Origin of the sequence: Listeria cossartiae subsp. cayugensis (assembly GCF_014229095.1) — a bacterium.
GTDB lineage: Bacteria > Bacillota > Bacilli > Lactobacillales > Listeriaceae > Listeria > Listeria cayugensis.
The window spans coordinates 1-57671 of record NZ_JAARZC010000007.1; the positions used below are offsets into that span (position 1 = coordinate 1).

The 57671-nt window shown below is 34.7% G+C and carries 57 protein-coding genes and 1 pseudogene (1 of these 58 running past the window's edge); 9 read left to right on the forward strand and 49 right to left on the reverse strand.

Annotated features, from left to right (window positions below; all coding sequences use genetic code 11):
- The first annotated feature begins 15 nt into the window (after positions 1-15).
- Positions 16-102: a putative holin-like toxin gene (locus HCB49_RS14475; RefSeq protein WP_220089436.1), complete on the forward strand. Its 87-nt coding sequence runs from the start codon at positions 16-18 to the stop codon at positions 100-102.
- Between the two features lie 157 nt (positions 103-259).
- Here the strand turns inward: HCB49_RS14475 and HCB49_RS13960 are convergent, their stop codons facing one another.
- Positions 260-1384 carry an AbiH family protein gene (locus HCB49_RS13960; protein WP_185605293.1) on the reverse strand — a complete coding sequence of 375 codons (1125 nt, stop codon included), beginning with the start codon at positions 1382-1384 and terminating at the stop codon, positions 260-262.
- Between the two features lie 242 nt (positions 1385-1626).
- On the opposite strand from HCB49_RS13960, the gene HCB49_RS14410 reads away from it, so the two are divergent.
- A complete protein-coding gene (locus HCB49_RS14410; protein ID WP_230912289.1) occupies positions 1627-2079 on the forward strand; it encodes a hypothetical protein in 453 nt (150 codons plus the stop codon).
- A 36-nt stretch (positions 2080-2115) separates the two neighbouring features.
- Positions 2116-2376 (forward strand): AcrIIA4 family anti-CRISPR protein, encoded by a 261-nt coding sequence (locus HCB49_RS13970; RefSeq protein ID WP_185605294.1) that lies wholly within the window; start codon positions 2116-2118, stop codon positions 2374-2376.
- 65 nt (positions 2377-2441) lie between these two features.
- Here HCB49_RS13970 and HCB49_RS13975 read toward each other — a convergent pair whose 3' ends face one another.
- From HCB49_RS13975 to HCB49_RS13995, 5 genes are all read right to left on the reverse strand, one after another.
- On the reverse strand, positions 2442-3809 hold the full coding sequence (locus HCB49_RS13975) for a hypothetical protein (protein WP_185605295.1): 1368 nt from the start codon (positions 3807-3809) through the stop codon (positions 2442-2444).
- Between the two features lie 133 nt (positions 3810-3942).
- Positions 3943-4485 carry a hypothetical protein gene (locus tag HCB49_RS13980; RefSeq protein WP_185605296.1) on the reverse strand — a complete coding sequence of 181 codons (543 nt, stop codon included), beginning with the start codon at positions 4483-4485 and terminating at the stop codon, positions 3943-3945.
- A 20-nt stretch (positions 4486-4505) separates the two neighbouring features.
- The gene (locus HCB49_RS13985) at positions 4506-5189 is read right to left on the reverse strand and encodes a hypothetical protein (protein ID WP_185605297.1); all 684 of its coding nucleotides are present in this window, start codon (positions 5187-5189) and stop codon (positions 4506-4508) included.
- A gap of 12 nt (positions 5190-5201) precedes the next feature.
- The gene (locus HCB49_RS13990) at positions 5202-5909 is read right to left on the reverse strand and encodes a DNA/RNA non-specific endonuclease (RefSeq protein WP_185605298.1); all 708 of its coding nucleotides are present in this window, start codon (positions 5907-5909) and stop codon (positions 5202-5204) included.
- 3 nt (positions 5910-5912) lie between these two features.
- Positions 5913-6149, reverse strand: a complete 237-nt coding sequence (locus tag HCB49_RS13995) for a hypothetical protein (RefSeq protein ID WP_185605299.1) — start codon at positions 6147-6149, stop codon at positions 5913-5915.
- A gap of 339 nt (positions 6150-6488) precedes the next feature.
- Here HCB49_RS13995 and HCB49_RS14000 point away from each other — a divergent pair, with 339 nt between their 5' ends.
- The gene (locus HCB49_RS14000) at positions 6489-6728 is read left to right on the forward strand and encodes a hypothetical protein (RefSeq protein ID WP_149056080.1); all 240 of its coding nucleotides are present in this window, start codon (positions 6489-6491) and stop codon (positions 6726-6728) included.
- Between the two features lie 56 nt (positions 6729-6784).
- Here the strand turns inward: HCB49_RS14000 and ssb are convergent, their stop codons facing one another.
- Positions 6785-7246 carry a single-stranded DNA-binding protein gene (ssb, locus tag HCB49_RS14005; RefSeq protein WP_185605300.1) on the reverse strand — a complete coding sequence of 154 codons (462 nt, stop codon included), beginning with the start codon at positions 7244-7246 and terminating at the stop codon, positions 6785-6787.
- A gap of 92 nt (positions 7247-7338) precedes the next feature.
- Here ssb and HCB49_RS14010 point away from each other — a divergent pair, with 92 nt between their 5' ends.
- On the forward strand, positions 7339-7623 hold the full coding sequence (locus tag HCB49_RS14010; RefSeq protein WP_185605301.1) for a MerR family transcriptional regulator: 285 nt from the start codon (positions 7339-7341) through the stop codon (positions 7621-7623).
- A gap of 349 nt (positions 7624-7972) precedes the next feature.
- Here HCB49_RS14010 and HCB49_RS14015 read toward each other — a convergent pair whose 3' ends face one another.
- From HCB49_RS14015 to HCB49_RS14165, 30 genes are all read right to left on the reverse strand, one after another.
- Positions 7973-14104, reverse strand: coding sequence for a helicase-like domain-containing protein (locus HCB49_RS14015; RefSeq protein WP_260479533.1), 6132 nt, complete (start codon positions 14102-14104; stop codon positions 7973-7975).
- A gap of 47 nt (positions 14105-14151) precedes the next feature.
- A complete protein-coding gene (locus HCB49_RS14025; RefSeq protein ID WP_185605304.1) occupies positions 14152-15051 on the reverse strand; it encodes a hypothetical protein in 900 nt (299 codons plus the stop codon).
- A gap of 110 nt (positions 15052-15161) precedes the next feature.
- Entirely contained in the window at positions 15162-16031 is an 870-nt protein-coding gene (locus HCB49_RS14030) for a hypothetical protein (protein WP_185605305.1), read from the reverse strand.
- On the reverse strand, positions 16031-16231 hold the full coding sequence (locus HCB49_RS14035) for a hypothetical protein (RefSeq protein WP_185605306.1): 201 nt from the start codon (positions 16229-16231) through the stop codon (positions 16031-16033). The genes HCB49_RS14030 and HCB49_RS14035 overlap by 1 nt, the downstream gene beginning before the upstream one ends.
- A gap of 12 nt (positions 16232-16243) precedes the next feature.
- Positions 16244-18103 carry a MobP2 family relaxase gene (gene mobP2, locus HCB49_RS14040; protein WP_312026203.1) on the reverse strand — a complete coding sequence of 620 codons (1860 nt, stop codon included), beginning with the start codon at positions 18101-18103 and terminating at the stop codon, positions 16244-16246.
- Between the two features lie 46 nt (positions 18104-18149).
- Positions 18150-18497, reverse strand: a complete 348-nt coding sequence (locus HCB49_RS14045) for a hypothetical protein (protein ID WP_185605308.1) — start codon at positions 18495-18497, stop codon at positions 18150-18152.
- The gene (locus tag HCB49_RS14050; RefSeq protein WP_185605309.1) at positions 18494-18811 is read right to left on the reverse strand and encodes a hypothetical protein; all 318 of its coding nucleotides are present in this window, start codon (positions 18809-18811) and stop codon (positions 18494-18496) included. The genes HCB49_RS14045 and HCB49_RS14050 overlap by 4 nt, the downstream gene beginning before the upstream one ends.
- Positions 18801-19094, reverse strand: a complete 294-nt coding sequence (locus HCB49_RS14055; protein WP_185605310.1) for a hypothetical protein — start codon at positions 19092-19094, stop codon at positions 18801-18803. Before HCB49_RS14055 ends, HCB49_RS14050 begins: the two co-directional genes overlap by 11 nt.
- 424 nt (positions 19095-19518) lie before the next feature.
- Complete coding sequence (locus HCB49_RS14060) at positions 19519-20484, reverse strand: coiled-coil domain-containing protein (RefSeq protein ID WP_185580077.1); 966 nt, start codon at positions 20482-20484, stop codon at positions 19519-19521.
- Between the two features lie 5 nt (positions 20485-20489).
- Positions 20490-21617 carry a DUF3991 domain-containing protein gene (locus tag HCB49_RS14065; protein ID WP_185605311.1) on the reverse strand — a complete coding sequence of 376 codons (1128 nt, stop codon included), beginning with the start codon at positions 21615-21617 and terminating at the stop codon, positions 20490-20492.
- Between the two features lie 5 nt (positions 21618-21622).
- Positions 21623-22195, reverse strand: a complete 573-nt coding sequence (locus HCB49_RS14070; RefSeq protein ID WP_185605312.1) for a G protein-coupled receptor family protein — start codon at positions 22193-22195, stop codon at positions 21623-21625.
- A 22-nt stretch (positions 22196-22217) separates the two neighbouring features.
- Entirely contained in the window at positions 22218-23240 is a 1023-nt protein-coding gene (locus HCB49_RS14075) for a peptidoglycan DD-metalloendopeptidase family protein (protein ID WP_260479534.1), read from the reverse strand.
- Positions 23240-25792, reverse strand: coding sequence for a TraC-like domain-containing protein (locus HCB49_RS14080; protein WP_185605313.1), 2553 nt, complete (start codon positions 25790-25792; stop codon positions 23240-23242). The genes HCB49_RS14075 and HCB49_RS14080 overlap by 1 nt, the downstream gene beginning before the upstream one ends.
- Positions 25789-26112, reverse strand: coding sequence for a DUF5592 family protein (locus HCB49_RS14085; protein WP_185580065.1), 324 nt, complete (start codon positions 26110-26112; stop codon positions 25789-25791). The genes HCB49_RS14080 and HCB49_RS14085 overlap by 4 nt, the downstream gene beginning before the upstream one ends.
- 14 nt (positions 26113-26126) lie before the next feature.
- Entirely contained in the window at positions 26127-28043 is a 1917-nt protein-coding gene (locus HCB49_RS14090; RefSeq protein ID WP_185605314.1) for a pLS20_p028 family conjugation system transmembrane protein, read from the reverse strand.
- On the reverse strand, positions 28024-30609 hold the full coding sequence (locus HCB49_RS14095; protein ID WP_185605315.1) for a type IV secretory system conjugative DNA transfer family protein: 2586 nt from the start codon (positions 30607-30609) through the stop codon (positions 28024-28026). The genes HCB49_RS14090 and HCB49_RS14095 overlap by 20 nt, the downstream gene beginning before the upstream one ends.
- The gene (locus HCB49_RS14100; protein WP_185605316.1) at positions 30609-32867 is read right to left on the reverse strand and encodes a hypothetical protein; all 2259 of its coding nucleotides are present in this window, start codon (positions 32865-32867) and stop codon (positions 30609-30611) included. The genes HCB49_RS14095 and HCB49_RS14100 overlap by 1 nt, the downstream gene beginning before the upstream one ends.
- Before the next feature lie 164 nt (positions 32868-33031).
- Complete coding sequence (locus HCB49_RS14105) at positions 33032-33250, reverse strand: immunoglobulin-like domain-containing protein (RefSeq protein ID WP_185605317.1); 219 nt, start codon at positions 33248-33250, stop codon at positions 33032-33034.
- A 2-nt stretch (positions 33251-33252) separates the two neighbouring features.
- Positions 33253-34491, reverse strand: a complete 1239-nt coding sequence (locus HCB49_RS14110; RefSeq protein ID WP_185605318.1) for an immunoglobulin-like domain-containing protein — start codon at positions 34489-34491, stop codon at positions 33253-33255.
- 4 nt (positions 34492-34495) lie between these two features.
- Positions 34496-35800 carry a hypothetical protein gene (locus HCB49_RS14115; protein ID WP_185605319.1) on the reverse strand — a complete coding sequence of 435 codons (1305 nt, stop codon included), beginning with the start codon at positions 35798-35800 and terminating at the stop codon, positions 34496-34498.
- A complete protein-coding gene (locus tag HCB49_RS14120; protein ID WP_185605320.1) occupies positions 35801-36202 on the reverse strand; it encodes a TrbC/VirB2 family protein in 402 nt (133 codons plus the stop codon).
- Positions 36203-36529: a hypothetical protein gene (locus HCB49_RS14125; RefSeq protein ID WP_185605321.1), complete on the reverse strand. Its 327-nt coding sequence runs from the start codon at positions 36527-36529 to the stop codon at positions 36203-36205.
- 114 nt (positions 36530-36643) lie between these two features.
- On the reverse strand, positions 36644-37327 hold the full coding sequence (locus tag HCB49_RS14130) for a hypothetical protein (RefSeq protein WP_185605322.1): 684 nt from the start codon (positions 37325-37327) through the stop codon (positions 36644-36646).
- Between the two features lie 24 nt (positions 37328-37351).
- Positions 37352-38128 carry a hypothetical protein gene (locus HCB49_RS14135; RefSeq protein WP_185605323.1) on the reverse strand — a complete coding sequence of 259 codons (777 nt, stop codon included), beginning with the start codon at positions 38126-38128 and terminating at the stop codon, positions 37352-37354.
- Entirely contained in the window at positions 38125-38577 is a 453-nt protein-coding gene (locus HCB49_RS14140; RefSeq protein ID WP_185605324.1) for a hypothetical protein, read from the reverse strand. The genes HCB49_RS14135 and HCB49_RS14140 overlap by 4 nt, the downstream gene beginning before the upstream one ends.
- A 33-nt stretch (positions 38578-38610) precedes the next feature.
- Positions 38611-39402: a hypothetical protein gene (locus HCB49_RS14145; RefSeq protein ID WP_185605325.1), complete on the reverse strand. Its 792-nt coding sequence runs from the start codon at positions 39400-39402 to the stop codon at positions 38611-38613.
- A 43-nt stretch (positions 39403-39445) separates the two neighbouring features.
- On the reverse strand, positions 39446-39805 hold the full coding sequence (locus tag HCB49_RS14150) for a hypothetical protein (RefSeq protein ID WP_185555036.1): 360 nt from the start codon (positions 39803-39805) through the stop codon (positions 39446-39448).
- An 80-nt stretch (positions 39806-39885) separates the two neighbouring features.
- Entirely contained in the window at positions 39886-42780 is a 2895-nt protein-coding gene (locus tag HCB49_RS14155; RefSeq protein ID WP_185605326.1) for a SpaA isopeptide-forming pilin-related protein, read from the reverse strand.
- 128 nt (positions 42781-42908) lie between these two features.
- Positions 42909-43955, reverse strand: a complete 1047-nt coding sequence (locus tag HCB49_RS14160; protein ID WP_185605327.1) for a toxin Cry1Ac domain D-VI-related protein — start codon at positions 43953-43955, stop codon at positions 42909-42911.
- Between the two features lie 433 nt (positions 43956-44388).
- Positions 44389-44964, reverse strand: coding sequence for a hypothetical protein (locus HCB49_RS14165; protein WP_185605328.1), 576 nt, complete (start codon positions 44962-44964; stop codon positions 44389-44391).
- Positions 44965-45701: 737 nt separating this feature from the next.
- On the opposite strand from HCB49_RS14165, the gene HCB49_RS14170 reads away from it, so the two are divergent.
- The gene (locus HCB49_RS14170) at positions 45702-46601 is read left to right on the forward strand and encodes a helix-turn-helix domain-containing protein (RefSeq protein WP_185605329.1); all 900 of its coding nucleotides are present in this window, start codon (positions 45702-45704) and stop codon (positions 46599-46601) included.
- Between the two features lie 34 nt (positions 46602-46635).
- Here the strand turns inward: HCB49_RS14170 and HCB49_RS14175 are convergent, their stop codons facing one another.
- Complete coding sequence (locus tag HCB49_RS14175; protein ID WP_185605330.1) at positions 46636-46821, reverse strand: hypothetical protein; 186 nt, start codon at positions 46819-46821, stop codon at positions 46636-46638.
- Positions 46822-47207: 386 nt separating this feature from the next.
- Here HCB49_RS14175 and HCB49_RS14180 point away from each other — a divergent pair, with 386 nt between their 5' ends.
- Entirely contained in the window at positions 47208-48086 is an 879-nt protein-coding gene (locus tag HCB49_RS14180; protein WP_185605331.1) for a helix-turn-helix domain-containing protein, read from the forward strand.
- Between the two features lie 117 nt (positions 48087-48203).
- On the opposite strand, the gene HCB49_RS14185 is transcribed toward HCB49_RS14180, so the two are convergent.
- On the reverse strand, positions 48204-49853 hold the full coding sequence (locus tag HCB49_RS14185; RefSeq protein ID WP_185605332.1) for a primase C-terminal domain-containing protein: 1650 nt from the start codon (positions 49851-49853) through the stop codon (positions 48204-48206).
- A 709-nt stretch (positions 49854-50562) separates the two neighbouring features.
- On the opposite strand from HCB49_RS14185, the gene HCB49_RS14190 reads away from it, so the two are divergent.
- Both HCB49_RS14190 and HCB49_RS14195 read left to right on the forward strand, forming a co-directional pair.
- Positions 50563-51399: a ParA family protein gene (locus tag HCB49_RS14190; RefSeq protein WP_149059786.1), complete on the forward strand. Its 837-nt coding sequence runs from the start codon at positions 50563-50565 to the stop codon at positions 51397-51399.
- Positions 51392-51733, forward strand: a complete 342-nt coding sequence (locus HCB49_RS14195) for a DUF5388 domain-containing protein (RefSeq protein WP_061399353.1) — start codon at positions 51392-51394, stop codon at positions 51731-51733. Before HCB49_RS14190 ends, HCB49_RS14195 begins: the two co-directional genes overlap by 8 nt.
- Before the next feature lie 140 nt (positions 51734-51873).
- On the opposite strand, the pseudogene HCB49_RS14200 reads toward HCB49_RS14195, so the two are convergent.
- The 10 genes and pseudogenes from HCB49_RS14200 to HCB49_RS14245 form a co-directional block, all read right to left on the reverse strand.
- Positions 51874-53129 (reverse strand): annotated as a pseudogene (locus HCB49_RS14200) (Y-family DNA polymerase).
- A gap of 12 nt (positions 53130-53141) precedes the next feature.
- Positions 53142-53489: a hypothetical protein gene (locus HCB49_RS14415; protein ID WP_260479535.1), complete on the reverse strand. Its 348-nt coding sequence runs from the start codon at positions 53487-53489 to the stop codon at positions 53142-53144.
- Between the two features lie 5 nt (positions 53490-53494).
- Positions 53495-53755, reverse strand: a complete 261-nt coding sequence (locus HCB49_RS14210; protein WP_260479536.1) for a YolD-like family protein — start codon at positions 53753-53755, stop codon at positions 53495-53497.
- A 231-nt stretch (positions 53756-53986) separates the two neighbouring features.
- Entirely contained in the window at positions 53987-54388 is a 402-nt protein-coding gene (locus tag HCB49_RS14215) for a hypothetical protein (protein ID WP_185605335.1), read from the reverse strand.
- Between the two features lie 18 nt (positions 54389-54406).
- Entirely contained in the window at positions 54407-55960 is a 1554-nt protein-coding gene (locus HCB49_RS14220) for an LXG domain-containing protein (protein WP_185605336.1), read from the reverse strand.
- A complete protein-coding gene (locus HCB49_RS14225; RefSeq protein WP_185605337.1) occupies positions 55957-56325 on the reverse strand; it encodes a ribonuclease P in 369 nt (122 codons plus the stop codon). Before HCB49_RS14225 ends, HCB49_RS14220 begins: the two co-directional genes overlap by 4 nt.
- The gene (locus HCB49_RS14230; protein ID WP_185605338.1) at positions 56326-56610 is read right to left on the reverse strand and encodes a DUF3130 domain-containing protein; all 285 of its coding nucleotides are present in this window, start codon (positions 56608-56610) and stop codon (positions 56326-56328) included. It abuts the gene before it with no gap.
- 163 nt (positions 56611-56773) lie between these two features.
- Entirely contained in the window at positions 56774-57208 is a 435-nt protein-coding gene (locus HCB49_RS14235; RefSeq protein WP_185605339.1) for a hypothetical protein, read from the reverse strand.
- A gap of 16 nt (positions 57209-57224) precedes the next feature.
- The gene (locus HCB49_RS14240; protein WP_185605340.1) at positions 57225-57545 is read right to left on the reverse strand and encodes a hypothetical protein; all 321 of its coding nucleotides are present in this window, start codon (positions 57543-57545) and stop codon (positions 57225-57227) included.
- 102 nt (positions 57546-57647) lie between these two features.
- Positions 57648-57671: the 3' end of a tyrosine-type recombinase/integrase gene (locus HCB49_RS14245; RefSeq protein WP_185605341.1), read on the reverse strand. The gene runs 582 nt beyond the window's last position; the window shows 24 of its 606 coding nt (coding positions 583-606); its start codon lies off the right edge, out of view; it ends in the stop codon at positions 57648-57650.

Below are 57671 nucleotides of genomic sequence, written 5' to 3' on the forward strand. Positions count from 1 at the left end.
AGAAAGGAATAAAGCATGTCTGTATTTGAAGCAATGACTTTAATGTTGGCTTTTGCCACATTGGTTGTGCTGATACTAGACTTTAATAAACCAAAAAAATAATCGTCTTTACACTTTGACAGGTGCGAAAAGACGATTATCAATCAATTTTTAAACCTTGTCCACCGTCTTTTTAACGGTGCTGCTGTTGGAGAGTCATGTTCAAGCATGGCTCTCTTTTCATTTACATAATACCACATTTATAGTTAAGGAAACAACCTTAATGATTAAGCATGTATTCATTTTTAGATTTTAAATTTTTAGATTTTAAATTTAAACTTCTAATATAATTTTGATCAACAAATAAATTTTCACTATTTACAAGAGGTATAACTTTCCTTTCAACCGCTATAGATATAGCACTAGTTTTGTATCTAAACAATAACCTCCTGGTAGAATAAGCAATCTCCAAATATTTTCTAGAGTTAGATTTATTAAAGGTCAATTTCTTATCAAATCTATGTAAGACAATAAGCACATTTTCATTTATTACTTTTTTTATAAGTTCCTGCCACCACAACAAATCTGTCGCTCCTAGGGACATGCCAAATATTACAAATAAACCAGTTCTATTTATAATACTATACAATTGTCCTAACTTTAAATAATCATATTCATCAATTGTTTCTGGTTTAATTAAATAATTTAGCTCTGCTGTTGAGAATAGACTCCTATTTAATTGCGATCTATCATTCACTCCTAAGAAAGAACCTTTTCCTAAGCTTTCATGAACATGAATATTTTCCCCAAGTGCGACTGTAACTTTATAAGTTTCATCTATTTTTAGTAATTCATACAATGATTTTTCAACGACTTCCCAATCAATTTTTAGAATTGCTCTATCTAAAATGTTTGTATAATTAAATTGCAGAAAATTAATTTTGATTTCACATGGTGACATTTTCGGATGAAGTACTTCTGCAATTTGTGTGAAGAAAACATCATCCAATTCTTTTAAAAATGAAATTAAAGCATCTTCTAGATTTGGAATATAAGCATTTTCCTCTTCCATTTTAAGATAATTTTCAAAATCCTCATGAAATTCCTCTAAAGAATCTAAAAAATGTTTCTTATCAAAAAGTTCCTTTCCTAAATCTGTTTCTGTAAACTGTTCATTTTTAGCTAAAAAGTCATTAACTTCTCGTTCTGACTTAGTTGACAAACCTATCATCCACTCAAAATCAGACCATTTTACAACATCTTCTTTTATTTGGTTGTAAAAAAAATTATTCTTTATTTTGTTTTTTGAAAACTCTCTCAACATATACTCATAAAATTGATTGTAAGAAGTTTTAAGACCATACATCATATCAAACCCATTACCTACCAAATATGTTATCTCCATTAATCCTATCTTCCCTTCAGCTCTGTGTAGTTTTTATACTTACTTTTTTCATTCACTCAAAATTTATCCGTTCTCTATCTAACCCTCTAAATCATTGTAACTACATTACACCTCATTATACTTTATTTTTAGATCACATTTCTATACTTTCTTCTTACTTTTTACTTGACTACCCCAATATATTGGGGTATACTATATATATAGTAAAGAAACACAAATCTAACATAAAGGATGGATGAGAGATGAAAGGGTTTTTAAAAAGATACGCACAAGAAAAAAAAGGATGGTCACTCTACAAACTAGCAAAAGAATCGGGTATTAAAGAAACCACGCTCAGTTTTGCTAATTCTAAATCAGTACATAATTTATCTGCTTTAAATATTAAATTGATTAGTGAAGCAGTTGGTGAAACACCTGGTACAGTACTTGATGAATTAACGGAATTAGAAAAAGAAATGGAAATGGAAACTACGTACTGGTATAACGAAGGAACCGACTCCTTGCTAACTTGGAAAGAATATAAAGCATTAATAGAGCGCGAAGCAAAAGAATGGTATGAAGACTTACAAGAAGAGGAAGAAGAACTTGATGATAGTGATAAAACTAGCCTTGAAACACTTGTACAGTTATCATTTGAAAACGAAAGCGATTTTGTTCTTTCTGATAGTGAAGGCAATCCAATAAAAGAATGGTAAACATAAAATAAATATAAAAAAAGGATGGTAAAAAAGATGAATTTAAAAGAGCTAGTTAGAGAAATCAAAAACAAAGATTACACAGCGAAATTGAGTGGAACGGATAGCAATAGTATCACACAACTAATTATTCACGTTAATAATGATGGCAACGAGTACGTGATTAGCGAAAGCAACTTCGAGTCAATTGTTGAAAAATTCGTTTCTACATTCGAAAATGGCTGGGATGGTGCCTATGAGGATGAAGAAGAATTTTACAACGATATGCAAGATATTGTAAAAACACATTTTAAATAATAACGACAACAAAGACCTCCAAGTTTTTAGCTTGGGGGTCTTTATTATCACTTGCTACAGCTATCTTAACTGTTTTTAGCTTGAACAAGCATTTTAATTTCATTTACCAACCTTGCAGCTGTCATGTTGGCCAAGTAAAGATAATCAACTTTCAAGCTATCTAACTTCATTTTCATAGCATGACTCGCATAAGAAGTTAACAGAAATACAAAATCGAATTGTTGAAGGGATTTATTTAATCGATCAACCGTAGAAAAGATAGAAAGATCAGGTATTTCATTTTTTAGATCAGTGTTAAGTTTAGGGTACCCACCCACAACAGCTATTTTCAAGCCTTCCAAGCTTATTTCTGCTGCATCCGTTTCTTTAACAGCATCGACTTTGGTTGCTGCTTCCAACTCGTTCACTTTTCTATCTAGTAATTGTTCCAGGATAGAAATGGTTTCTTCTCTTGCTTTAAGTTCTTCTTTATTCCAGGTGTGCTGCTCCCCCTCTAAAAACTTTATGCGATCCTGAAGATTTTTGTTTTCTTGCTGCAGTAACTGATTTTCTCTTTTCATTTTCTGCTCATTACTTATTTGTACCTGGTGTTTTACCTCGACTAATTCTAAATCACTTTTCAATAAACCCTTCCTTAGTTTATTATATGATTTTGCGACAATCAGGCTTTCTATACCGGTTAAAACAAAGTAAGGGAGCATTCTATTAGACAGTTTGTTGCGTACAGCTATCGCAAATAACCTTCTTAGATCATCCTTCTTGATCTCAACTTGCTCCCCATATTCTTCTGTAGAAATTTGTTCCGATAGAAAGATATATTGAAAAGCACTTATATCTTCTTTACTTAATCCCTTGTGTTTATATAAAACCTTTATTAAGTTCGTATAGTTTGTATATTTTCGCTCAGGAAAATACTCTTTCACTAAGTTAATGGCCACTAGTTTATCTTTTTCTGATAAACTCGAAAACACATCACCTTCCGAATCCCAGTGCTGCAAAAGTTCATAAACATAGCCAAGGGTATCATCTCTATCTATTCCATTATTTCCTAATAAAATAAGAACATAGTCCACAACTCGTTGTGGTAAAGCATTAACTTGTTGTCGCATTTCATCTAAATGTAACTCATAATATTCTGGTGAATCTTCTTTAATTATGTATCTTTTTAACAAAAGTCCAATTTTCGAGAAAAAAATTGTCGTTAACTCATCTTGAATTGTATTATTTTCCATACTCAAGCATACTAATCCAAGAATTTTTCTTGCTCGTATTTCATCATCAGGTGGTAATTCTCGGATTCCTGAAGAATTCCAAAATGGGCTTTTTTGTGCCGCTTGATAAGCTTCTAGTGCATGATTATCAAAAAGAACCGTAATATCCTTTTCATAAATTTTGGTAGATAATGCTCTTACTAAAAAAAGTGTTACATCCATCAGAATGCACCTCCCGTTGCTAACCTTATTTTACCATTTTGTACCGTAAAATGATAACCTCTACATAATAAAAAGGCATCATCGCTACTGTTCTGATACCTTAATACTTCTTATTGCTTACTAAATACTTTAGCTATTTTTTATTCTTCTCTCTCTTAGCAAGTTCTTCAAAAATAAGCTCCTTAGATTTCTCAAAGGTCATATGAACTAACTCTAAACATTCATTTATTTCTGCTGTTGACAGTTCTGCTAAAGCTTCTTTTGTTTCTTGTATTTCCGCTTCCCAAGCTTTTCTTTTCCTCTCACTTTCCATATATTGTCTAATTTGTTCAGCTTGTAAATTATATGAATCACTATATTTATCATCAAAATCAAAATTAAGAACTTCAGCAATTTCATCTTCTGTTAGATGATATTTCTCTAAAACTGCTTTTAATTCATCCTCTCCATCCACGCGCTCTAACAATTGCTCATCAAAGATATAACTCCAATCGCCTGTGTCCTTTTCCAAGTCCTCTATGCTATAGCTGTGTAATGATGAACTAGAAAAATTTGTGATATTCACGCATATTCCTTGAAACGCTTTAATTGCAACCACATAGCCATCACGATAATTTTCAAATCGGGTCCAACCATTTTGAACAGTTTTTATTTCATATTTTTTCATGTCTTCCAAAGTTATCAGCTCCTATTTTTTTATCTAGTAAATCCTTTACTTTTAGCATTTCTTTCATCTAGTAGTTCTTGTACTCTATCCTCATCAGCCATAGCCATGGCTTCAAAGAAAATCTTACTTATTTCTGATAGCAATGCTTCTTCTGTTTCTCCTTGAAATAAAGTCAAAATTATACTCTCATCATCTAAATTATCATCAAAAGGAGTTATTTCTTGAAAGATGGATTTATTTTTAATATCAATAAACGCGTCCAGATGACAATAAGGTTCATCTACATACCCCGTTGCAATAGGAATGTTTTCCCCTTTCTTAACATAATCTTTTGTGAGCTCCACCATACTAATCCTGTACTCCTCTAAATCATCGTCTTCTTCGCTAAATTCTCTTGTCATGTAGTCCGCAGCTGCTAAAATCACTTTATCTTCAAATTTTAAATCTTCTTTTTCATTTATCGCATTGGGTTCTTCTTCTGTTCTCCACAAATACTTGCCATCACAGTTTAAGTTGTAGAGTACTTCTTCCAGGAGCTCTTTAGTACCTTCTAAAAATAATCCAGCCTCTTTTTTGGAATACGTATAACCAACTACTTCAATCCCTTTTCCTAAGCCAAGTCGCTTATAATTTTTCATGTAAAGTTTATTTCCAGATTGGTCCAACTTGAATATCACTTCACCAGATAAGCCTTCACTATATAATTCACGCATTATTACCCACCTCTACTGTTTTTTTGAAGTTCCATCTTTGTAATCTAGTACCATTCCCAACTCTACATTAAATACATATACATTAAATTTTATGCTTGTATCTTCAATAGATTGAGCTTCCATTTGAACACCACGAGAAAGTAACTCTCCTTCTCTAAAAACAGGAGTAATCCTATAGCGCACGTGATTATTCGTTTTTCTTAAGTAACTAGCGACTTCATTTTCATACTCTAGCATTCCAGGAGCGTTCAATGATCGAGTTCCTGTCATTAAATTTTTCGGATTATTATTCTCACCTGTAAGTTGATACCCAATCAAGTGACAGCGATTATATAGCCACCCAGAAGAAGTTTTTTTATTTTTCCAAGCTGTAGGATTGATATATAGTGCTTCTCGTTCTTGAGTTGGCATCAAGCTTTTATGGAGCATTGCATTCGCTTCACCGACTCGGTTTAATTTATCTAAGTCGGTAAAGCTTTGCCACGTCCCTTTCGATATTGCCAAATCTTCTTTATCAAAAGTAGGAACATTACTATTTACTTGTATCACTTGATTTGTACCATCAAAGGTTAAATTTGCTAGGGTACTATTACTTTTTGCATCTATAGTACCTTTAGCAGTAGTTTCTGTGTTTGGGTTTAATTTTTGCCATACTCCTGTTTCATAAACCCCTGCACCTATCAAAAGAAATGCGATAAATGATAAGATTATTTTTTTCATAAGTCACCTCCGTTTTGTTGTATTTTCGAGATAAATCAGGTAATCATTTAAGGCATCTTTTGCGAATTCTAAACCCGCTATTGCATCCTCCACTTCCATATATTCACCTGTGTTTACTTTGCTTTTTGGAAAACCATCCATATATTTTCGTTCTTCATCAATCATTGTATCGATAATTTTTTGTTGAATTTGTAAAATACCTAAAGTTTCTCTAATAGGTTTTCTTTGACTGATTGTCATATTCTTCTACCTCTCTGCTTCGATTTTTTAGATTGGGATTGTTACATATCACATTACTTTTGTGATATAATTTCTATATTGTTTTTTTACTAAGAGTACCTTTGTGAAGTTGCCGCTTCTCAGGTACTCTTTTTTTGGCATCGATCCATACAATCGTTCCAACAAAACACAATATTATGAACATAAAAATTGCTACCAACATGTCTAAACCATACATATGACCACCTCATTTCTTATATATTCATTTTACCATATTTATATTAACATGTCTATATTAATATGTTATTTTTATAGACATGTTTTTATTAACATGTTATTATGATTATGAGGTGAACTTTAATGGACTTTCCTATACAAAACTTAGAAGAGTTAAAGACTTATTTAGCTAGCAATTTACTAACTAAAACAGAAGCTAGAGCAATTACAAAACAATCTCAAGCCGCATTTAATCAAAGTATACAGACAGGAACATTAAACTCGTTTTATGAAAAAGGGGAACATCAATCGAAAGTCCGCCTTTTTCTTAAAGAAGAGTGTGAAGAATATGCACGAAACAAAAAAAATGCTCCAAAAAATTAGTAATTTAAAAGACCCTCCGATAAATGCGAGGGTCTTTTTGAAGTATTCATTTATTGTTAGAACGGTAAATCGTCATCCGATATATCAATTGGTTTTGTTTCACGTGCAAAAGGATCACTTGGTTGATTTGCTGGCTTTTGATCATTAGACTTTACTGGTGGAGCATCATTTTCTTCAGGCATTGCATTCCTTGCATCTTTACGTGGCTCCAGGAACTCTACACTCTCCACAAGCACTTCTGTGACGTAAACACGCTTTCCATCTTTTCCTTCATAATTACGCGTAGTAATCTGTCCATCTAACCCCATTTGATGACCTTTTTTCACGTAATTAGCTATATTCTCCGCAGTTTTTCTCCAAGCAATACAGTTAATATAGTCCGCTGCACGATTCCCATCTTTATCTGTACGCGCGCGATTAACAGCTAATGTAAATGTTACTACAGCTATTCCGTTTGGCGTATATCTCAATTCTGGCTCTCTGGTTAATCTACCTACTAATACAACACGATTTATCATATAATTTCCTCCTAAAAATGTAATTTGTATATTTTACATAATAATAATTTAATGATATAGTACAATTAATAACCCACAAAAGAGGTGTCTTTATGAAAGAAATCATTGATACTCTATCAAATACTGCTTTAAATGATGCTGAGAAACAAAAATGGTTGAATTCTTATTTAGCCGAAAATTTGTTAAACACTTCTGAAGCTGCTGATTTAATTAATGTTAATCGCATTACTATTGATAATTACGTTAAAAGAAATCTATTAACGCCAATAATCAATCGACCTCATAATAAAGTGTTTTGGAAATCAGACTTACTAGAACTAAAACAAATAGTTGCCGAAAATAAGAAAGATCCGCGTGGCTGGCATAAACAAAAGTAACAGTAGTTGCTTTTGTTTTTTTAATTGAGAAACCAAAACAGAAATATAATAAGCGATAATCCCAGAAGGAATAGCCATGTTTTTTTGATTAATTCAATAATCAAAAGTATAGTTCCACCCAAGGCAAAAAGATTAATGAACGATCCACCAGCAAAAAACAACAAAGTCTTCAATAACAATAATGCTCCTAACAAACTAAACACCAACGTGCAATATGGACTATGTGCAAATTTTTGAAACAAAAGTATACTTTTTTCACGAATAGTCATTCTATCTCATCCCTTCTGATTTATCTTAGCTTAATTATAACATATATTTTATATTATGTATAATATAAAATATATGTTTTTTATTTAATTTTTTCAACCTGTTCCTTTTCCACTTGCTTCTCTTGTGTGGCTGATCCTTGCAACTCTAATTGAAAGTTAAGCTTGTTTTGCTTTTCTAAACTGTCTTCCAATTCATTTTCATGAATGAAAGGTTTGGTTACTTCCACCTTAGTGTCCTCCCAATCTTTTAGATACATCTGCAAGTCAATTTTAGTTTTATCTAACTCTCCTGGGATACCATAGTATACGTTCTCTAATTTGATGATATTTCCTATCCCCTTTTCAATTTGATAAGGGGTATCATATTCCTTTTCTCCTACTAAAAGTAAGTTCTTTTGAAAGTTACTTTTTGCCAGGTAAATATCAAAGTCATGAAAAGAACCAATTTTTTGTTTTTCTCCTGTTTCTAATTTCAATAACATAGAAATGTTTTCTAGCGCTAAACTCGCTTCTTTCCGGCTATCAAAGCACTTATCACCTAATTGAATAGCAAACGGAAGTTTAGCCCCGTCACTGTCCTTATTAGGGACTTTAATAGCATCCAGTTCTAAGCTCTCTACATCTTTCTGCAATTTTTTCACGTTTACCGGAAACTTCTCTTCCAGATCACTTTGCATTGTAAGTTTTGCATTTTGCCATTCTCCTTTCAAAATTTTCAACCGCATAACTTCATTATCCAAAGTCATTTTCTCTGCTAAAAGTGGATTACTTGTAGCAATTGCTTTTACTTCAGCTGCTGATAAAACAGTTTCATCTATATCCGAGCAATCACGTGAAATGCTTTTGCCCGTCATAACTTGTGAGATAAAACTAAGCTTTTGCTCTTGAATCTGCCAGAGATAGGCATCAAAAGTAGATTTAGTTACATAGCGATACATATAGACAGACTCATTAGTATTTCCTTGTCTAACAACACGTCCATCACGTTGGATAATATCAGAAGGGCGCCAAGGACAATCTAGGTGATGCCCAGCAACCAATTTATCTTGTACATTCGTACCAGTTCCGACTTTAGAGGTACTACCTAGAAGCACCCTTACTCGCCCATCTCGAACCTTTTGAAAGAGCTTTTCTCTTTGCACGTCCGATTTCGCATCATGAATAAATGCTACTTGATCTTCCGGAATTCCTTTTTCAATTAAAATTCGTTTTACTTCATCGTACACATTAAATTTATCTTTTTTAGGTGTTCCAGAGTCACAAAATATCATTTGTGTCGATTTCAACTCTGTATGCTTTTCCCAAATTTGATAAACATTTTCCGCACAGGTGTTTAACTTGCTTCCCTGATCATTTGGTGCCAATGGATTAAGCAGCCGAGGATCAATTGCTAACAATTTTGCTTCGTGTGTGAGCTTCAGCATATTATCAGTCGAAGAATCTACTGCTCCTAGCCTTATTTTTTCTGCACGATCCACAAAACTTTCCATAACTTCTAGTTGATATGGAGTAGCCTCTGTTGCTACAATTTCAGCTTGTCCTCCATTAATAATTGGCACAGGCAAATTTAACATATCACTTGTTTGAATATCCGCTACTTCTGAAAATAAATTCATTAGCTCCGGTAAATTATGGAACTTAGCAAACCTTGCTTTCATTTTATAACCACCTCCTTCCGGTGTGGCTTCCAGACTAGAAACTACTTCTCCAAAGGTTGAAGCCCATTCATCAAAAGAACTTATAGACATTTGATCCAAAGCATCTGGTTGTAAATAACGCTGCATTACGTACATTTCAGACATAGAATTAGAAATGGGAGTCCCAGTTGCAAACACCACACCTGCACCGTCTTGTATTTCTTGCATATACTGGCACTTCATTAACATATCCGTTGCCCTCTGACTATTTGACTGACTAATACCAGCAACCCCCTGCATTTTAGAATATACAAAACAATTCTTGTAATTATGTGCTTCATCAACAAACAAAAAGTCTACGCCTAATTTTTCGAAGTCAATCACATTATCTTTCTTTGATGTATTATTTAACTTGTCTAAAGAAGTAGTTAATTTCTTCTTCATGCCTTCCATTTGTTTAATTGTCCACTTTTGCCCACTTGTTGCTTTTTGTTGATAAATTTCATTTTCTATCTCAGTAATTTGACTATTGATATAGTTGCTCTGCCTTTCTACACTCAGCGGCATTCTCTCAAACTGACTATGTCCAATCACAATTGCATCATAATTTCCAGTCGCGATTTTGGAAGTGAACGTCTTTCTATTCTCTTTTTGGAAATCCTTTTTACTAGAAATTAGTATGTTGGCTCCAGGGAAAAAGCGTAAAAACTCCATCCCCCATTGATCCATCAAATGATTAGGTACAACAAACATCGGTTTTTTTACTGTTCCAATTCTTTTTAAATACATGCCAGCTGCTATCATAGCTGCTGTCTTTCCGGCTCCAACTTCATGCGCCATAAGAGCAGTTTTTTTCTGTACAATTCTGGCAATAACATTTTGTTGATGGGGACGAAGAGTCAATTCTTTACTCATGTTAGGAAAGCTCAAATAAGAACCATTAAAATTTTGTGGTACAATTCGATTAAAACGATCATTGTAAAGTCTTCCTAATTTAACGGAACGATTTCGTTCTGCAAATAACCATGAGGCAAATTTTTCCTGTAACTGTTGTTGCTTCCCACGAACAACCATTGTTTCTTTCGCATTCACAACGCGTTTTTCAATTAAATTACCATTCTCATCTAACTCTCTCACTGTGTTATAAATTGTTGAAGACTGTAGATTTAAACAATCCTCCATAATTTCATATCCATTTAAGTGATCAGATCCAAAAGTTTTATTTGCACGAATGGATCGAGGTTCTCTAAATTTCCCTTGTATACTCCACTTAGAAGTAATGTTGCAATAGTCAATTCCTATGAAGTACTTATTTGTTTCTGAACGCCTATTGCCATAACTTGTTTCAAAACAGTCGTACATGAATTCTTCATATATTTCCTTTGGAATCCAAGTCGAACCAATACTGTATTTAATTTCGGATGGTTTTAAATCAACTGGCTGTACACTTTCCAAAGCATCCACATTTCTTCCATATATTTCCGGATGGATACTAGCAATTTTCCGTGCTTGTGCAAGCTTTGTTTTTACATCTCCCGAAAGATATGCCTCTTTGGTTACCCATTCACCTGCAATAGTTTCCGTCGGTTCTGGCTCAAAAAGCACATTGGTGTATGGCTCAAAATAAATACTAGTGTCCAACTCTTCAATGAGTTTTTCTTGAGAAACTTGATAGACACCTTTCATCAATCCTAAGTCTACATAACCCACTTTATTTAGCGAATAAATTAGCGCTTCTTCAGCAGTCGTTATATTTACGGTTTCAAGCGCTGGTCTGATAGTCGCTTCTGAGAAAATCATCGCTTTATGGAATTGCTTGTTTTCATTATCCGGAACTTCAATGGAGCGCAGTAATGGCAATTGATCATCTGCTTGAAAAGCTAGTTGGTTTGCTCTATCATTAATGAATCCATTTTTACGAACGAATTCATCGTATACTTCGTTTAAAATTAATTGCGCATTTTCTAGTTCTTGCTGTTCATAGGAGCTCTCCTGAATATTAATAACATCTAATAAAGCATCCTTTATTTTGAGCATACCTTTGATTCTTTCTGCTGCTTTCCCGGTGATATCTTTCCTTTCTAAGACATCTTTTTCCACATAGTAAATAGAATCGTTCATTATCTTGTAGGTGAAACATCTTTCATCCGTCCTAGGAATAAACGATTCCCCTTTTACCTTTTTCGTTTCATTAGGGATGGTTTTTTCATTAACTGTATCCATTTCAGCATTCCAACTAAAAGAAGACTCTGATAGCTTTGAGCGCAGTCTTTCTTGAAACGCAACTTTATCATAATCTGGAATAAATACTTCTTCCGTCTGTCCGTGGAAGTTTTTTACTCGTATATCCCCTAAAATGTTAGTTGGATTATCTATGAAATATTCATTCCTCCATAGTTTTTCATTTCCTAACTGTTTGGAATCCAGCCAGGTTGCCGAAGGGTCATTTTTCACCTCATCCTTAGAAGTATCTAATGTAGCTTGTACCTCGGATTTTTTCTGGAAAAATATTAAATCAGAAGTAACATTTGTTCCTCCAACCTGTTTAAACACATTGGAGGGCAATCTGACACCAGCAACTAAGTCAAGTTTCTCAGCTAATTCCATTCTAGCTTTGCTATCCTTTTTATCCATTGTTCCTGTGGAAGTGATAAAAGCCATTACTCCACCTGGTTTAAGAAGTTTCGCCGACTTTTGCATAAAATAGTCATGAATTTTGTAGTTTTTCTTCATGTCTTTATCACTTATTTCAAAATCTCCAAATGGGATATTACTAATAATCAAATCGAAACTTTCTTCTCTAAAATGACTTTTTTCAAAACCTTTTATCTGAATATCAGCATCAGGATACAAATACTTGGCGATTTTTCCAGTGAGTGGATCCAACTCCACACCATGCAACTTAGAACTTCTTAATTTTTCCGGTAACTTGGAAAAAAAGTTCCCCGTTCCCATCGATGGATCTAAAATGTTACCGCCAGTAAAACCTTTACTTACAAGCATTTTGTATACTTCTTCTACAATAAATGGCTCTGTATAATAAGCTGTTAAAACACTACTTCTGGCTTTTACATACATATCTTCCGGTAATAACTTTTTTAACTGCTTATATTCTTTTTCCCATGTTGCATTAGATGGATCAAAAACTTCTTGTAGTCCACCCCAGCCAGTAAAGCGTGCTAAAACCTGTTGTTCTTCTAAGCTAGGTTCACGGTTAGCAGCTTCTAATACCTGGATCAATTGAATAGCTTCCATATTCGCCTTAAATTTAGCTTTCGCCCCTTTTGGATAAGGATTATTTTCATCTCTATAGTAGTTACTTCCTTTTTTAGAAGGTGGGTTTTGAATTTTCACTACCCCCGAATTCTCACTAATTTCCATGCTTGGCGTATTATCATCCATTGATTGCGAAAACAAATCAAATTCTTCCGCAAAAAAAGAAGCTTCTGTAAGTACAGAAACTTCCTTTTCATTATGATTATTGTCAGTTATCGTGGTTGAAGAATGAAGTCTTTCATCACTGTTTCTTTCGCCATCATTCTTATCCAATTCAGGTGCTTCGTCACGACTAACGGATTGTGGCTCTCTGGTCTGGGGTAATTTTTCTCCAGTATTGCTTCCAGGCTCATTTGTTTTCGTGTCGCTTCTAGTTCTATCTCCTGTAAAAATGGTAGGAGCTTTTTGTACATCATCAAATACTGATATCTCTCCGGCTTGTTCTCCTCCAGGTAGTCCAGTACCGCTTTCCCGTATTCCCCTACCTGCTTTCTCACGTTCTGATTCGTTATTTTGATCTTGGGATAACTCTTTCCGTCCGGCATTTGTTCGTACATTATTTTTTCCCTGATTTTTTCGATGGTCATTATCTATCATCCTCTCTTTGTCATACTCTTTCTTCCAGCTTTCAATTTCCGTTAATATTTGCCTTGCATTATTAAAAATAGTATTACCGATGTTTGCAAGTTGTTCTAGTGTTTGCAACTGTTCTAATGCTGAGAAGGCTATTTGGTAACGCTGACCTTCCACTTCATTCTCATTCAAAGGCTTTTCTGGAATACCTAATCTATGCTGCATTAAATAATAGACACTATTTCTTACCAATTCATTATTTGGTACATCTTGAATAATTCGTTTCATCATTCCAGCCCTTAATTGTTCAAAATAATCATCAGAGGGCTTTAAATTCCAAGAAGATACGAGTGCTTTATAAGAAGTTTCATCAAACTTCCACTGATCTAGCATAATAGGCTTACCATTTGTTTGATCTACATCAAAAAGAGCATGTGTTTCAAAGGCTTTTTCCCCTTGAAAGTTCGTTACAACTATCGCTTTTGCGTGTTCATTCACTTGTCTTCCTAATTTTTGCCACACTGCTTCACTCGCTAATGCAGTCACATAAGGCACTTGCGCATACGTAAGTAGCACATTATCAAAGCTATATTTATAAATATTGGTAGAAAATGCTAAAAATCGTTGCCATTCTCTCGGATTTTTTTTAAATAAAGAAGCCATCTCACCAAATAAATCTAATAAATTGGTTTGATTAGCATCTAGTACAAATTTTTCTTTCATCATAACACCCATTTTTATATTATGCAAATTATAAAAGTTATACCAAGGTATTAATGATTAATTCCTTGGTTATGTCCTTTATCTTTTAAATCTTCTACTTGTTTTTGATCTAAATCTAATTTTTCTAGCGCATCATTTTGAGATACACCATTTGAGAAGTAAGCTAGGCTATATGATGAATTTTCCAAAACAGCTTCCTGTTCGCTAGTCATTGTTTGGTTTTTCGCGATTAAAGCAGTTTGCGTTTCAGGTGTCATGATGATTGTACCACTTGTTGCCGCAGCTACTTCAAATAGTTCGTTTCCTTTCAAATCCAAAACTTCATCATTATCTAAGTACTCAAAATAACTGCTTAATACATTGTGAGAATCTCCCCTAACGCCTGCTTCATTGGAAGATGTCATTTCGCCATTAGGCCATAAGAACATCGCTTCATCGGCATCTTTTGTAAAATGATGTCCATTATCATAAACAAATTGATTTAATTCTTCTTCATCAAACAGAATATAATTAGTACTATTCATAGTTAATTCATCCAGATCTAGTTTTTTCAATCCTTGATTTTGAGAAATGCCTTCCGTAAAATATTCAATCTGGTAACTTGAATTTCCGAGAATTTCTTGTTGTTCTTTAGTCATGGTTTGGTTTTCTGCAATTGAGGCTGTTTGAGATTCAGGTGATAATAAAACAGTCCCTACAGTGGAAGCTGCCACTTCAAGCATTTCATGTCGTGACATCTCAAAGATTTCATTCTTATCCAGGTATTCAAAATAACTACCTAAAACATTATGATCGTCACCTCTGATACCATACTCATTAGAAGATGTCATATCTCCATTGGGCCATAAAAACATAGCCTCCTGAATATCCTCTGTAAAGTGATGCCCTGCTGCCTCCACAAATTGGTGTAATCGATCTTCTTCAAACAACATAAAATTAGTACTGTTCATTCTTTTTCCTCTTTTCTTTTAATTTATTTACATAAAAAAGAAACCTCAAAGAATTGCAGAGGCTTCTTTTTATTGCCTAATTTAATTGACTTACCTATATCCAGCATGTTTTACTTTGTTGATCCGCTTGATGGTAATTCTTTCATTACTTTCAATGAAACACCCATCAACCCTTCTACTTTTGCTCTCTCTTCATTCAAATCTTTTGCATCAATTTTCTTGACCCAATTTCGTTTTCCAACGTTATATGCGCCATATTTATAGCCCAATTTCCGCAGCGTTAGCCGATGGTCATAGGCGTTACGAATAACGAGATAATAAACAAAAGAGGTTTGAAAGTCCACTGCATGATGTACACAAATTGATTTATCTTCTATACCTAGTTCATTCAGTTCACTTTTTTCTTCCCACACAGTATCCCGATTAAATTCTCCTCTCCAAACCTCTTCAAAACTGAGATATTTATATCCCCAATCTTTTAATACATCTCGGAATTCGTAACCGTTTTTCACATCTAAATAGAAAATGTTGTCTTTGTAGGAAATTTCTGGGATTTTCCAATAAACAACTGGTCCATGAAATTTTTCTAGCTTTTCCAATTCTTTTACACTGATCAAATTTAAGTCCATCTTTGCTAACAATTTCATTCCGACTGCAGTCACCAATACATTATGATAATACGTGTAAAATCTTTCTCTATGTGCTGACTCCCCATAAAACGTATATTCAATATGATGTGATAAGTCATGCAATGCTGTAAGAAGTATTTCTTTTGAGTCCCTGGACAAATTAAAGATACGAATTCGATGAAGATCAGCATTATAATCACCATCTTTTTTTGCTTCTTTACGCTGACATTCCACCGAAAACCGTTGTAATTTTTCTAACGGATGCGTGTTGCTAGGGAATGCATACTCCAGAACATCATTTAACAAAGTCTTAATCTCCATGTTCGTATTGTTGCCATTTAGCTCTGCCATCAAATTTTCTCCTCTCTGCCTTTAGGACTATAAACAGGTCGATAAATGTTAGCTTGTTCACCTACCGTGGTGACAAATCCAACTAGTTTAACGTCACTTAGGCTAACGAATAAGTCTTCCTTAAAAAATTGAGTGTCTTCTTTTTTGTTTAAAATCGGTAGTTTACTATCTAATACATATTGTAGTGTCACACTATACAAATGAATGCCCTCCTAATAAGAAAATGAATGTTTTCCTTCTTGTAAAATTTGTTGTTCCAAATACTCGTAATCCATCTGATCACGCCATTTATTTGTTGCTTTTTTCATATTCCGATCTATTCCTCGAATAGTTCTATGAATCTTTGCCGCATTTTGTCTTTCTTCAATAAATTTACGACGATCCCACTCTACTTCTCTTTTTCCTGTTGTAGAATAAGTGGTATTTTTATCTTCGTATTTTTTATGTGATTTTTCTCTTTCTTCATACAATGTTTGCACATCTTTACGCTCTACTTCACTATTCGTAAGCACTCTAATTTTTTCATCATCCAAGTAAACATTGACGACGTGCCATGGACTAGAACTTTGTCCTTTTTGAGAAGGTAGATTTTCAAAATTAGCGCTTTGTTTAGTTTCTCCCTCTTTGTAAAGAAGAGACGATAATGCCGAATCAATGGTTTCTTGTGTATAAGGAGCGTGATTTGTTGTTCCTTTTTGAGAAGGTGGATTTTTCAAAGCAAAATCATCCTCTATTTCCAAAGGTTTAAATATCAGATTAGATAAAGCGGTATCTACTTCTTCTTGTGAATATGGTTTTAAAACATCCTTTTTATTAGAAGGACTATATTTTGTTAGTGGTTGCAATTCTGAATGAATTCCTTTTTTAGAAGGTGGGTTTTGGATTTTCCCTAGACTAAATTCCTTCACTTCTACTAACAGTTCACGCTCTAATGGTATATGCATGGAACCTATGAACTGTTTTCTGTTCATACCGCTTGCTTGTCTTTCTTTGTCTAAGTTTCGTAATTGTGCTAATACGGCATTCCCTGCATCGTAATAAAGCTTGTCTAATTTATCCTGATAGTATTTCTTTATTTCAGGATCATTAATTGGAGCATCCTTTATCTCCACATTTTTATACGCTTTTTCATACGCTTCACTTTGTGCTACTGACTTCTTTTGCCAATCATTGTAAGGTTCCTTTAGTAGCCCCTTGAATTTCGACTCAATCAGCAGTGTTACTTCTTTACCAAAGAAATTTTTCTTCGCATTTTTCATATTCCAAAGTCGTTTATCCTTCGGTAGCTTGAGATACAAATTCGCTAACATTTCTTTCTCTTGCTGACTTTCTACTTGAAAAGCTTTCGCTGCTTTGATAGAACCGACAATCTCTTGGCGAGCCACGTGATCTATAGCTTTTAGTGCTTCTGCTGATTGAATAAGCTGGTTTACAAAGACACTTTTAATTTTCTTCAAGGTCTCTTTTTTTCGTACACCTGTAGGTTGAAAAACTTTATTCCCGGTCGGTATTTTCTTCCCAACATCATCGAGAACATAACGACCTCGATAATCTTTTTTGTAAACATTGTGCCATTTCCAAAGCCTACTTGGATTTAGCTCAACACCTGCAACATGAAAATGTCTATGTTCTGTGTTATGGTGCATCGAAGCTACCCATTTATAATCTTGTAATCCTTCCATTTTAACTAGCGTGTCCATCGCTGTTTTGACTGCATTCATTAAGCGAATATCATCTACTTCATTCGTTTTAGTATTCATCAGACCATATTCTTCCAACCATTCATTGTTGAAAGAGAATAAGTCTTGCCATAAAATCGTATCCCTTTCTTGTGCTAGTTTGAAGTACTGCACATAGTCTTTTCGTCTTTCTTTCGAAACATACTCACCTGTACTATCGAAAAGTCCTGTTGACTTATTCGGATTATCCATATAACCCAAAAAAGTTCCGAAATTCAGATCTGCAACTTCTTGATTCGTTTTAGTTTCGTCATCCATGTATTTAATGAACCCAGCTATGTCTGTGCCATACGTAAATTTAGCATCATGAAGAACACCTAAATTGCTTGCCAATTATCATCACTTCCTTTTTTAGAAGGTAGGTTTTTGGGGAATTTCATTAATAGTTGCGCATAGCATTCACCCTTCCTTCTTGTTTTAAGTGCGCCGCTTGGACAACTTCCGTCGCATCCACATCGTGTGCGATAAATTCAGTAACATTCATGTTAGATACCATCGTGTTTAATATATCCAACGTCATATTCATTTTGTTTGTTACTTCGAACAACAGTTGCTTTTCTTTTTGTAAAGCCACCACTTGTTCGTTTAGTTTTTCGATCTCTTTTGTTTTTTTGTCATTTGACCGAAACATACGTTCAATCTCTTCCCCATCGCTTAACCGAGATTCTTTTAAACGTTCGTACGTAGACTGATGTACACGAATGGTCATCTTCTTTAATGGTGTCATACTCCCCCTCCTTCCTCGCTACTATTAGTTATTGTTTCTTTCCAGTTATCGTCCACAATAGCCAACAGCTGTAACCACTCCAAACTGTTGCATTCGAGAAAGTAGAGTAACCGAATAATCAGGTTTTCGTATTCTAACTCTTTTCGGTGTACTTCTGGGGCAATTGCTTCTTGTTCGAGATAATCTCGAAGGAACGCTTCCCGGGTTAACTTCGATAATTTGGTTAATTCTCCATCCTTTAAACGTTCTGCTTCGACTTGTAAATCAATAGCGTTTACTACTTGCTTGGAAATACCAGTTACTTTAACTTCCATTCTCCGCCACCTCTATTTTCTGCACAGCAAGTAATTCCGGAAAGTAGTCATGGAGCAATGACCTGAAATGGGAATTGATACGAATCGTTTCCAGGGATTTTTTTACTAGCTCGCCTTCGATATCCCTTCTTGCTGTCCCTGCACCAAAAGCCATGACTTCTAATTTTTTTTGCAAATATTTGTTGATACTCATGTTTGATTGCTTGGCTTGCTGCTCTATGTGCTGATAGGCTGTTTTACTCAAGCCGCGAATGTTAATGCTCTGTGTTTCTGTAGTAGACATGTTGCTAACCTCCTGTACTGAATTTGTTTTGGCAAAAGCGAACATCACCGCCAAGTGCCTCTGTCTGTTGTCGGCATTGAGCCGACAACAGACAGCTTCTAATCGAAAATGTGAAACATTTCCTCTTAGAAGCAGGTTAAGGGGATTTGGGGTCAAAACCATTGAGAAGCTAGGCAGTGCCTAGCTTCGTGGTGGGGTCAAAATTTACGCATTTGCCATATATTTGCCATACCATTTACTAGTAAAATCGATTATTCTTCACAAAGTTACTACTAATAATCACTTACGCCATCCATTTGCCATACGTCATTATCCTTTTTAGAAGCAAATGCCATCGGTTTGCCATACCTTTTGTATTTATGCCACCCTTTTGCCATATCTCTGCCAGTTTTTTGCCATACAAAAATGATGAAAAAAATGGAAACTAGGCAGGATGATCACTAAGCCATTCCTCTAGTTTCCCTTTACGATCATTTAATTGTTTAATGCCTAACTTCGTTTCTTGTACTTTCGAACGAATTTTATCTTGTTCACTTTGGATAGATTTAATACTTTGATCTGTTTCTAGTTGAGTCGTTTCTGTCTGATATTTTTTATCGTCTTTTAATTGCTCAATTTGCTTATTCATGTGTTCCACGTCTTTATCCAAAGTCTGAATAGCTTTTGCATACTTAGTCATTAATTCATCTGCTGCATCAATTTGTTTGTCCGCATAATAACGTAAGTAATCATCATCCGACATATTAGCATAACCTTTTACCTTAGGGGTTTTATACTCGGAGAAGAAGAAAGAACATTGCTTCATTTCCCCTTCTTTAATAATTTCTTCATCGCTTTTTGTTAACAAATGACTTGTTTTAACTTCCGTATTTGTGTCCACTAGAAGTTCATTTTCTCCAAAGTCAAATACAATTTCTTTCCAGTTTTCTGGGACGTCATTGACGATAACTAGCATGTATTCTTCGTTTAACTCCAAGAGCCTACTCTTTAGCTCTTTTTTTGTTTTCCGTTCAGCTACAATCATTTGAATAGGTTGTTTCTGATAGATAGGTTCACGACTTACTTGAAACAAAAATTCAGCTTGATTCGTATTTGGATGGTAGGTTCTATCTGCTAAAAACAAGGTAGTACCTGCTAGCTTTTCTTCAGTATCTTCACCACTACCACTATCAACTACGTCATAGTGACTGGCATTTGTAATTGCAATTGTAAAGGTCGTTAATACAATTAAAACAGAAATACTAAAAGCGATATAATAAAATCGAACTACTTTTGCAGCTAAGTATTTATATCGCCTTTCACCGTCCCTAGTGTACTTTTTTCGTTCACTCTTCTCTTTCTCATCTATATAGGTATTTTCTGTTTGTCGCCAAAATAATAGCTTGTTCACGCTATTTAACGCCCCCCTGTTTGTTGATGAGGTTGTTGTTGATTTACATTTACGTCTCGAACTATTTCTTTGTTCTGTCTTAATGTATATAACAGCAAATCATTTTGATCTTTCATTAACTCACCGTTTTCCATTTCAATACTAGGTACCATTTCATAAGTGAAATAATCTCCTAGTTTCTTATCTCCAAAATTAAAATTCTCTCCCATTTCTTCCATTTTAAAAATAAAATCTTGAGCTGGCTGATCATTATCTACAACAAATAAAGCGGATGGCGTTTTATTTCTGCCCACTTTATCCTGGATATGATTTACTGCAGCAAATTGTTTTAAAAATGTCACATCCTTTAGTCCTTCCATACTGGCGAATCGTGTATTTTTTAATTCCTCTGTTTCCCCACTATTCATTTTCCTAGATACGTAACTAAGGACATCTATAGGAGCTTCGCCAATGACTAGTTTTTCTGGAATACCCAAATCAAAATAAAATCCACCATCATTCTTACTTCCTTCTAGAATCTTTCGAAAGTATTTATTTTTTGGTTTTAATCGTTTTTCTAAAGGGATAATTCGAGTACCTCTTAAAGAAGCCCCTACCAATTTATTACTCTTGTATTCATTCATATTCATCCATTTAAAAACAACATTTCCACGCTTATCTCCAGCAATTACTCCTTCCTTTATGCAATAATTTACCAAATTTTTATTTAATCCTCGTTCTTCTGTTAAATAGCGAAATGCTCTTTGTGGATGTTCAACTTCTTGTACATCTCTGTTGTAATCAAAAACTTTTGGTTTCGAGCTTAAAGTTAATTGAATACCTTCTTCTGGGATGTGCTTTGCCTTTTGAAGGATATCATGAACAGCTTCGGAAAAACTATAATTATACATATACATAGCTACATCAATGCAACTAGTCATTGCCTTTGTATTACTATCGCTAAATCGTTTGAAAAGATTCTTCTTTAAGCTATACATGATGCTGTCATGCTCTGTGTGTTGATACATACCCACTGATATCTCTTCAAACGGTTCCCCACATGCTTGTAAATAGGAAAGTATGTTTACTGATCTTGCAAATTCTTTATCTTTTTGATTAAAAAAACGGCTTCTTTTTTTCTCTGTTTCCGCCAATTCAATCACGCTCCTCTCTGACTTAATGAACTTTTATCTTCTATGCGACTTACTCGCCATGTATCGCTGTACACCATTGTGATTTCCACTAAAATGGAACGTTCTACTTCCGGAGCGCCACTACTTCTGATGGAAGTATCGAAAGAAGTCAGCACCTTCACACTCGTTTCACTTTCTATCTGTGTTTTAATTGGAATATAAAAAGATAATCCAGAAATACGGATAGCATAGTCTTTATCCTCGTATTCCACATGATTATCTTCGTTTTGTTTCATTTCATTTAAAAAGTCCACTGTGACATAATCTTCTATTTTATCCTTACTCGTTTTTGCATAATTAGCATTATAAAATAAAGGGATAAAGCTAGTTAATTGTTTGTCTAGCATCGTAGCGTTCTGATTGTCATTCGTACTATTTTGTGGAGCGTTATTTTCTTCAACACTCTTAGTTTCTCTCTCAACTGGTCGCTTTTCTGTCATTACTTCTTCGGTAGGCTGTAGCAAAACACGAATACCAAAAACCACAATAGACAAAGCGATTAATATGCCTAAAATTATTACCACTTTCTTATTTTTCATTGTTGACCTCCTTGGCAAACTGTTATTTACCTTTCACTCCAAGTACAGGAGCCGGATCAATCTGTTTACCCATCTTCTCTTGTCTTATTTCAAAGTGAAGGTGTGGCCCCGTAGATTGACCAGTACTTCCAACTAACCCAATTACTTCCCCTTTCTTAACATTTTGTTCTGGTTTAACCAAAATTTTCGATTGATGGCCGTAGAGAGTCCACTCTTTATTTTTAGTATGTTCAATAAGGACTACGTTCCCATATCCACCAAATCCAGAACCAGAAACGCCCATTTGAGCTACTAAAACTACACCGTCATCTGCTGCTTTAATGTTTGAGCCAGTTGGTTGGGCAAAATCAAGTCCTTTATGATGTTCAGCAACACCAGTTACTGGATTTACCCGATCTACAAAACCACTAGAAACAATCGGATTGTCCACTGGAATAATATATTTCCCAGTCCCTTCGCTACTGGTTGCACATGTGCTAAGTCCTCCTAACTGTTTAAGAAATCCGTTAACACCAGTAATCCATTCTTTGTTCAATCCTAGACCGTCATTAGCAGCGCCTACAGGAGCATATTTAGGCTGTATTTTTTCAGGTGTATTAAGCCCTTGCGTTATATAATTTTTAGCTAAATTTTTGATCATAGCTTCAATTCCTTTGTCTAAAGTAGAAAATTGAAACCCTGACCCATCCCCCATAAGACCACCAGGGTTATTTAGCTTTCTTACCATTCTGGACTTACCATTACCTGTTTCATGCATGGCAATGGCCACCACCAAAGCTGGGTCTACATTGTATTCTTCACCATACTTGATAAATGTTTTTGCCGTTCCTTTAAAAACACCTCTCGTTTCCAAGAATTTACTTAAAGTGGCTTCATCTAACTTCCCCGATGCGACAACAGAGCATCTTTCAGAGCTTCCATCACTTTGTTTTGAACTTGCACCTCCAGAGGTAACAATTGCACTTATCATGACAAGTAGCAAAAACATGAGAAGGAAAAATCCTAAGTTAGAAATGACAATTCCTATTACCCATTTCTTTACCATTAACGACCACCACTAAAGATACGTTCTTCTCTCTTAGATAAATCAAATTTCAAATGAATATTTTGCTTACCTGAAATGTTCATAATTGCGTAACCTTTAGTTAAATTGGGTATTTGGATTAATTCACTTTTACTAAACTCTGAACCATACCACTTTTCAATTGCAGCTACGGATGTTGGACTTTGTTTCATAAATAATTTATAGGTAGTAGACTCAAATATATTATTCATTGCTGCATCGACAGCTTTCTGATTTTCTTCACCATTCGCTTTAGGTAAAATATCATGAAAATGTTGAGAAGCAATAATAAGTGAAGCAAAATACTTCCTTGCTTCACGACTTAATCTATCTAATAATTGAAGCTGCTCGGGAAACGCAGAACGAATCCAGTTATGAAACTCATCTAAAATCAATGTTCTAAAAATATACTCCTTACCCGAAACTTCTCCTCTATCATGCTTTCCCTTTTCTTGTTGACCTTTACGTATGATGATGTCCCAAAATAAATTCAAACAATTAAACAATTGTGCATTCAATTGTCCTGGACTACTCTTTAACATCGTTTCAATGTTATACACTACAATTGGTGCATCCTCAATACTTTCTGTTTGTGTATGACGATTAAATAGTGGATCATTTATGATAATGGAATTTATATTACTAACAATCTGTTCCAAGATTTCGATTTCACTTTTTTTCCATTTAGCTTGATACTTGCGCTTATTCAAATCCTCGTATAATTCTTTATGGAGAAATGCTAAAAAATCCTCCATCAATGGATACTCAGTCGCTGGCAATGATGTAATCTCTTTCATCGTAATACCTTTCAAAGAACACCAATATGCATAGAATTTGCGAAGTTGAGCTTTCAACTCTCGTTCAACAGCAGGCACTGTTTCATCCATAAGGAACCGATAAATCAACGTCACTTTAGCTAGATGAGAGTCAAACGATGCCTCTGTTTGTACTTCCAAGGTGTTCTCATCTACACAAGTAGCAAACACTTGTAAAAGATTTGTCGCACACTCAGCAATGTTTTCAGCCACGCCTCCCAGCGTTCGACTTAATAAATTAAATTCATTGGATACGGCGAATATGAATACTTGCTCTCCAATGATAACCCTTGCTATAGCTATTTTCTTTAGTGTGGTTGATTTCCCTGAACCTGGAACACCGCACAATAACATGTTATAAGATAACCTCGTGTGATCCATATGTGTATGATTAAATATGACAGCACCACCTGTTGTTGTATTGCCATAATACATACCTTCTGGATCAATCAAAAAAGAGAAATCAAATGCATAACTTCCAGCATAACTTTTACTCTTAATTTCTTGGCCATGTCTTGGAATTTTATTGTACTGTGTCAAATAATCAGTAAACATGGCTTTATAATCTTCTTCCATTTCGCTTAACTGAATCATTCCCCTAAATCCTTGAATCGTAAGTTCGCCAATGATATTAGCCACTTCTTCTTCTAATTCAGATTTTGTAGAGGCATAAACAAAGAGCCGCGTATGCAGCTCCTTCACTGTTTCTTGTGTGTCTACTACCTCATCTGCTAACTTGTCTAAAGATTTATATTCCTTAGCTGCCATTTTCTCATCTGTTTTATTCCTGGCATTGTCATATCGATTTTCTTGTTCGGCCGAACTATCATTAATAGCCACTATTACCTTGTCGCGTGGAATAGTCATTGTATCTTGGATAGTGACAATGTTTTTCTTGTTGAACAATCCTTTTCCCCAAAAAGGACGGGCATCACGCTTATACTCAATAATATGAATACACGTTTCAAAACCATCACCTTTTTCGATAAACCTACGATCTGGTGTAAATCCGCCTCTTGGTTGTATATAATGTAAAAAACGTGGATCAAAACCATCTTTTGGTGGTTCCCCTGGGAAAAACTCAATTTCAGGTACATCTGTCAAAACTTCCGTGTTCAAATTGTTTAATTTAAATAGAATTTTCATCTTCTTTTTAAACGAAATAGCTTCAATTTTAAAGTATGAATATTTTATTTTTAGAAGCCTGTTACGAAGAATAGTAAGTTCCTCTTCATCTTTTGCGAAAATTTGAAAATAAAATTCTTGATGCAAGATAGATCGAGCAGCTTCTTCTAACTCCCAACGTCGATCTTCTAAGAATGGCTGAAAATCCGGATTACTATTTTTTCTAATTCGCTGGTTTAAAAACATTTGTGGTTCAATAGTATCTGCTGGAAACGTTTGATAAATCAATTTGAAAGGTTCATCATACTGTTTTAGAAAATCATGAAATTGATTAATAGCTATCTGTTTATCTACAGGTGTTAAGTCATCTACCCGTATCCCAGATATTTGTACATAATCTGTTACACCAGTATTTAACGCAAAACATGACTCACTTTTCGCGTAACGAATAGGAATTAAGTCAATCGTTGTTTTAGGTAGTTTTCTCTTCCTTTTTCTTTCGGCCTTTAATTGCTTTTTAGTCAATTTTAGTTTTTTCTCTAAATCAGCCTCTTGAGCTTGTAGCTTTTTATCATCAAATAATAAATTGGTCATGCTTTTCTCCTTCCTCCATATGAGTTGCCTTCTGAATCTATGGCATGATACGTTCTACTTCGTTTAAAAAGCACTCTGAAAAGTGTCTGGCCATGTTTCATTTTGTAATTTGCTTTCGATCGCCAAGTCCAAAAAACCATTACCCCCACGTTAAGTACAATAATGTACATTGCAAATTGTGGAGGAAATACGGATTTTATTTTAGAAAGAAGCATGAAATACAGAAACACGAGCAATACATCTTGAAAATCTACTAACCCTTTTACTTTTGTTTTTGTTTGAATGGATTTTTGAATATCATAGGATTGTTCTATTTTCATCGCTCATCCTCCTTCTACTTTGATTTTTTTGTTAGGTTATAACCAGATTTTGCTGCTTTTCCTACTTTTGTATTTGCTACTCTATTTTTCACTTGATTACTTAACGTAGGTTTTTCTGGGCTATCAGATGGCTCATCAGATGCTTCTGTGTTCTTACCATCATTTTGTTGTGCGTTGTCGTTCAGTGTGCCATTATCATCGTTACGATTAGATGACGCACTTTCATCAGGTTTATTACCCTCTTTACCTTTATCAGACAGCGTTTCTGCATCTTCACTGTTTGGCGACTTAGTGTCATCAGACTTTTCATTTAAGCCTTTTGTTTTTGCGTTATTTTCATCTTCGGATGTATTTGACCGTTCAGCTTGATCTTCTGATTTATCACCTGGAGTCTCGTTCTCTTCTGACCCATTTGATTCGGATGATTCTTGTCCCTTATTCTCATTCAATCCTTCTGACTCATCACCATCCTCTTTAGACTCATTTAAGCCTTTTGCTCCGTCATCTTTGTCATCGCCTTTTTCAGATTTCTCGCTATCTTTCTTCTTGTTTAAGCCATCTGCTAAACCATCCGCTATATTTCCAATAGCTCCGGCCGTAGCGCCACCAACAAATGCGGCTCCTTGTGAAGCTAAAGAAGCTGCAGCACCAGCTACACCTACACCAGCCTTACCAAGACCTGCTGCTGCTTTCACACCCATAGCACCGCCTAGTAAGCCCCAAGCAGAAGAAATACCCGCATCAATACCTAACACTTTTTGTACGATTGTTGGTCCATCAATAACAAACCAGATAGCGCCTACCATCGCAAAAACATAAGGTACTCCGGTTAATCCTGAAATTGTAATATATGTCGCAAACGCAGAGAAAACAGAATACGTAGAAAAGATTGCTACTATCACGCATAGTATTCCAACGATATTAAAAAGAACCTGCTTTAATCTAGTCATCGTTCGAAAATCAGCGAATGCCAATATCGTCGCGAACCCTTGATTAAAAGCAAGTTCTATCATCATTCTTCCCATCCGAATACCGGACAAAATATAAGCTACATTTAATGCAGCTAAAATGACTATCGTGGTAATAAAATTAACATGCCATCGGTAATATCCTTCCCCGATTAAATCTTGCGCCCACCTTTTACCGAAACCAACATCCGCATCAAAGGAAGCAGCAACTTCTTTTCCATCTGCAAAGTCTAAGTTATATCCAAGAACACCATTACCACCAAATTCTTCCGGCTTAGTAATTTGCTGTGTTATCCTTACATATTTGATATTTGTAAGCTCATTTTTCTCTTTTATTTTGTCTGGATCGATCCAATTATTCTTTGCAAATACAGTCAGATCTGCTGTGTTATCCATTACAGTTTTCTGGCCGATGTTAACATCATCATTACCTCTGCTTAGATCGGTTCCAATATCAGTTGCTAGCCCTAACATTGTAGTTACAAAAAATGGCAAAGCCATCACAATAACCATCGCACTCATTAGATTACTCATAGCTTGCGAGAATTCCACTTTTTTCCCCATCATCATCATGAAAAACAACAGCAATATGGCTAATAGAAGAAAAAAGGCTTCTAAACCATCTAATTTTTTCATAATATCAGAGAAACCACTTGCCTCAGCAAAATTTCCTAGTTCCAAAACATCTAAGTTAGCCTGACTAAATATGGTTACACCTCTTTCAAGGATAATGATGAGTGACCATGCTAGCCATCTAAGCATGAAATAAAATACGTTTCCCTGAACCAAATAGCCTTCGTATAAAATGAGTATAGATTTTGCTTCATCATTCGTTTTTTCAAATAAGCCCCAGAATCCTGCATCGGCGACCAATTGATAATTCACTAACAGTAACCAGATTGCGATACTTAGTGTCAATGTGACAAGAATCTTTGTTTTCCATTTACGCACTTTTAATTTCATTTGAATCCTCCTTCCAGTTTTCTAGCTCCAATGTGCGCCCAACAAATTCAACAGAATGAACGTTGTCTTCCATTTCCAACCACTGTGTAAATTCAGCAACTGTCCCACTCATTAGACGTTTCAAACCATCGTTTAAATTTTCTTTATCCAGCTTCAACTTTTCTTCTAAAAACAGCTCTTGTCGTATTGTCTTAATAATTACTTCATTCCATACTTCGCGACAATTGCGATAATAATTACCATCTTTCTTGTAAGCTTTTTGCACTGCTGACTTAAAGGTTTGTTTTACTTCGTCACTTTTTTTCGCAATTGATGTTTGATGTTCATTATTTACAATAGATGGAATTAAAAGTTCCAAAGTAAAATCTGCCAAAGAAATATCTACATGCGTATTGTTGATTGGAAGGTCTTCCCATGCTACTTTTTTATGTTTTAAATACCAAAAACTAGGTATCATACGCTCCGAACCCCTATTTAGAATAGGGTGTTGCGTAATTGCTTCGTTATTTAAATCTGTAGTTTTTGAAACTCTCAAAATAACATTTTCGCCAAATTGAAGCTGCTCTAAATCTGATCGTGACATTAAATCAACATCTTTTACTGACTCCGTTTCTGTTTTCTTTAAACTGAATCGTGCGCCCTGTCGCGTAAAACTAGATACAGAACGCTTCCATAATCGATTAGATATTTCATTATTGGTATCTTTATCATTACTCTTAATGTAATTCGTTATCCCAGTATTGGAATAGATTGTTTCACGTTCTGCTTCTGTATAAATCTTCAATTGTCCCAAATTTTGTAAAACAATGTGGAACCGAATATTTCGTGAAAGGGCCGCACTTAGCTTCTTACCAATGGATGGTATTTTCATTAAATTACCAAACTCATCAAACAAGTAAATCACTGTACGCGGACATTCTCCATCCTCTGTTGCATCAGCTTCTCGACATAGTTCACGAAAAGATGTTTCAATAAATAAAGTAGCTAGTTCTTCATTACTTGAATCCGAGTCCGGAAATACTAGGAAGATTGCTTGCGGTTTATCTCCAAAACCTAATTTCCGGAAATCAAAAGCGTTATCTGCTGTTAATCTTGCATTACCACTACGTACATAAGGATCTAAAGCTACAATTAATTCACTTGCAATACCTGATATTGTTTGCTCGGCTCCTCCGGCCAAACGGATGGAACCATATGCATCAGAAGCTGGATGGTCATTGTCTAATTCTCCAAAAAAGACATCCAGCGCTGATTTCCCTTTGTAATCAGCGTATAAATCATCAATTGGGCGTTCGCTTGTGACATACTTTTGGAGATAAGGGTGATTTTTCCGGTTCATTTTTTTACCCATCATATCTGAGATGGTTTTTGATACGGTATATAAACAGATTTTATGTTTTTGATCTGTCCTCAAACAGTAATCAATAATTGCTATACAACTAGCTCTAAATAAGGCTCTCGCATTATCTACAAAGAACTTATCCCCTGAATTTGGTCGAATATATAAAATACTTGCCAGGGAAGCAATATCCTGTACCGCAAAATCCAACCTTTTAAAGCGTTGAATGCGAGTAAGCGAATCTTCCTTAAATAAATAATCCTCATAATTGTGAGTAGCCGTAAATAATGGACTAAACGGATTGGAAAAGAAAGGATCAGCTGTATTAAAAACTAAAACATCGTACCCACGTGATACAAGCATTTTATAATTTTCACGTAACGCAATCCCTTTAGTATCAGCTATGAAGAAACTTGCTCTGTCTTCTATCCGCTTAGAACGACTAAAGGCATCAATATCTGGATTAACAAAGAAAACCCCTTTGCCGGCCCGTGTGATACCCAACGCGATAACATTTGTATTTTCATCTGCAATTAAGATTCCATACTCTCTCACTGTTTCAGGCAATTCTTTTTTTAGAATTTCGGCATTTTTTATAATGCTTTTCAAATCGTCCCCTTGCGCAATAATCGCTGCTTTGACGTCAGGTATATCTTCTTTTTCTATAAATTGGTCATCAAAGAAGGTCAAACGTTCCATACCAAACTCTTTCAAAACAGAAGGTCGGACGTGCGCAACAGGAACACCACCGACTCCATCAATCTTAGCTTCCTCGTCTGCCCAAATAATACGGTACTGCTTTAATAAGTTCTCCGTTGATTCCCACCTATTGGTACTTGTATTTTGTATATCCTCTAAAGCTCTAAAAGAGTGAAATACTTGAAAGCAGAAATATATACTGGTTATCGCGAAAACAACCATTAAAAAAAGTAACCATGCTGGAAACTCAAATAAAGCAGGATAAATGAAGGCTTTAACCATATGTGAATTGTCATTCTGTTCCCCATGAAAAAATGCTTGTGCGTTTTTTCCTAAAGCACGCGTTATACCAATAATGATATTCACTAAATACAGTTGGGCAACCCAACTGAAAATAAAGAAGATAGCCAAACCTTTTGGTTTGGCTAACAAAGTTAGTTTATTTCGATATGCTGCACGTCTGGTATCGCGCCATTCTTCTGACGTATGTTTCCTAGGATCCTTGAACGGCTTTTTTAGAGAAAACATTATCTAATACCTTTAGCTAAAGGTGATTGTTCCTCGCTACGATGCATATTTTTCTCTACATTTCCTTCTTGCTCGTTTTCTTTGAATTTTTGCATGGCTTCCGGTCCACGATTTAAACATTCCTTCAAATTACTTTTGACATCTTCCATATACTCAGCTTCAGTAAAATTAATTTCTTTGCTTTCCAAAAGATTTTCAACAGCATCTAAACGTAATTGCATACTCGCTTCAAGACCATGTTCTTGTTCATATTGTGTTAAGAGGTCGCTTACTTGTCCATTTTCCCCAGCATAACTAGCTTTCATAAATGATTGATACTCTGGAATGATATCTTCTTTCTGTGGTCCACTATTTGGAACAGATTGAAGTAATGAATCCATGCTCTTATCCTGACTTATTTCCACTGCTTGTTTTGATGGTTGTGTTCTATATTCTTCTCTAATTAGAGCAGTCTGCTTTTCTACCGATCTTTCCCGAAACACAGATTGCAATTCATTGATTTTGTTTTCAATCATTGGATTACTTCGATCTAATTTATGGCCAAACATTACTTCTTCATCAATGGCTTCCATACGAATATTAAATGCTTCTTCTAAGCCATACTTTTTATCAAAACTCTTCAGCGTATCCGCTATCACACTTCCAGCCAAATAATTGATGTAGGCTTCTTTAGCTTGCTTATTTTCTACTTCTTTTGGATCTAAATTACTATCTTTTTCTGTTTGCGGTATTTCTTTAATTGGATCTTCTTGTTTTTCGTCCCCCACCTGCAGCTCTCCTTTTTGAATATTTTTAAGAATATCTTCTATTACTTCGGCCTCTTTATAGCCATAGACCATTTGACCAGCTTCAATCGCATTCCTAGCAACTTTTTCTTCTCCGTCAACCGAATAAGTTAGTTCTCTCGAAGTAGGGCTGTACACCAAGTTAGGTAGCTCTACATGCTGATATTTACCAACCGTATTCTTATTAAATTTTTCTCCGCGTGCATTCAAATATTCTAAGATATTGGCTTCTTTCGCAATTTCACTTTGTTTCTGGCTTATCAGTGATTCCCTTAAAACCTCTTTATTAGGCGCACTTATCTTCATTGTGTCTGCTCTTTCAATATTTTTTGTCGCCTCACCAGAAATAATTTTTTCTATTTCTTCAGCTGACTGTTTACTTAGATTCGTTAACCATGCTGTATGGCTAGTTATTCTTTTGTCATTGGCGTAATTTTTACTTGATTGATGCTCTAGCCAGTCATTCATTACTTCAATACGCGCACCCACCGCTTCAGCTGGAGTGTGTAATTTATCAAATTGAGAAATTTCTTCCGGAAGACCAGGTAAATTGCCTAATATAAAATCTGGATATTTACCCATTATTTCTTTGGATGACTTCTCTTCTTTATTTTCTTGCTTGTTTTCTTGGTTAACTTTAGGTGCAATATCCAATCCAACCACTCTTAACTTGTCACCTAGTGCAATCATTTTGTCAGAGGTTACTTGTTGCACCTTATCTTGGACTTCTTTCATCTTATTCTGAACGGGAAGAATGGTAGATTGAATTGCTTGACTGGTTCTGTCTTTTAATTGATTAGTAGAGTCCGACATTCTTTCTCGAAAACTCTTTCTCTGCACATCTACTTGTTGTTGAGAAGGCAATTCATTTGTTTGAGATAGGGCTTCTACTTTATCAAGGTGGCTTAAAACCATCTTCTCTGTTTTCTGGAAGTGTTCTTCTAATATTTTTTCTAGTTTCTTTTCATCTAAAGTCCCTTTTTCCATCGACTTTTGGACAACTTCTCTAACATCCTGGTTTTGCTTCTCCACTTCTTTTTTAGCAAAAGGTGTTTCTAATTCAGTTGGAACTCGGTCGATTTTACCAACTGGATCTTCCATGTAATTTTTTAATGCTATTTCTGTCCCTTGCTTGGCTGTTACAGGCTCTTTAAATGCTAATTTTTCATCCATTCGATGAAGAAATTGAGTCACCTTTGTTTTAAAATTTGAAAAGGACTCCTTTAATCTTTCCGAAAAAGTCTGCATCCGTTCTACTTGTTCTTCCTCAGTAGATTGGCCATAACCTGCCGCAAAATCGGTTAACGCATCTTTGATTGCTGTCAATTCACCATATATCAGTTGCAATAAATCTTCTTTCTCGACCAGTCGTTCTCCAGCTTGCTCCTCTACTTCTTCTTGCATTTTTCGTTGGTGTTCTTCTATTTGACTCTTTGCATAATAAATAGGATATTCTACATTTTGGTTGGTCATAGTTATCTTTCCTTTCTATTTGGTATTAATCCTCTAACTAATAAGCAAACACTCTCTTAACAATGGCTGATAGTTCAACATCTGGCTTTTTACTTGCATGTGTTTTCCCACTCCTTCCATTCAATATTAAAAAGAAGGAGCTACAATAAGCCCCCCCTTTTTCGTTATTCGACAGTCACAGAAACTTCTTTGGTCGTTGTTAAACCACCTGAATCTGTTACTTGGTAAATAACTATATAATTTCCTGGTACTTCCAAGTTTACATCTATTGCATTGACCGTAATGGCGTTCGTAATGTCCCCATCTTCTTCATCACTTGCTGTAACCCCCACTTTCCAGTCTGGGTTAGCTCCTACATTTAAATTAATCGTTTCAGTATTCATTTTTATCTCCGGTGCAGAATTTTTTCTTTGACTGTAATAGTCACTGTCTTTTCGCTAACTTCTCCTGCACTATCTTCAACAACATAAGTCACATGATAAACACCTGCTTTTGTCGAATCAACATCATTTGCTTGGATACGAATAATATTCGTCAAATCACCATCTTGTTTATCATTGGCTCTGACACCTTCTAATGGATCAAATGTATCTCCCACAACTAGCTCTTTATTAACTGCGCTTATAATTGGTTTGTCATTGAAAACTCTCACTTGGATTGTTTTCGTAGTTGTTGTCCCATAAGAATCGGTTACTTGATAAGTAACCGAATAAGTACCAGGCACTTGACTATTAACATCATTTTCAGTTACTTCTATACGACTAGTCACATCACCGTCTTCTGTGTCAAAGGCTGTTACATTTTCTAAAGGATTAAACGTATCACCTACAGATAATTCTCTGTTTACAACATGTAAGACTGGCGCATCATTAATAACTTCAATCGTAATCGTTTTTTCTACATGTTTTCCAGCGCTATCCGTTACTTTGTATGTGACACTGTAACTACCAACTCTATCAGAATTCACATTGTTACTAACTACTTGCACTGACGAAGTCAAATCACCATCCTCTTCATCTGATGCTGTCACATATCTATACGGATTGAAATTAGCTCCAACATGGATAGATTGATTTTCAGCATAAATAGATGGCGCATGATTGATTTTTTCAGGCGGTACAACTACATCATCATTTCCATCGTTTATTGGTGGTAAAACGATGTCTGTACCCCCACTACCGCCTCCATCATCAATTGGTTTAATAATTGGTTCTTTAGTTGGTAAATTGATTGCTGGTGATGGAATCGCACTAACTAATTGTTGATTAGTTTGTTTATCGGCCGGAAGTGTACTAATTACACTCAAAGCAACTTCCCCTGCGCTTAACTTCTTAGTATCAGCTGTAGCATCAATAATAGAAGCAAACTGATCGCTCTTCTTCTTCTCTTTACTCAAAATCCCCTGCAAAATATCTTTTTTTGCATCCGTCTTTTTAGTATCTTCCTCTTCTAAAATACGATCTAATTTTGATTTTGATACTTGTTTAACTTTTTCTTCTGCTTGATGGCCAACGTTCTCACTCGCATTATCGTTATATGCGAAAAAAACGCCTGTTCCGATACTGCCTACTAAGCCAACGGAAGCAAGGGCGATAACCACTTTTTTATTCCATTTTGGTGCCATTCAATTATTCATCCTTTCCATCTTTAATTTTCTTTAATTCGTTCTCTAACACTTGTTTATTTTCTTGCAACTTATCTTTGATTTCTTTACTCAAGTTAGTGTTTCCAAGTTGTTTATTAACTTCGTCCAGCGTTGTTTTCACTAGTTGATAATCTTTGATTTTTACGTTAATATCATCATCTTTGGATATCTTATTACATTCCTCCGCCTTTTTAACGTCACCTTTACGTAAATAAGCTAATGCCAATTGGCCATAAAGCGCCTGACTTTCACTCTTACCAGTCATCTCCTCCGCCTTAGCTAAGTTATTCTCTTTCAAATAAGAGAAACCTAAAAATGCATATCGCGTATTGTTCATACGCAGCTTTTCTGGCGTCTTTTCATACATCTGAGTTACTTTGGTGTAGGCTTTGCCTAGAAAGGCTATATCGAACGCTATGGCTTCATCAGGGTATGCTTCATAAGCTTCCATTAATATATCTGTATCCATTGCCTCGACTTTCGCTTCTTCCCATTTCCAAAATTCATCCGGATATTCACTCGCCATTGATTTATAGTCTTTTTCCGACTTTAAAACGCTAAAAGAATCATTGGAATTATTCGCTTTATTCGAAGAAAAAAAAGTCACACTGACAAAAATAATAGAACAAATAAGAAGCAGAGAAATTACACTAGCAGCTATCCACTTCCATTTATCTTTAAAAAGGGCTATTGTTTGGCTTATTGGTATTTGTTTTAAAAGCAAGGAGATTTTGCTAGGGCCAGTTTTTTTCGGTTTTACTTGCTTAATTATTGGCTGTTTAACAGATTCTTTTTCCGTTTCCTTTTCAGTTGGTGTAAGAGGTTCTTTATTTGATACATTTATTTCATGCTTGTTTTCTAATTCGTTATCCTTCGATTGAACCTCATTTGATTTTATTGGAGGATACGAATTAGAAATGGGTTTCTCTTTTAGACCGGAGGGGTTCTGCTGATTCTTATAAACATCCGTAGTTAAATATTTCATAATTTCTTTCTTACGTTTCTTATCTAGCATGTTATTCTTAACACCCAATTCTAACTTTGCTTCAATAGAATTAAGGATATTAAGTTGATCATCAGACTCCCATGTAAATAGGCCTACCGTTTGAGATTGTTGATTTTTTGTTTGATTAAGTTCAAATCGAATTTTCGTAAACCCGTTTGATCCATTTAAAAGATCATTGATAGCATTATGAAACTGACTAAAAAGCATCTCTTGCCCAACAAAAAAAGGTATTTCCTTTTCCACATTTTTTACCACACTAATTCGTATCCACCAAATCAACATTTATTTCACCAGATCAATAACAAATTGAACAATTTGTGGAGCTGCAAAAACGCCACCAATACCAAATAATGTGTTCATAACGATTTTACCAGCAGTTCCACTTCTATCTATCCATTTGAATTTCATAATTAAGAAACCAATGGAAACCATCGCTACACCTAGCCATAATGTAATTCCTGTGACGAAATCATAGACACCTTCTCCAGCTGCATTTACAGAGGATTGAATGTCGCCTGATGTTTTAGCTGCAAAAGCTTGTGTTGGTGCCAGTAAAAATAAGCAGATACTAAAAAAAGCCCCCATCATTTTCATAATGGTTGGCTTTTGTAAAATTCGATCCTTCATTGATTTTTTTGCAGTAGATGAACTTGTTCTCTCCATGAATTTTTCTTGTTCTTCCATTTATTCATCTTCCTTTCTTTTGTTACTATTTTCATCAGTAGGTTTTAACTGTTCTTCTTGCTTCGAATGAGTGACTTTATTGGTCATTAAATCTACTCCATTCTCTTTCGGACTTTCCCCTTGCTTTTTACGCAGTTGGGAATTTTCTACTTGTAGCTTCGCCATCTGTTGTAGCAACATTCTGGAGCCTTCATCAATATTATTTTTTTCTAACTCTTTTACTTTTAATTGATGTAATAAATCATTGGGATCTTCTCCATTTGCTTCTGCTAACAAGTTGAAAAGACTAGTAACTTTCGTCTTTTCTGCTTTGGTAATCATTTGCATTTGCATCCTCCTATCCTTGTTTTTTCACAAAATAAAAAACCATCTATTTTATAGATCGTTTCATCTTGTCACTATAGTTGCTGCATCACCACCTTTACTTTCATATAAGAATAATTAAGCAAATCTCTCCTTTAGTTTATTTATATATATTACTTTTCCCTTCTTTAGTTCAACCTCGTACCTTGATAAGTTGGCATAAACTAAATATTGATTACCACTCACGTTTCTAATATCGTCCACAATGAATCCATCATTTTTAAAAAAAGTTGTTATGACTTTTCCATCTTCCAGTAACCTATATTCTTCTATTTTCTGATTAAATCTCTCAGTTTCTAAATTTTCTTTTTCTCTGGCCTCCTTCCGTTCATTTTCTTCTTTCATTGTTTGTTGTTGTTTTTCAAATCTTCCTAATAAGAGATCGTATGCACTTTGTGCCTTTTCCGTAAAGGACACCGATCTCCAGATACTTTTCTCGTAGTCCTTCAAAGCTTCTTTGAAAATTATTACATCTACTTCTGGTATTTCTGATAGTGGGGATATAGCTCTTCCTACTAAAATACCCGGAAATTTATTGGATGTTCGATCGCATTTTATTCGTACACGTTTATTTAATTGATATTTATCTATGAACAGATTAAGTCTTATTTTACTTAGTAATTTCCCGTAAATAATAATTATCACTATAAAAAAAGTCGATATTCCCATTAAAAATGAATGCATGGGTAAAATGAAAAATCCAATAATCGAACATATACATAATATATTGAGAAAAATTCGTACTTTATCATGCTTTTTCATAACTTAAAATACAACCTCCTTTAATTAATCTCCCTCGATAAGTATAGGAGAAGACAGCATTTCATTTTCATGTGAATGCCAGTTATAGACATCTATTACCTTGTCTCCTACTACTCTAATAATATATTGATCAGAATTAATATATACTAGAGAATAACCCATCGAAATTTCTTGGATTTTAGTTACTATCAAATTTTTCTTTTGAAAGTAATGCTTTATCTCACTTTCTTGCCTTCTACGTAAAGCTAACTTCCATTCTCGATCAAATAACCTGCTTTCATCGTGAAGATTTTTTTCCCAGTCTGCGTTTCGTTTGTCTAAATTCTCTAACATCCTTTGCTGAAAAGCTGAAACGGCTAGTCGTTGTTCATCAATTTGTTGAATCAAGTCATCGAAAGCTTTTTGAGCTTTTCTTGTAAAGTTAACTGTCCTCCAAGAACTGTTCATATACTTTTCTAATGCTTCTTCAAAGATCTCCACATTAACCCTTGCTACACGGATTAATGGAGGCTGAATGAATGAACCTATAGTACTCACTTCATTAGTTTGACCAGAATTAAATTCTTTTGACGTCAACGACTCTTTTCTAAGATTCCTACATCGTTTCATGATGAGTTTTAATTCCGTTTTTACCATAGATCTCGCTAATGTCACGACTAAGATTAAAGCACCAGCTAACACTTTTGTCAAAAGTTGAAAATCGTCCTTATCTTCCATTGGGATTAGTATCACTAGTATCGCTAAAACAATTATTACGTTTAAGGATATTCTTTCATATCCTAACCATTTATCTTTTTTCATGTAATATCACTATCACTAGAAAATCCCTCTAGTTCCAGCAAAAGCATTTCTACTTCGTTCATAAGCGATGCTTTTTCTATCCGTAATTCCTCCAGCGCATGCTCTAAAGATTGATTTTCATTTAGAAGAAAACTTATTGTTGACTCGAGCAGGTAGCCATTTTTTACTGGCTTAAACAAATCTTCTTTCGGTGATATCTTAAAAGAGGCACATTCTAACTTTCTCTCCTGCAACATTTTTTTGTTTTCCTCACTTAATCTTTGTATTTCCATTTCCAACCAACCGACTCTATTTAGAAATTTTTCTATAGTATCCTTACTATTTTCTGATGAAACCCGTTCTTGTCTACTAGCAATTACCATTATTAAAGCTATTACAAATAACGCGGTTAACAAAATAACCACCACTCCATCCACAAATTCCACCTTTAATTGATTGATGCTGTTCAATATTTATTCCTCCTCTATTTGTGTTTGACTCACTTATTTTCCGTCTTCGTAGGTATCTAGTTTAGATCCAGAATAAACATCGCTCATCGTGTCTTCAGTAGCTTGATAGTTACCTTTATTATCTTTTTCTAAATACATCGTGAACGTATGACTATTCTTTAGCATAGGTGCTTTATTTCCTTGTTGAAATAGCTCGCCTATCGCCCAAAATTGTAGTACAGCATTTGCTTTTTGTGTTAAATCTGATGGATATTTACTCAATGCTAAGTTTTGATCAAATCCAATTAAACTGTCCATATATGAGTTAGCTTGATTAGCAAGAGCATTCATCGCTAGTCCTTTCACTTCCACCGTAACTTCTGCTCCGTTATCACTTTCTTTGCTGTCAATAACCTTGTAGTCATTCACTTGTTCAAAGTATTTAACCATTGCTGTTGCATACTCGCTCTTGATTTTCTCAGGAGTATATAATTCAGAAAATCCTTGATATTCAATTACTAACGGATACTCGATTGGCGTTACTGCACCAACTCTGTCGTAAAAGAATTTCTTTTGCTCTTCTTTAAAACTAGAAGTGCTTTCGCCCGTTACATCCTTAATTTCAGCTGTTTTCGCATCGTAAATGTAACTCAGATATCTTTCAGCTACGTATTTTGAATCTTGCAAGCTGCTTTTTTGTTCTACTTTTTCAGTTGTTTCCGTTTGGGTTTGAGTTTGAGGTTGCGAAGCTGGAGCATTTGCGGCACTTTGGCCACAACCGGATAGGGGTAGGATAAGCATTGCTGCTACCAGGGAAGTTGTAATTAATTTTGTTTGTTTTTTCATTGTAATTCCTCCAAATAGTTATTATGTTTTTATTTATTTGACACTATAATGCGCCCAAGATTTTGATGTTTTGCATCATTGCATAAATAATCGTTGCAAAGTCTGTTTCATCAAAAATAAGTTCAAATTCATTTTCGTACCCTTTATATTTTCCGAAGTTTAGGAACTCGACTTTCTTTAGTTCCATTTCTAATGTTTTTTTCGTTTGTTTGGCTTTTAATTTAATTAGATTATTAGGTACTGTCTTTTGTAGCTCGTAAAAAGCTTTAATGAAATCAGCTTCGTTAAATTGTTGTGGAATGCACACAGTCGCTCTATGATTGACTAGTTTAGTATTATTTAAATGTTTCCGATTTTTTGGCATGTAAAGTGTCACTTGAATTTTTTTCATTCTTTTTGTCATGTCACAGCTCCTTTCTGCATTTAATTAACGATTCAATAAAAAAGAGAGCAACTTTCGCTACTCTCCTTTTATAGTTGCTATTAATTTTGGTTCAAACGTTTTCTTCTAAGTTGTACTAGTAAATAGATTCCTACAGCAGTCAAAATAGTTCCTAGGCTATAAAGCATCAAATCTAGGGAGCTATCGCCCGTGCTAGGTAGGAAGCCTTTTTGGACAGGTAATTTTTCATTATGCATGATAGTTTTTGTTACTTTACCATCCTTGACCGTAAATTTCACAGTTGAGGTATTTAATTTGTAACCATCGTTAGGAATTTTTTCAGTAAGTTCATATTCACCTTCCGGAAGATTAAACTTCTTAGCTGTGTTTGTAGAAACCCACGTTAAATCAACATCTTTTCCTTCGATATGCAGAGTCGCCCCTGGCAATTCCTTATCTCCAGTGATATCTGTTTTACTAACTTCTACATCCCCTTTTTTAAGGATGTTTGTAACATTTACATTTGCCCAGACAATTTTTGTTTGATCATCTTTATATTTTAGCGTAAATGAAACTGGTTTTAATTCTTTGTACTCAGCTGGCAAGTTGGTTTCAACCAAATTATATTTTCCTAAATATAATTCTTTAGTTGATTCAAATTTACCTTCTTTATTAGTTTTCAAGTGATCAACTACTTCACCTTTTTTAGCACGAACTGTACCATCTGGTGTAACAATATTTTCTTTTGCAACGACATCAAACTCAATGTTCGCAGCCGGAACTTGCTTGTAAACTACTTTTTCTGAAGTAGATTTTTCAGTGTCAATAATTTCCTTAGTTTTAATACCTCGTACTTTACCTTTTGCCGGAGCATCGCTAAAGCTTAATGTGATCATATCTCCATCATTTTCTTCACTAACAGTAAACGAAATTTCTTCTTTATTAAGAAGATATCCGTGCGGAGCTTTTACTTCCACAAGCTTATAATCACCGAATACCAACGATTCTGGCAATACAAGTGTTCCGTCTGCTGCGGTTGTAAATTCAGTTAGATCTTTTTCAGTTGGATAATTGATATGTTGCGAAATAAAATTGCCTTCGCTATCCTTAATTTTGAAAGTTGCTCCTGCACGAGGAATTACTTTCCCTGTTTCTATATCCTTTTTGAGAATTTTCACTTTAGCTTCAATGACTTTATCTTCCAGGATATAATGGAATTTTTGACCTTCTTCGCTAATCGTTACTTCAAAATCAGCTACTGATTTGTAGCCAATTGGCGTTTTAGTTTCACTAATTTTATAAGTCCCGAACGGAAGATTTTTGAAGCTTGCTGCACCGTTTAAGTCTGTTGTTTGAATTTGCGCAACGACACCAGTAGATTTAAGTGTAGCAGTGAACTCAGCTCCAAATAAAGGCTGTTTCTGGCCCTCTGGCAGAGTATTTAGCATACTTTGAAGCAAAGGCTTATTAGCAAACTTAATAAGTTCAAAACCGCCTTTAATGACTGTATCGTTACTAGTTGTATTCCCTAGTAAAAGTTCGGTTACATCGTCTTTTTGGTCAATTTTAACCGGATAAATCGTTTTATCGATGTTGTAACCAGTTGGAGCTTTTGTTTCTTTTACATAAACGGTTTTAGATGCTCCGCCTAACAGCATTTTCTTTGAAGTGGCTGATAAATCTTGGGAAATGGTAATTTCCTCAAGTAATTTAGTAGCTGCTGCATCTTCATAAATACCGTACTTAGCACCTACAAGACTAGCATCACCCTGCGCAGTATCACCTGTTTCAGAATCCGCTTTTTTCACTTTCACTTGGAAAGAAATGGCTTTGTTCGTCACGTTTAAGAGCGTTGTTTCTGCTGCTCTCACAGTTACTTTACGCGGTGTTCTATCAATGGTATAACCAGCTGGAGCTTTTGTTTCTACTACAGTGTAATCTCCAATTAAAAGATCTTTTGCCGTAATAGTTCCATCAGCAGTAGTTTTTACGTGTGCTACGACTTTTCCAGAACTATCTTTCACATCGTACTCTGCATTAGCAAGCGTACGATTATCAGAACCAGTTTTTTTGATCTTCAAATCGCCTACCTGTGCTTCAAATGTAGCTTTAATATCAGTAACTGAAATTGGGTCACGAACTCCCCCAGCTGAAACTAATCTTTGCACATTTGAACTTGATGGATTAAACATTAATGCAGATTTAGGACGCAGGTTAGTGTCAACATCAAATGAAATTGTTTTATCATAATCTGCAGGAGCAGTTAATTTGAAATCTTCATCTGCATTAATAGTAACATTTCCTTTGTACTCTTTACCGCTCCTAGTAACTAAGGTAATATTTGCTGGTAAAGAAATAGTTTGAGTAACATTTACATCAGACTCTAAAACATGTTGATAGTAACCTGTTTCTTGTCTCTTAGTAGTTGAGTTCCATGTAGCTTTTTGACTTTTATTAGTAATAGAAAACTTACCCATTGCTGCTGGTTTTGTTCTAGCTTTTTCTAATAAATATTTCACTCCTGAATCGGCAGCCATCGCTGGACTATCAAAATGACCCAAATAATAATTTAGTGCGACGTAAGTATCTACATAATTTTTTTCGCTAGTCCCATTATGCGGATACCCATATGCTAAAATGTTATAAACACCAGCGTCTGTGTATACAGATTCTGCATAATTAATATTGACTGGAAAATCTTTTGCTGGGTCAATACAGAAGGCTACCTTTCCACCAACATTAATATAAGATGTTGAAGTTGTATATCCACCATAATTAGCACTCCAGCTTCCTGAACTACTACCTGTAGATTTCAGTAGTGGTCTTGGATTTTTACTAGTCATAACAGCTTCACCAGAATCAGTTTGTCCTACTTTAAATCCATTATTTTCTGCTGCTTTTGCCGTAATCAAAGGTGAAAAAATTTGAATTATCAAAGATAAAATTAGCAGCATTGCAATTGATACTTTTGTTAATTGAACGTGTTTTTTCTTCATGTTTACCTCCTATTTATATTCTAATGCTTTAATTTATCGAAAAATTGTTGGCGCTCTAATATTCATCAAATTCACTCCAATAAAAAAAAGCAATGCATTAAATGCATTGCTCTTTTTTGATTATTTAATTACCAACCGAAATATTCATCCGTTCCACCGTTTTCATTTTCAGTAACTTTGTTTATTTTTCCTGGATTAACATTTCCGCTTGGTTTACTACTATTATTACCATTTGATTTCTCACTACTACTTCCTGTACTTCCCCCACTATTTTTGTTGTTCCCTGAACTAGTACCACCACTAACAGATTTATTAGTTGAATCGTTTTTTGATGATTTTTCAGAAGAACTTGAATTAGATTTACTACCTGTGCTGTAATTAGAACTATTAGAATTACTAGCTTCATTTTCAACTACTTTATCGGAACTACTAGTAGATTTATTAGAACTTCCGGAAGTTCTATTTTGATTAACGTCTGCACTTTTTGATTCTTCCTCAGTCACATAAGCACTAACTTTGTCTAAATATTTATTTAAATTCTCTTTAGCAAGTGATTGTTTAATCTTACTTACATTTTCTTTTGCTTGATTATACGCTTCTCTTGTTGTTCCACTTTTGACATCAGTTTTTTGATCACTAGTAAACAACTGATTAACTTTTGCCGTTGCTTCATCAATTATTTTTTTTTGATTGTTTGCTTCGTCTATTACTTTTTGTTGTTCTTCCGCAAAAACTGGTTTTTTCGTTTTTAATCTATCTACATCAGCTTGCGCTAGTTGAATATTCGCACCAGCTACTAACACTTGTTGATCATCTAATAAACTTGCTACTTTCTCTCTTGCATATACCATCTTCATTAAATCATCGATATCAGTAGTTATCGTTTGCATTGCTTTTGCATTATCCAAATCCTTGGGTAATTTCTTAGCTTTTTCAAGCAGTACTTTTACATCCTCTTTCTTAAAAGAAGCTACGATATTTTCCTTCTTTGAATTAGTAAAATACTTATTTATTTCTTCTTGCAGTGCTTTTACTTCACTGTTACTTTGTTTCAGAGCCATTTCTTTTTGATCAGCTTTCACACTGTAATTGTGAAACCCAAGCGCTCCTCCCCCTAAAATAACAACTGCTACAGCCAAACTAACACCAATGATAATTTTTCTTTTTTTCTCCATTTTTTTCCGCTTCCCTTCTATAGTTACAATTATTATACCTTCACTTGAACTTATAATGTGACCTCCAATTAAGTTTTCACATTATTGTCACTTACTCACTCTTTAAAAGTGAATTTTTTTACATTTATTTTAATCTACTCATAAGTACAAAATTGATATCGTTTATGGTAAGGAACGACAAAACCAAAGCGTGCAAGAGTTTATAGTTCACTCTCTAACAAATCCCCTGGTGTTTAGCACGAATCAATCATCCAGGTTCACAAATGCTTAGAACCATGCTTCGAAAGCTGGGAAAGTCCACATTTGCATTTCATTTAATTTTCAAGGTACTATTGCAAATTAATTTATAGAGTTGATTCCACATAATTAACGCAATGCATTATTCGCAATTGCCATTGGTTTATCAATTCCATACTTACGAGTAGATTTATTTTCACTTGAATAAAAATCCTTTATAGCTATTTTTAAATGGTGCTGTGATAAACAACGCTTTGTATGTGTGCGTTCTTTTAGCAATGACCTCATTTGTTTGTGTTCGAACATTCCGAACATGTGGATATATTTCATGCAACAACACTCTTCTTGTTCCATTAATTTCCACCGCATAACCATGCTGATGCTTCAGACACTTTTCCGCCTTCCTATCAATCACATATTCTGCTTTACCAAATTTCCCTTCAAAAGTGCGGATATACACTTTATCTAAACGTATAAATTCATCTTCTGTCATTCCCATTCGCACCGAAGCGCGAATTTTTTTCTTTCGTTTACTCATATTATGAGAAGTATAATTTATACTCGGAATTTTAATTTGTGTCTTCTTTTTAGGAAATTGTTGCTTCTTTAGATTCAGCTTTTTTTTAATTTCCACTGGATCTAAACTTTTTGCAGCTTCTGTGCTTTTAGCCATCGAACTGATGATAGCCCTGTCTTCATCGCTACAGGAGTCAAGTAATGTTTTAAGATGTTTAATTTCTTCTTGATAATTTGTTCTTCCTAAATTTGTCATTATCCATCCTCCTTTTCTAAATAGTTTATGTACTAATAAATCGTTACTTAGTACGAAAAAAAGCGCCCCTACACAATTTTGTGATGGGACGCTTCAACAATTATTACACATATTTCTTCTGCACAAGTAACGAACTGTCATCGCAAACTTTTAGCTGTCTATAGAAGACACGAAAAAGCAAGAAAAAACAAGGCTTTACGATAGTGTTTAAAATATAGTATAATCAAAGTCGAGCCGCGACCACAGTTACTGCTGTGTGTTGTGTGTTACACGTCCTGCGTAATTCTTTGGCGAGAATTACGTAGGATGGCTCTTTATTAAATTTTTCACGTACTAAGTAACTTAGTTACAAGATAGCATTTAAAAAAAAGTTTTGCAAGTCTTTTTTTTACATAGATGCTTCACTTAGTACACAGTTCAGTTTTTAAATTATCCTAAATGGCCATGACCATTAGTTCCAATAAACATTAAAAGTAGATTCATTTTAATGACCCCTCTCGATGTATTTAAAGCATGCTTCATTGCGATTTGTAGGAGTATTGTTTATCTCTAACTCCTAACTTAATTTAACCATAAAACCGCCTTTTGGTCAAAAGTGACCTGTGGTGGTCACTTCTTAAAAATAAAGTACCCCTGAAAATAAGAATCCCTCTATAAAGCCATTCTCAGTAACCTGTAGTGGTCATTTTCTATAAAAAAACTACTTTTCCAAAATTCGTTGTCAGGAGTTGATGAAAATGTCACAAAGATTTCACAATTTAACAACTTACCCCGATGTTGGTCAGACAATTAAACTCATTCGTAAGAATAAGAACATGTCACAAAGGGATGTTGCTGATGATATTCCGCTAAGTACGTATAGAAAAATAGAAAATGATGTGTCAGTTCCTACACTCGTCAACTTTTTTTCTATTCTTAGCAACTTAGAAATATCACTGATTGAATTCATGTTTATTCACAATAAAAATCGATATATCACTAAGGAAAGTCTTTTATATACGTTTAAAAATCTCAGTCACACATTAAATAAATCCAAACTTAAAGCGTTTATTAAAGACTGTAAAGAGTACTTACGCTATCAAACAGATAAAGATATTAAAAATATGCTAGTCGCAATGGAAGCACTACAAATACTAGACTATGAAAATGATCGCGAAAAAGCTGCTGAAATGTGCCAAAAAATTAACAGTGAATTAAAAGCTAAGGAGCACTGGTTTTACTGGGATGCGTTAGTTGCACAAACGATTATGCTTTATCTTGATAATGATTCTGCCTACATCTTAGCAAGTAAAATTCGTGAAGCCTTCGATTATTACGACGATCTGTATCCGGCAAAAGCGAGTAAGGTCCGTGTTCTATTAAACCTCGCTTACTGTTTAAAGTTAAACAATGATATTCTCTCAGCTGAACCACATGTTGATCAAGCTTTAAAAGAAAGTAAGAAATTAGCTGAAAAATATTTGTATTACGATGCTTTATACAAAAAAGCGGAAATTCTGCTTGCTAAACATCAACGTGTAGAAGCTAATAGATTAGCACAAGAAAGCTTCGATGGTCTTGCCTTTCTTAACAAACGAGAATTTTTAGCTGATAATAAAGCCGACTGGGAGCTAATGCTCAAAAAATACGCTAAATAAAAAGCCTGATGATAACACATCTGGCTTTTTTGCATTATCCCAAGTGTGTATGTTCTAAAAATCGATAATCAGCTTGTTGTCGTCTACACGCATCTGAATCTACTTCTTCTTGTATAGACTGCATTCTTCGTGTTAAATCATTTACTTTTTTTTCAAACAGCATATCTTCTTTAGAAGAATGAAGCCCCAATTTAAACCATTTTTTCAATACTTTTATCATTTGTATCAGTCCCTTCTGAAGTATGTGTTTAGTCTAGCATAAAAATCTTCAGAAAAACCAAAAATGTAATGAAATGCCCGATTTCAGTCGTGAACGACCGGAATTGTGATAATTATTACACATTTCTGGATACAATTCGCAATTTTCAAACAGCACAAAAAACCTTTTTAAGTCTTAATTTAAAAAGGTTTTTATCATGTAGCTATTGGATTAATTTATACCCACCAGTGACCGCAAAGAAGGGCCAATGGAGCTGTAAAAAGACTGAACATTGCACTCTCTCCCAACGTTTTTAACTATGTTACAATTACGATAACATGTTATAATCTGGATAGAATGAAAATGGGTATTATAATACGCAAATAGAGAGAAGAGGACAAAACAACATGATAAAAACTTTAGGTGAAACGATTAAATTTATTCGATCTTCCAAAAATATCAGTCAGAAAGAAATCTGCCTGGATACTATTTCAAGAAGCGCTTTAGTCAAAATAGAAAGTGACAAAACCATCCCTTCCGCCAAAACACTCGAATATATTTTGCATCAATTAAGTATTGATCAAGAAGAATTTACACTTGTACGAAATAATTTTCAACTAAGTACTAGACAGCAACTACTTGAAAAATTCAACACAATCAATACTAGTATACGCGTAAAAAAATGGCTCTCACTAGAACAGGAAATGAAACACTTCTTACATACACAAACAGATCCCGTAATTAACGAATATCTGGCGATTGTTAAAGCCCTAATCATTATTGAAACAGAAGACGACTACAACAAAGCAAGCTTACATGTAGCCCCAATTTGGGAACGTATATCCAAAAACGAGGTATGGTTTATTGATGACATACAGTTACTAACATGTATCTTTTACATGTTTGACAACCAAGTAGCACTTACAATAAGCCAGCGCTTATTAAAACAAACAGAAAAGTATCTCCATATGCACAACATTAAACGAATTCAGGCCAATACATTGATGAATATAAGCACCTTATACTTAAACCAGAAAGATTATAAAAATTCCCTGGAATTCATCGATCAAACTATACATACTGCTAAAAAGTATGAATACTATACTTTGTGGCTATTTGCAAAAGGGACAAAAGGAATCCTTAATTGCCTGGAACACAAACCAGATATCGGCATTCCTTTGATCAAAGAATCCTTGTATCTTCTAAAATCATTAGATCAAGAAGATATTGCTAAAGCATTAGAACATGACGTCAACAACTACGTAGCTATTGATGTTCAACTTTAATTCTCCAAAGACCAGGATAACTCCTAGGTCTTTTTATTTTAGTTATAACTAGTGCGTGTAGTCGCTAAAGACAAACGTAACTAGAAATAAGTAATTGGCAATTGAACCCATTTGTTTTTAAGTGCCAGCATCCCTGAGAATTAGAGAGCTAGGCCTGCTTCTGTACACCTTGTCTAGCAATAAAAACATCTGTCGACTTGAACTATTGCCTTCCGGTAACGCCGCTAAAATGGTGTTCTGCGCTGTTAGAGTAGATGTGCTTTTTACGATTTTTTGTGTAATATACTGCGCTGCTTCAGTAAACGTTGCTAAAAAACTAATGTATTTTTCACTTTGATCATGCTTTTTAGTAAGTGCATGACGTATAGCTGCTTCGACAACAATAGCTACCGTTGATAATAATGTTCTTGCTGTTCTTCCTCGACCTTCCACCTTAGAAATAATTCGTTTGGATTGCTTGAGTATTTTTTTTAACGTGGCCAAAGGAATTTTGGTTTCTTCAGCAAGTTCTCTTTGAGATTTTTCTACAAAAGTTTGTCCTGGCAGCATAGTAGTTTGCAAGTATTCTTCCAAATCCTTTTCCCACTCTTCAAAATGAGAGTACGTGCGATTTTCTCGAGCTTTTCTGTGCTTTCTAAACACACGATTACCCGCTTGTTCAAAGATAAATGCTGTAGAATGTTTCATTTCGTTCTCAGTTTGATAGTTTTCTAATATCCCTTGAATATATTCCAGACTGGCTCCTTTATATTTACCAGAAAAAGCACTTTTCAGTACTCTTTCAATTTCTTTTTGAGTGACAGGATATTGTAAATTTGTGTTAAATTCATCTAAAAAATCATACGCTTCTTTATAACTTTTTCCTGATGAATAGCATGCTAGAGCTATTGTAAACGCAGCATTATTACGTCCGTACTGTCCTTTTCTACCGCGAATATTGGTTAATTGCACGAGTTTTTGAAACCATTCTTGTTCCGTGGCAATAGAAAAAGATGCTCGCTCTTTAACTAATTTTAATCCTGGACGATTATGTTTTTGTGTGTAGATTTTTGACCAGATCATTAAATCAGCGAATTGTATTTGATTGGCCAAGTTTTCAAAAATAATATTTTTCGTGTTAGGCGCTCGGAAAAAGCCAAAGTCATTACATCCTTTGTCCACGTGCGGTAACTCTTCGGCAAACGCGTGTTTTAAGTTTGTTGCAATACGTTTCGCAACTCGAAGACTTTTGAAGTTATTCGCATTGCTGATGAAAGTAGGATTTTCTAGCACAAAATACATCTGAAAACCTTTATCCGTCTGCAATATAAACGTCGGTGTTTGATTCAATATTTTCATTGATGCCATAATCATTTTTGCTACATCGACGTTTAATGTGTCGACATCGATAACATATGTATTAATTTGTTGAAGATTGTCTTCTGCGTGACCTTTAACAAATTTTCGTTGTTGATCACTATATGTTCCCCATCGATAAATGTTTGGGGTCCAATGGCTAATTTTATTTTCTTCCTGGATAAGTGCTTCTTGACTTGTTACAATAAATCCTCTTACACCACTCGAACGCTGCAAGTCTTCTTTTTGTCGAACAACAAATTGTACGCCCTTCCGATGATCATTTGCAGCTTCCATTTCCGCAAAATGTTTTTGAATAGACAAAACACCACTACTTTTTCTTTTACGAAACGCAGTGATACCTTCTTTGACGACTGTAGAGATTACAGCGGTGTATGTATATAAATCAACTTCATTCAGTTTTGAATTCATAAAAATATTCATCTCCTTTCTTTAAATTAATTTTTTGAACACAAAAAACAGGAAACCCACTTTTCTAGCATGAATAGACGTTAGAATTTAATCGCTACTCATTACTTAGAAGACAATGTGTTTCCTGATACTGAATTGATAAAAAAGGCTTTTAGTCATTGCTAAATAAGCCTTTTTATGCTATAATTTTTTTAACGAATTTAAAAGATTATAGCTTTCAAAGGTATAATAGGATTCACATATTTGGTCGTATGTGGATAGTATGAACGGAACTGTATGTAAATGTATTGGTCGTACATTTTTCCTACAGTTCTTTTTTAATTATTTTAACCATACAACATTTTATTTTTTTTGTAAAATCATTTTTAAAAAGTATTTTTTGACACTTATACTATTATGTATACATGTAGATTTATATGCATGTATACGAGTATATTTATCTACATGTATATAAATCTACATGTATATCAACTTTTCAAAAAACCGATTCTTATGCCAATTACAGATAACTCTCTATATACTAATCTACAAATCTACATGTATTCCTGTCTACGTGTAGATTTGTAGATTAGTATATTTGTATACTTGTATACATGTAGACGATTTAAAAAAGTAATGCTTGAAACATTGAAAATCATATGTTATTATTAAATCAAAGTTAATCTACATGTAGATTTGTAGATTTTAATAAAATTAAAGGTGGGGTATTATGGCAAAAGTAATTACATTTGGAAATTTTAAGGGTGGAACTGGAAAAACAACAAATAGTGCTATGATTGGACATGAACTTGCAAGGCAAGGACACAAAGTATTATTAATAGATTTGGATCCTCAAGCAAATGCGACTGCTTTATACTTATTAACTAAACAAAGACTGGAAGACAAAGTAGTAACTTTTGATAAAACTCTTATGTCTGCAATTGCTGAAGAAAATTTAGAAGATATTGTTTTAGAGATTAAAGATAATTTATACTTATTACCGAGTTTTGCCGATTTTACATCATATCCATTATTTTTAGAAAAGAAATTTCCTGATAGCCAATTTGATCGCGTTGCATATTTTTCAAAATTAATTACACCATTAAAAAGTAAATTTGACTTTATTTTAATTGATGTTCCACCTACGTTATCTTCATATACAGACTCAGCACTTTATAGTAGTGATTACACAATTATTGTATTACAAACACAAGAGCGAAGCCTGGTGGGTGCTGAAGCATATGTTAAATACCTTCAAGAACTAATTGATAATTATCATGCTGACTTTGATATTTTAGGAGTTCTGCCGGTGCTTTTAAAAAATAATGCTGCCGTTGATATTTCAACTCTCGAAAATGCAAAGGAAAGTTTCGGAGAGCAAAATCTATTCAAAACCGTTGTAAAAAACATGGAACGATTAAAGCGGTATGATTTGATAGGCATAGTTGATCCAGAAGTTGATGGCTCGGCTGATATGCATGATAAAAGAGTACTTAACCTTTATAAAAATGTTACTACCGAATTATTAGAAAGATTAGACGAGAAAGGAGCACTTAATAATGAGTGATACTAGCAAACAATTATTAAGCAAACCAAAGACGATTGAACGTTCCAAACAGATAGAACCAACATCTTCATTCTCAAGGAATAATATCTTCACATCAAATACCGAAACTCAAAAAAGTGTGCCTTCAAAAAAAGCAATTGAAAAAACTACTACTGCACGTCTCAGCTTTAGAAATAAAGATAAAATGAATGCATTGGTTGCTTTAAAAGGACTAGATTCTGTAGATGAGCTACTTGATATCCTAATTGATGAACATGAGGCCGTTTTAACAACCGATGAAAAAAGAGAGCTACGAACTATGGTACAGATTTATGAAAAGAAAAGAAGTAGATAAGTATACATGTAGATAAGTATACATGTAGATAAGTATACATGTATACTTAATAAAATTAAGATACAAAGGCAATAAAAGAAATCTACTAATCTACATGTATATATGTAGATTAGTAGATTTCTTTTATTTTTTTCTTGTTACTAGCCTTTATGGCCACCAATCATTCCAGAACGCTTTAATCCTGTTGCACCAGTTAGCAAACTACTCGCATGCATCATCGATCTAAAACCATAACGCTGTCTAATCTTATCTATAGTAGTATCTAATTGTTCCCGATTAATTGTTCTTTCCGGGTTTTCAAATAAGTTTAATTGAAGACCTGCCTTCCTAGTAATTCCACCGCAAGATAATTCTACTTGTCGTACAGCTTCATTCTCATAATACTTCCAGAAGAGCGTAAGAAAGTGTCCAACAAGTGCCTTATTGCTGCTAGTCGCATCTATTTTAATTTGATGTCTAAAACCACGCTTCACACTAAACTTACTGTATCTAATTCCTAAGTGAACAACAGTCGTATTTACATGCTGCTTTCTCAATCTCATTGCGATATCTTCAGCCATTTCTTGAATAACAATTACGACCTCCATGGGATCGTGGTAATCTCGTTCTAGTATTTGACTCTTTCCATAACTCTTCGAAATAGGCACATATTTTTCATTTATTTTACTATAATCAATGCCATGAGAATGATAGTATAACTGCTCCCCAATCACCCCTAGCCTTCTCTTCAAGAGTGGGGGAGGGGATTGGCTTAATGCATAGACACTATATATTCCTAACCGCTTCAAATTTTCAGCTGTACGATGGCCAACCCCCCACATATCTTCTAAACTTTTAATCTTCCAAATAGTATCTGGAACATCTTCATATCTCCAGGTAGCAATCCCATCATCCCGATGTTTAGCTGCATTATCTAAAGCCAACTTAGATAGCAACAAATTATCACCGATTCCTACTGTCACAAAAAGGCGTAATTCTCTTAAAATATCTGCTTGAATTTTCTCCGCAATTTCTTGTGTCGATCCAAACAATCTGTGAGAACCTGTAACATCTAAAAATGCCTCGTCAATTGAGTAAGCAAGAAAATACTCTCTGGGTACATAACGCAAAAATATCTCCTGGATCATCGCATTCACTTTTAAATATAATTTCATTCGTGGGGGAGCTATGATGATTTCTTTATCCCAAGTGGGGAGTTCATACATTCTCGAACCCGTTTTTATCCGGTGAATTTTCTTCATTGCAGGGCTTGCTGCAAGCACTAAACCTCCGGCGCGATCTGCGTTGCTCATTACTACTAATTTCGCTTTTAAAGGATCTAATCCACGCTTCACACATTCTACACTAGCAAAGAATGATTTTACATCGATACACAGAATATCTTTTCGTGGTGCATGAGAATAATCTTCTACTTGTACCATTTTTCTGTTGTCCGTTCTTCAATGTTTAAGATACTGTAGAAAGACAGGGAAATAACTCCGGAAGCTGCTTGAATAAAAATAATATCACCATCTATTCCAGCAATCCTGCCTATTATATCTGGTTCTGGAAAAGCATCCGCATTTAGGGGCTTTTTTTGTATCACTAATGCAGACTGGTGAGTGATAGCAGCACTTAATACGCTCTCAATGCATTCTGGCGACATAGCTTCTCGCCATTTTAACCTGGTGGATGCTTGTTGCTGATCCATTTGCTCGTTATGTTCACTCAAGAAAAATCCTTGCCATTTTTTAATTCCTCGATCTTGATAGGTCATTACAATCACAACCTTTCAATTGAAATTATTTCCGTATCTCGTACAATAATTCCGGATACAAGAATAGTCTTCAACGGTTCATTAAATAAATAGCATTTGCCCGAAACGTGATGTTCGTAGCCACCACTATACGTGGTAAAACGGAGAGAATAATCATCGTCTATGGAGTCATGTATTAACTTCAAATATTGCTCCCAGCGTTCTTTAGTGACAATAGGTTGAGTGACTCTCTCATAATACTTTTTCCCAATTAACATCATTTCCATGGCCAAAACCTCCAAAAATAATAAGAACATATGTTTGTATACATTATACAAACATATGTTCTTATTTACAATGTGTCTTTTTTATCATTTTTTAGTGTTATAAGTTAATTTTTACTATTTGTTAACTATCGTTCATTCTTTTAAATCTGAATCTAGCAAAATAGAATGATAGATAAGATAGCTTAATTACTTTATAATAAACACAACTTTTTTTGCTTGTCACTAACTAGATTATTCAACTATCACTTTAAAAGGCGCATGCCCTGTTTCAACATTTTGCAATAATGTAGGTTTCCTAAATCTCAGACTTGTATCTAATTTGAAAATCGCCGTTTCATCAATTATTCCTAAAAACGAAACATTTATCCATAAAGGGGCTTTAGGTAAAACACCTCCTAAAACATCAACTGTATCATTTATCCCCAGTTGTTTTCCTCCAATATTTTCTTCAGTTAATACCATTCTTTTCATCATTTCATCTGTACTATCTAATATTTTCCCAGATTCTTCTATGGGAACAATCACGAATCTCTCTTTCAAGCTGTTTATATTTTTAGATTGTTTAATTTCATCTACTGTTTTTTGTAAATTGTTTTTAAATATTTGTTTATTCATTTGTGTAAGTTTAGACATGGTACTGAACCTCCCCAATTATTTTAATTTTGTACTTGTATGACCCAGCTTCCCTAAATCAACATATCCAGATTCAGTTAAATTCATACTATAATTTTCTAGCCAAGCATTTTTGGTATTTATTCCCGAATTCTCAAAAATTTGTTGATAATTATTTGCATGATTTGTAGTAGGAGTATAGTGTCCTGACTGATTATCAATGCGTCGAACATTTCCATTTTTATCAAGTTTTAATTTCCCTGCTGCCTGAACATCTGCACCACCTGCTAAATAAGAATGCCCTTTTCCAACTTTTAGATTACCTTCCATATCAATGATAAAGTCTACCTCATGAATTCCGTCTCTTATTTTAATTTGCCCATTTTCAATTATATAATCAAATGTTTTTCCTTCCTGTCTTTCGTTTGGGTATTTATTTTTTATTAACTGGACTGGGTTTTTACCACCACTTGTACGTTCAGAAATTTTTCCAACTTCTGGTTTTTTTACTTTCTTTGCCATTATTGATTTATTTCTGGCTGCTGCAATTCCAAACCCTAAACCTAATGCCATATCCGTTAATCCTGCATCATCTGTCCAATCTTTCATACTAGCAACATAGGCAGAGGATCTTAATACACCTCCGGAAAATCCGGATACTTTTTCTCCAGTTAAATAGTTTACTCCATCTTTCCAACTATCATTTACTCGCCGTTCGAGTTCTTCCCCCGAAAGTTCTGTGTAAGAAATAGATGGTAATTCCTGGCCATGTTTTTCTAAGAACGCTTGTAATTCCTTGTTCTCTACTCGTTTTCCATCTTTTTCAAGTAACCACATCGTGACTGTTTCACCTTGATCATTCACATATGTATAGGCTAATACCGTGTAATCTTCAAAAGCTTTCGGATACGGATCTTTGTCGTTTTCTTTTCGTGCGTTATCCAGCGCTTTTTTCATAAGCAACAAGCTGTTTGCCGCACTTTTCGGCACGGAATAAGTCCCTGTTTTGTCATTAAAACTCACATGATGTAGCAATTCTTGCACCGCACGTCCGGTTGCCCGAATGAGTTCATCTAATGCACAAAAAAACTGGCCATGGCTTTGTTCGAAAGCTAAATATCTTTCTAGTATGTTCTCTTGTTCGATTGCCTTCAGTAATTGTGTATGAACACTTCTTGATTTCACTGCATAGACTTGTTGCATATCCGGCTTCGTGTTCGGTGCGGTTAATTGTCGATGCAAGTCTTCTTCTTTTCGCTGTAACTGGCTAACCTTGGCCATCGCTTCTTGTAAGATTTCTGCATCAATTCTGGCAGAAGGCGAACTATCCACTTGGCTCCCGAACTCGCGAATATATTGCGATAGTCGCTCTTCGCTTTCATCCAATGCTTCAATGATGCTCTGGCAAATACTTGTATAGGTACTAGAAAAATACCTTTTGGAGGTACTAACTGCTTCTCCTTTTAAACTATTGTCCTGGGCGTAGTCCATTGCCGCTTCTTTGATTTTTTTCATCATGGTTTTGGCTTCGGCATTACTACTTCGCAAACCGTGGAGAAAGTCATTCAATTCCGCAATATCTATCCGGCTCATTGACTCCACTCCTTTTGCAGGGTGGCTTGTTTGGTTTCTAACGTGTGGAGCCTGGCCTTATTTTCTTGTAGTTCTGTGTCTAAATCGCTTCTTTTATCCTGGAGATTACGCCTCCAAGCCTGAGATTCTTCGTGTTGCTGCTCTTCTAAAAAACGATGAAAACCACTGGCTTCTTCGCCTTGCCAGCCACTGCGTAAAAAGTCTAATAACACCAGTTTTTCTTGTGTTAATTGGTGGCTGTCCTCTTCTAACCAATCTTGTTCATTTTGTTTTCTTCTCGTTTGATCGACATTCGTTTCTGCCGTCATCTTCGCTTTTTTGATTTGTTGGAGTTGTTGTTCTAGTTGGCTGTGTGCGCTATCCAATTAACGCACCTCCAACTGATTGATTTTTTGTCCCATGACCTGGTCTTGCTTGGCATAGGCAATACCCATTTTCTTTAATCGTCTCGCATCTTGCTTGGCCACATGTTGAAAATCCTCCACTACGTCTACCAAATCAATCAATGCCGATCGCAATTGATCAATTGAATTGGCTCTGGAATACGCCATGTTCCCGTTTTTTAATGGTAAGTATTTTCCCGAACTTTTACTTGCCAATTTAGTTGCATGTTGTTGGAAGGTTACTTCGTTGACTTTTATTTCTCTCACATTCGTGCTTCCTCTCTGTCCAATAGGATTTAGTTTGATACTCTCCCATTATAACATCGGTAGCATACTGCTTTTGTGAGCGTTTTGTGAATCTATTTGGTAGGAAATAGCGCTACAGAGAATATTTAAGTGAATAAATTAACATTTTATGTCACATGCTATCTCAGTATGAAAACTGTAGTTCGATTATATGATCTACGTTCAACCAAATTTCTTCACAAGAAACAGTTTCTTCAAATTTATTCGTTAAATCATAATTAGTTTCACATTGACTAAATTTTATAAACTGATTTCCGCTATTTAATTGATGTTTTATCCAATTTTGATTTTTTACATCTGATACTTCGATTTCCCCATCGCCTCTTTGCGTACGGTAAATAATCGTTAATACCTCTTCGCTTTCGCTCGTTTCTTTTTCTACTACCCATTTACTTAACTCCATAATCACTCTAGCATCAAGCTGCGTATTAAGACTACGTTGAAATTTTGCAATTACATTGGACAATGAATCGTTTTCACACTCACTTTTCATGCTTTCCAATAAACTCTGATTTCTAATCATTTCTTCTGCTCCCTTAACATATGTTTTTTTATCCAATTTCTATTCCTCCAATTTAATATTGTTTTTCATCCAATTCATTTGACTTTTCTTGCTCCATATACACCTCTAAAAACAAACCGAAATTATAACCTTTAACATCTTTAAACGTTTCAAAACTTAAAGCTTCTGTGGAAAAAAATTCCGGAATTTCAGCGCTATTTAGCTTTATAAAATCATGCAATTCTTGATAGTCCATTCTGTAATAATCTAGTATAGATAAAATAGAAGCGTTTTGATACGGATTTCGTTCAATAGCTTTTAGCAATCCCATAGTTAACTCATATCCAGCAAGTATATAAAATTGTTTGTATTCTTCTCTTCGTGTTAAATTCAATTCATTTCTATATATTTCTTTTACTATAGTTTTAAAATTCTCCAGGAAAACCAACTCCCTATTCTAATTTGCGTTAGTACTGTTATGCTACCAGTGAAAAAACTATAAACCTAAGCTACTTACTGC

Coding starts and splice junctions, on each gene's coding strand:
- HCB49_RS14125 (WP_185605321.1), bottom strand. CDS start 36,529: ATGCAAATGATTACCAAAGCAGAAAAGACGAAAGTTACTAGTCTTTTC.
- HCB49_RS14110 (WP_185605318.1), bottom strand. CDS start 34,491: ATGGCACCAAAATGGAATAAAAAAGTGGTTATCGCCCTTGCTTCCGTT.
- HCB49_RS14115 (WP_185605319.1), bottom strand. CDS start 35,800: ATGTTGATTTGGTGGATACGAATTAGTGTGGTAAAAAATGTGGAAAAG.
- HCB49_RS13975 (WP_185605295.1), bottom strand. CDS start 3,809: ATGGATGTAACACTTTTTTTAGTAAGAGCATTATCTACCAAAATTTAT.
- HCB49_RS14055 (WP_185605310.1), bottom strand. CDS start 19,094: ATGTCTACTACAGAAACACAGAGCATTAACATTCGCGGCTTGAGTAAA.
- HCB49_RS14070 (WP_185605312.1), bottom strand. CDS start 22,195: ATGAAAAATAAGAAAGTGGTAATAATTTTAGGCATATTAATCGCTTTG.
- HCB49_RS14145 (WP_185605325.1), bottom strand. CDS start 39,402: ATGAAAAAACAAACAAAATTAATTACAACTTCCCTGGTAGCAGCAATG.
- HCB49_RS14190 (WP_149059786.1), top strand. CDS start 50,563: ATGGCAAAAGTAATTACATTTGGAAATTTTAAGGGTGGAACTGGAAAA.
- HCB49_RS14085 (WP_185580065.1), bottom strand. CDS start 26,112: ATGAAAATAGAACAATCCTATGATATTCAAAAATCCATTCAAACAAAA.
- HCB49_RS14100 (WP_185605316.1), bottom strand. CDS start 32,867: ATGACCAACCAAAATGTAGAATATCCTATTTATTATGCAAAGAGTCAA.
- HCB49_RS14415 (WP_260479535.1), bottom strand. CDS start 53,489: ATGACCTATCAAGATCGAGGAATTAAAAAATGGCAAGGATTTTTCTTG.
- HCB49_RS14410 (WP_230912289.1), top strand. CDS start 1,627: ATGAAAGGGTTTTTAAAAAGATACGCACAAGAAAAAAAAGGATGGTCA.
- HCB49_RS14195 (WP_061399353.1), top strand. CDS start 51,392: ATGAGTGATACTAGCAAACAATTATTAAGCAAACCAAAGACGATTGAA.
- HCB49_RS14180 (WP_185605331.1), top strand. CDS start 47,208: ATGATAAAAACTTTAGGTGAAACGATTAAATTTATTCGATCTTCCAAA.
- HCB49_RS14095 (WP_185605315.1), bottom strand. CDS start 30,609: ATGTTTTCTCTAAAAAAGCCGTTCAAGGATCCTAGGAAACATACGTCA.
- HCB49_RS14105 (WP_185605317.1), bottom strand. CDS start 33,250: ATGAATACTGAAACGATTAATTTAAATGTAGGAGCTAACCCAGACTGG.
- HCB49_RS14185 (WP_185605332.1), bottom strand. CDS start 49,853: ATGAATTCAAAACTGAATGAAGTTGATTTATATACATACACCGCTGTA.
- HCB49_RS14015 (WP_260479533.1), bottom strand. CDS start 14,104: ATGATGAAAGAAAAATTTGTACTAGATGCTAATCAAACCAATTTATTA.
- HCB49_RS13960 (WP_185605293.1), bottom strand. CDS start 1,384: ATGGAGATAACATATTTGGTAGGTAATGGGTTTGATATGATGTATGGT.
- HCB49_RS14000 (WP_149056080.1), top strand. CDS start 6,489: ATGGACTTTCCTATACAAAACTTAGAAGAGTTAAAGACTTATTTAGCT.
- HCB49_RS14010 (WP_185605301.1), top strand. CDS start 7,339: ATGAAAGAAATCATTGATACTCTATCAAATACTGCTTTAAATGATGCT.
- HCB49_RS14080 (WP_185605313.1), bottom strand. CDS start 25,792: ATGACCAATTTATTATTTGATGATAAAAAGCTACAAGCTCAAGAGGCT.
- HCB49_RS14025 (WP_185605304.1), bottom strand. CDS start 15,051: ATGAACAGTACTAATTTTATGTTGTTTGAAGAAGATCGATTACACCAA.
- HCB49_RS14475 (WP_220089436.1), top strand. CDS start 16: ATGTCTGTATTTGAAGCAATGACTTTAATGTTGGCTTTTGCCACATTG.
- HCB49_RS14220 (WP_185605336.1), bottom strand. CDS start 55,960: ATGAGCCGGATAGATATTGCGGAATTGAATGACTTTCTCCACGGTTTG.
- HCB49_RS14090 (WP_185605314.1), bottom strand. CDS start 28,043: ATGAAATTAAAAGTGCGTAAATGGAAAACAAAGATTCTTGTCACATTG.
- HCB49_RS14030 (WP_185605305.1), bottom strand. CDS start 16,031: ATGGCAGAGCTAAATGGCAACAATACGAACATGGAGATTAAGACTTTG.
- HCB49_RS14135 (WP_185605323.1), bottom strand. CDS start 38,128: ATGAAAAAAGATAAATGGTTAGGATATGAAAGAATATCCTTAAACGTA.
- HCB49_RS14215 (WP_185605335.1), bottom strand. CDS start 54,388: ATGTCTAAACTTACACAAATGAATAAACAAATATTTAAAAACAATTTA.
- HCB49_RS14175 (WP_185605330.1), bottom strand. CDS start 46,821: ATGATAAAAGTATTGAAAAAATGGTTTAAATTGGGGCTTCATTCTTCT.
- HCB49_RS14075 (WP_260479534.1), bottom strand. CDS start 23,240: ATGGTAAAGAAATGGGTAATAGGAATTGTCATTTCTAACTTAGGATTT.
- HCB49_RS14050 (WP_185605309.1), bottom strand. CDS start 18,811: ATGGAAGTTAAAGTAACTGGTATTTCCAAGCAAGTAGTAAACGCTATT.
- HCB49_RS14165 (WP_185605328.1), bottom strand. CDS start 44,964: ATGACAAATTTAGGAAGAACAAATTATCAAGAAGAAATTAAACATCTT.
- HCB49_RS14150 (WP_185555036.1), bottom strand. CDS start 39,805: ATGACAAAAAGAATGAAAAAAATTCAAGTGACACTTTACATGCCAAAA.
- HCB49_RS13995 (WP_185605299.1), bottom strand. CDS start 6,149: ATGACAATCAGTCAAAGAAAACCTATTAGAGAAACTTTAGGTATTTTA.
- HCB49_RS14130 (WP_185605322.1), bottom strand. CDS start 37,327: ATGAAAAAGCATGATAAAGTACGAATTTTTCTCAATATATTATGTATA.
- HCB49_RS13970 (WP_185605294.1), top strand. CDS start 2,116: ATGAATTTAAAAGAGCTAGTTAGAGAAATCAAAAACAAAGATTACACA.
- HCB49_RS13985 (WP_185605297.1), bottom strand. CDS start 5,189: ATGCGTGAATTATATAGTGAAGGCTTATCTGGTGAAGTGATATTCAAG.
- HCB49_RS14045 (WP_185605308.1), bottom strand. CDS start 18,497: ATGACACCATTAAAGAAGATGACCATTCGTGTACATCAGTCTACGTAC.
- HCB49_RS14120 (WP_185605320.1), bottom strand. CDS start 36,202: ATGGAAGAACAAGAAAAATTCATGGAGAGAACAAGTTCATCTACTGCA.
- ssb (WP_185605300.1), bottom strand. CDS start 7,246: ATGATAAATCGTGTTGTATTAGTAGGTAGATTAACCAGAGAGCCAGAA.
- HCB49_RS13990 (WP_185605298.1), bottom strand. CDS start 5,909: ATGAAAAAAATAATCTTATCATTTATCGCATTTCTTTTGATAGGTGCA.
- HCB49_RS14155 (WP_185605326.1), bottom strand. CDS start 42,780: ATGAAGAAAAAACACGTTCAATTAACAAAAGTATCAATTGCAATGCTG.
- HCB49_RS14170 (WP_185605329.1), top strand. CDS start 45,702: ATGTCACAAAGATTTCACAATTTAACAACTTACCCCGATGTTGGTCAG.
- HCB49_RS14160 (WP_185605327.1), bottom strand. CDS start 43,955: ATGGAGAAAAAAAGAAAAATTATCATTGGTGTTAGTTTGGCTGTAGCA.
- HCB49_RS14210 (WP_260479536.1), bottom strand. CDS start 53,755: ATGGAAATGATGTTAATTGGGAAAAAGTATTATGAGAGAGTCACTCAA.